General features: G+C 60.2%; 51 protein-coding genes and 1 pseudogene. 16 read left to right on the forward strand and 36 right to left on the reverse strand.

Annotated features, from left to right (window positions below; genetic code table 11):
• The coding region (locus tag Q1A52_RS22285) for a ParB N-terminal domain-containing protein (RefSeq protein ID WP_300019977.1) at positions 1–954 on the reverse strand (954 nt) is incomplete at its 3' end.
• Positions 951–2,261 carry an AAA family ATPase gene (locus Q1A52_RS22290; protein ID WP_299832455.1) on the reverse strand — a complete coding sequence of 437 codons (1,311 nt, stop codon included), beginning with the start codon at positions 2,259–2,261 and terminating at the stop codon, positions 951–953. The genes Q1A52_RS22290 and Q1A52_RS22285, both read right to left, overlap by 4 nt.
• A gap of 397 nt (positions 2,262–2,658) precedes the next feature.
• On the opposite strand from Q1A52_RS22290, the gene Q1A52_RS22295 reads away from it, so the two are divergent.
• A complete protein-coding gene (locus Q1A52_RS22295) occupies positions 2,659–3,354 on the forward strand; it encodes a DnaA N-terminal domain-containing protein (RefSeq protein ID WP_300019979.1) in 696 nt (231 codons plus the stop codon).
• Positions 3,355–3,439: 85 nt separating this feature from the next.
• Here the strand turns inward: Q1A52_RS22295 and Q1A52_RS22300 are convergent, their stop codons facing one another.
• A complete protein-coding gene (locus tag Q1A52_RS22300; RefSeq protein WP_300019980.1) occupies positions 3,440–4,891 on the reverse strand; it encodes a Fic family protein in 1,452 nt (483 codons plus the stop codon).
• Positions 4,892–4,957: 66 nt separating this feature from the next.
• Positions 4,958–5,404: a globin domain-containing protein gene (locus tag Q1A52_RS22305; RefSeq protein WP_300019982.1), complete on the reverse strand. Its 447-nt coding sequence runs from the start codon at positions 5,402–5,404 to the stop codon at positions 4,958–4,960.
• 536 nt (positions 5,405–5,940) lie between these two features.
• Here Q1A52_RS22305 and Q1A52_RS22310 point away from each other — a divergent pair.
• A complete protein-coding gene (locus tag Q1A52_RS22310; protein ID WP_300019984.1) occupies positions 5,941–7,926 on the forward strand; it encodes a calcium-binding protein in 1,986 nt (661 codons plus the stop codon).
• Between the two features lie 151 nt (positions 7,927–8,077).
• Here Q1A52_RS22310 and Q1A52_RS22315 read toward each other — a convergent pair whose 3' ends face one another.
• The 9 genes from Q1A52_RS22315 to Q1A52_RS22355 form a co-directional block, all read right to left on the reverse strand.
• Positions 8,078–8,974, reverse strand: a complete 897-nt coding sequence (locus tag Q1A52_RS22315) for a LysR substrate-binding domain-containing protein (RefSeq protein ID WP_300019986.1) — start codon at positions 8,972–8,974, stop codon at positions 8,078–8,080.
• Positions 8,975–9,558: 584 nt separating this feature from the next.
• A complete protein-coding gene (locus tag Q1A52_RS22320) occupies positions 9,559–9,957 on the reverse strand; it encodes a RidA family protein (protein WP_300019988.1) in 399 nt (132 codons plus the stop codon).
• A gap of 40 nt (positions 9,958–9,997) precedes the next feature.
• Positions 9,998–11,617 carry an AMP-binding protein gene (locus Q1A52_RS22325; RefSeq protein ID WP_300019990.1) on the reverse strand — a complete coding sequence of 540 codons (1,620 nt, stop codon included), beginning with the start codon at positions 11,615–11,617 and terminating at the stop codon, positions 9,998–10,000.
• A 3-nt stretch (positions 11,618–11,620) separates the two neighbouring features.
• A complete protein-coding gene (locus tag Q1A52_RS22330; RefSeq protein WP_300019992.1) occupies positions 11,621–12,070 on the reverse strand; it encodes a cupin domain-containing protein in 450 nt (149 codons plus the stop codon).
• Positions 12,071–12,096: 26 nt separating this feature from the next.
• Complete coding sequence (locus Q1A52_RS22335; RefSeq protein WP_300019994.1) at positions 12,097–13,239, reverse strand: acyl-CoA dehydrogenase family protein; 1,143 nt, start codon at positions 13,237–13,239, stop codon at positions 12,097–12,099.
• Positions 13,239–14,039 (reverse strand): enoyl-CoA hydratase family protein, encoded by an 801-nt coding sequence (locus Q1A52_RS22340; RefSeq protein WP_300019996.1) that lies wholly within the window; start codon positions 14,037–14,039, stop codon positions 13,239–13,241. The genes Q1A52_RS22335 and Q1A52_RS22340 overlap by 1 nt, the downstream gene beginning before the upstream one ends.
• Positions 14,032–14,511 (reverse strand): MarR family winged helix-turn-helix transcriptional regulator, encoded by a 480-nt coding sequence (locus Q1A52_RS22345; RefSeq protein ID WP_300019998.1) that lies wholly within the window; start codon positions 14,509–14,511, stop codon positions 14,032–14,034. Before Q1A52_RS22345 ends, Q1A52_RS22340 begins: the two co-directional genes overlap by 8 nt.
• On the reverse strand, positions 14,508–15,227 hold the full coding sequence (locus Q1A52_RS22350; RefSeq protein WP_300019999.1) for an SDR family NAD(P)-dependent oxidoreductase: 720 nt from the start codon (positions 15,225–15,227) through the stop codon (positions 14,508–14,510). The genes Q1A52_RS22345 and Q1A52_RS22350 overlap by 4 nt, the downstream gene beginning before the upstream one ends.
• Entirely contained in the window at positions 15,224–17,515 is a 2,292-nt protein-coding gene (locus tag Q1A52_RS22355) for a bifunctional salicylyl-CoA 5-hydroxylase/oxidoreductase (protein ID WP_300020001.1), read from the reverse strand. Before Q1A52_RS22355 ends, Q1A52_RS22350 begins: the two co-directional genes overlap by 4 nt.
• A gap of 164 nt (positions 17,516–17,679) precedes the next feature.
• Here Q1A52_RS22355 and Q1A52_RS22360 point away from each other — a divergent pair, with 164 nt between their 5' ends.
• Entirely contained in the window at positions 17,680–18,513 is an 834-nt protein-coding gene (locus Q1A52_RS22360; RefSeq protein ID WP_300020003.1) for a tryptophan 2,3-dioxygenase family protein, read from the forward strand.
• The gene (gene kynU, locus Q1A52_RS22365) at positions 18,513–19,700 is read left to right on the forward strand and encodes a kynureninase (protein ID WP_300020005.1); all 1,188 of its coding nucleotides are present in this window, start codon (positions 18,513–18,515) and stop codon (positions 19,698–19,700) included. The genes Q1A52_RS22360 and kynU overlap by 1 nt, the downstream gene beginning before the upstream one ends.
• A 266-nt stretch (positions 19,701–19,966) precedes the next feature.
• Here the strand turns inward: kynU and Q1A52_RS22370 are convergent, their stop codons facing one another.
• Positions 19,967–20,893 carry a DMT family transporter gene (locus Q1A52_RS22370; RefSeq protein WP_300020007.1) on the reverse strand — a complete coding sequence of 309 codons (927 nt, stop codon included), beginning with the start codon at positions 20,891–20,893 and terminating at the stop codon, positions 19,967–19,969.
• Between the two features lie 92 nt (positions 20,894–20,985).
• Between Q1A52_RS22370 and Q1A52_RS22375 the strand changes: the two genes are divergently transcribed.
• A complete protein-coding gene (locus tag Q1A52_RS22375; protein WP_300020009.1) occupies positions 20,986–21,915 on the forward strand; it encodes a LysR substrate-binding domain-containing protein in 930 nt (309 codons plus the stop codon).
• A 222-nt stretch (positions 21,916–22,137) separates the two neighbouring features.
• On the opposite strand, the gene Q1A52_RS22380 is transcribed toward Q1A52_RS22375, so the two are convergent.
• Entirely contained in the window at positions 22,138–22,992 is an 855-nt protein-coding gene (locus tag Q1A52_RS22380; RefSeq protein ID WP_300020010.1) for an alpha/beta hydrolase, read from the reverse strand.
• Positions 22,993–23,298: 306 nt separating this feature from the next.
• On the reverse strand, positions 23,299–24,345 hold the full coding sequence (locus Q1A52_RS22385) for a GlxA family transcriptional regulator (RefSeq protein ID WP_300020012.1): 1,047 nt from the start codon (positions 24,343–24,345) through the stop codon (positions 23,299–23,301).
• 146 nt (positions 24,346–24,491) lie between these two features.
• Between Q1A52_RS22385 and Q1A52_RS22390 the strand changes: the two genes are divergently transcribed.
• The 5 genes from Q1A52_RS22390 (at position 24,492) to Q1A52_RS22415 (ending at position 29,023) form a co-directional block, all read left to right on the forward strand.
• The gene (locus Q1A52_RS22390; protein ID WP_300020014.1) at positions 24,492–25,064 is read left to right on the forward strand and encodes an OsmC family protein; all 573 of its coding nucleotides are present in this window, start codon (positions 24,492–24,494) and stop codon (positions 25,062–25,064) included.
• Positions 25,065–25,076: 12 nt separating this feature from the next.
• The gene (locus Q1A52_RS22395; RefSeq protein ID WP_300020016.1) at positions 25,077–25,292 is read left to right on the forward strand and encodes a hypothetical protein; all 216 of its coding nucleotides are present in this window, start codon (positions 25,077–25,079) and stop codon (positions 25,290–25,292) included.
• An 83-nt stretch (positions 25,293–25,375) separates the two neighbouring features.
• Positions 25,376–26,626 carry an NAD(P)-binding domain-containing protein gene (locus tag Q1A52_RS22400; protein ID WP_300020018.1) on the forward strand — a complete coding sequence of 417 codons (1,251 nt, stop codon included), beginning with the start codon at positions 25,376–25,378 and terminating at the stop codon, positions 26,624–26,626.
• 64 nt (positions 26,627–26,690) lie between these two features.
• Complete coding sequence (locus tag Q1A52_RS22405) at positions 26,691–28,244, forward strand: pyridoxal-phosphate dependent enzyme (RefSeq protein ID WP_367278086.1); 1,554 nt, start codon at positions 26,691–26,693, stop codon at positions 28,242–28,244.
• Entirely contained in the window at positions 28,244–29,023 is a 780-nt protein-coding gene (locus tag Q1A52_RS22415; protein ID WP_300020063.1) for a GNAT family N-acetyltransferase, read from the forward strand. The genes Q1A52_RS22405 and Q1A52_RS22415 overlap by 1 nt, the downstream gene beginning before the upstream one ends.
• 377 nt (positions 29,024–29,400) lie before the next feature.
• Here the strand turns inward: Q1A52_RS22415 and Q1A52_RS22420 are convergent, their stop codons facing one another.
• Positions 29,401–30,204, reverse strand: a complete 804-nt coding sequence (locus Q1A52_RS22420; RefSeq protein ID WP_300020020.1) for a crotonase/enoyl-CoA hydratase family protein — start codon at positions 30,202–30,204, stop codon at positions 29,401–29,403.
• A gap of 64 nt (positions 30,205–30,268) precedes the next feature.
• Here Q1A52_RS22420 and Q1A52_RS22425 point away from each other — a divergent pair, with 64 nt between their 5' ends.
• From Q1A52_RS22425 to Q1A52_RS22435, 3 genes are all read left to right on the forward strand, one after another.
• Positions 30,269–30,841, forward strand: a complete 573-nt coding sequence (locus Q1A52_RS22425) for a TetR/AcrR family transcriptional regulator (protein ID WP_300020022.1) — start codon at positions 30,269–30,271, stop codon at positions 30,839–30,841.
• A 181-nt stretch (positions 30,842–31,022) separates the two neighbouring features.
• Positions 31,023–31,808, forward strand: a complete 786-nt coding sequence (locus tag Q1A52_RS22430; RefSeq protein ID WP_300020024.1) for an AraC family transcriptional regulator — start codon at positions 31,023–31,025, stop codon at positions 31,806–31,808.
• On the forward strand, positions 31,783–33,087 hold the full coding sequence (locus tag Q1A52_RS22435; protein WP_300020026.1) for an amidohydrolase: 1,305 nt from the start codon (positions 31,783–31,785) through the stop codon (positions 33,085–33,087). Before Q1A52_RS22430 ends, Q1A52_RS22435 begins: the two co-directional genes overlap by 26 nt.
• Positions 33,088–33,303: 216 nt before the next feature.
• Here Q1A52_RS22435 and Q1A52_RS22440 read toward each other — a convergent pair whose 3' ends face one another.
• The 7 genes from Q1A52_RS22440 to Q1A52_RS22470 all read right to left on the reverse strand — a co-directional run bounded on the left by Q1A52_RS22440 (position 33,304) and on the right by Q1A52_RS22470 (position 40,643).
• Positions 33,304–33,732: a heme-binding protein gene (locus Q1A52_RS22440; protein ID WP_300020028.1), complete on the reverse strand. Its 429-nt coding sequence runs from the start codon at positions 33,730–33,732 to the stop codon at positions 33,304–33,306.
• Between the two features lie 83 nt (positions 33,733–33,815).
• Positions 33,816–34,961 carry a substrate-binding domain-containing protein gene (locus tag Q1A52_RS22445; RefSeq protein WP_300020030.1) on the reverse strand — a complete coding sequence of 382 codons (1,146 nt, stop codon included), beginning with the start codon at positions 34,959–34,961 and terminating at the stop codon, positions 33,816–33,818.
• 86 nt (positions 34,962–35,047) lie between these two features.
• Positions 35,048–36,160 carry an ABC transporter permease gene (locus Q1A52_RS22450; RefSeq protein ID WP_299784620.1) on the reverse strand — a complete coding sequence of 371 codons (1,113 nt, stop codon included), beginning with the start codon at positions 36,158–36,160 and terminating at the stop codon, positions 35,048–35,050.
• Positions 36,157–36,915 (reverse strand): ATP-binding cassette domain-containing protein, encoded by a 759-nt coding sequence (locus tag Q1A52_RS22455; RefSeq protein WP_300020032.1) that lies wholly within the window; start codon positions 36,913–36,915, stop codon positions 36,157–36,159. Before Q1A52_RS22455 ends, Q1A52_RS22450 begins: the two co-directional genes overlap by 4 nt.
• A 115-nt stretch (positions 36,916–37,030) precedes the next feature.
• The gene (locus Q1A52_RS22460; RefSeq protein ID WP_300020034.1) at positions 37,031–38,080 is read right to left on the reverse strand and encodes a substrate-binding domain-containing protein; all 1,050 of its coding nucleotides are present in this window, start codon (positions 38,078–38,080) and stop codon (positions 37,031–37,033) included.
• Between the two features lie 27 nt (positions 38,081–38,107).
• Complete coding sequence (locus Q1A52_RS22465) at positions 38,108–39,130, reverse strand: ABC transporter permease (protein ID WP_300020035.1); 1,023 nt, start codon at positions 39,128–39,130, stop codon at positions 38,108–38,110.
• Entirely contained in the window at positions 39,117–40,643 is a 1,527-nt protein-coding gene (locus tag Q1A52_RS22470; protein WP_300020037.1) for a sugar ABC transporter ATP-binding protein, read from the reverse strand. The genes Q1A52_RS22465 and Q1A52_RS22470 overlap by 14 nt, the downstream gene beginning before the upstream one ends.
• A 152-nt stretch (positions 40,644–40,795) precedes the next feature.
• Here Q1A52_RS22470 and Q1A52_RS22475 point away from each other — a divergent pair, with 152 nt between their 5' ends.
• Positions 40,796–41,803, forward strand: a complete 1,008-nt coding sequence (locus Q1A52_RS22475) for a LacI family DNA-binding transcriptional regulator (protein WP_300020039.1) — start codon at positions 40,796–40,798, stop codon at positions 41,801–41,803.
• On the opposite strand, the gene Q1A52_RS22480 is transcribed toward Q1A52_RS22475, so the two are convergent.
• From Q1A52_RS22480 to Q1A52_RS22530, 11 genes are all read right to left on the reverse strand, one after another.
• On the reverse strand, positions 41,800–42,807 hold the full coding sequence (locus Q1A52_RS22480) for a LacI family DNA-binding transcriptional regulator (protein ID WP_299832482.1): 1,008 nt from the start codon (positions 42,805–42,807) through the stop codon (positions 41,800–41,802). The genes Q1A52_RS22475 and Q1A52_RS22480 overlap by 4 nt on opposite strands.
• A gap of 6 nt (positions 42,808–42,813) precedes the next feature.
• Positions 42,814–43,146 (reverse strand): antibiotic biosynthesis monooxygenase, encoded by a 333-nt coding sequence (locus Q1A52_RS22485; protein WP_300020041.1) that lies wholly within the window; start codon positions 43,144–43,146, stop codon positions 42,814–42,816.
• On the reverse strand, positions 43,143–44,030 hold the full coding sequence (locus Q1A52_RS22490; protein ID WP_300020043.1) for an NAD(P)-dependent oxidoreductase: 888 nt from the start codon (positions 44,028–44,030) through the stop codon (positions 43,143–43,145). Before Q1A52_RS22490 ends, Q1A52_RS22485 begins: the two co-directional genes overlap by 4 nt.
• Positions 44,027–44,527 (reverse strand): gluconokinase, encoded by a 501-nt coding sequence (locus Q1A52_RS22495; RefSeq protein WP_300020044.1) that lies wholly within the window; start codon positions 44,525–44,527, stop codon positions 44,027–44,029. The genes Q1A52_RS22490 and Q1A52_RS22495 overlap by 4 nt, the downstream gene beginning before the upstream one ends.
• Positions 44,527–45,291: an SDR family oxidoreductase gene (locus Q1A52_RS22500; protein ID WP_300020046.1), complete on the reverse strand. Its 765-nt coding sequence runs from the start codon at positions 45,289–45,291 to the stop codon at positions 44,527–44,529. Before Q1A52_RS22500 ends, Q1A52_RS22495 begins: the two co-directional genes overlap by 1 nt.
• A gap of 194 nt (positions 45,292–45,485) precedes the next feature.
• Positions 45,486–47,396, reverse strand: coding sequence for a bifunctional diguanylate cyclase/phosphodiesterase (locus Q1A52_RS22505; protein ID WP_300020048.1), 1,911 nt, complete (start codon positions 47,394–47,396; stop codon positions 45,486–45,488).
• Positions 47,397–47,621: 225 nt separating this feature from the next.
• Positions 47,622–48,020 (reverse strand): GFA family protein, encoded by a 399-nt coding sequence (locus tag Q1A52_RS22510; RefSeq protein ID WP_299832469.1) that lies wholly within the window; start codon positions 48,018–48,020, stop codon positions 47,622–47,624.
• A 200-nt stretch (positions 48,021–48,220) separates the two neighbouring features.
• Positions 48,221–48,655, reverse strand: a complete 435-nt coding sequence (locus Q1A52_RS22515; RefSeq protein ID WP_300020051.1) for a DUF6691 family protein — start codon at positions 48,653–48,655, stop codon at positions 48,221–48,223.
• A 3-nt stretch (positions 48,656–48,658) separates the two neighbouring features.
• A complete protein-coding gene (locus Q1A52_RS22520) occupies positions 48,659–49,096 on the reverse strand; it encodes a YeeE/YedE thiosulfate transporter family protein (protein WP_300020053.1) in 438 nt (145 codons plus the stop codon).
• A 119-nt stretch (positions 49,097–49,215) separates the two neighbouring features.
• Positions 49,216–49,890, reverse strand: coding sequence for a Crp/Fnr family transcriptional regulator (locus Q1A52_RS22525; RefSeq protein ID WP_300020054.1), 675 nt, complete (start codon positions 49,888–49,890; stop codon positions 49,216–49,218).
• 143 nt (positions 49,891–50,033) lie between these two features.
• A complete protein-coding gene (locus Q1A52_RS22530; protein WP_300020056.1) occupies positions 50,034–50,228 on the reverse strand; it encodes a DUF2892 domain-containing protein in 195 nt (64 codons plus the stop codon).
• A 439-nt stretch (positions 50,229–50,667) separates the two neighbouring features.
• On the opposite strand from Q1A52_RS22530, the gene Q1A52_RS22535 reads away from it, so the two are divergent.
• Together Q1A52_RS22535 and Q1A52_RS22540 are read left to right on the forward strand one after the other, a co-directional pair.
• Positions 50,668–52,404 (forward strand): type I secretion system permease/ATPase, encoded by a 1,737-nt coding sequence (locus tag Q1A52_RS22535; RefSeq protein WP_300020058.1) that lies wholly within the window; start codon positions 50,668–50,670, stop codon positions 52,402–52,404.
• Positions 52,401–53,705: an HlyD family type I secretion periplasmic adaptor subunit gene (locus Q1A52_RS22540; protein ID WP_300020060.1), complete on the forward strand. Its 1,305-nt coding sequence runs from the start codon at positions 52,401–52,403 to the stop codon at positions 53,703–53,705. The genes Q1A52_RS22535 and Q1A52_RS22540 overlap by 4 nt, the downstream gene beginning before the upstream one ends.
• Before the next feature lie 209 nt (positions 53,706–53,914).
• On the opposite strand, the pseudogene Q1A52_RS22545 reads toward Q1A52_RS22540, so the two are convergent.
• A pseudogene (locus Q1A52_RS22545) lies at positions 53,915–54,102 on the reverse strand (chromosome partitioning protein ParB); the annotation flags it as partial.

A 54,102-nucleotide genomic window follows, 5' to 3' on the forward strand; every position in this document is an offset into this window, starting at 1 on the left:
CCCCATCCGCGCCGTGATCTTGGTCTCACCCAAGAAGAATTCAAACTTCTGCTTGGGCTCCGCACCTTGCTTCGCGGCATCCGGCTTGGCCTTGGATTGAGCCAGGAAGGAGGCCAGCACCCGCGTCTGCGCCGCCGCGTCCTCACAGCCTGCAAGCGCATTGCGCAGCTCCTCCGCCTGCCCTTCACTCTTCAGCGCCCGCGCCACATCGACGCCCAGATTGCGCGCAACATCCTTGGGCCACTTCAGGCTGTCCCCCAGCACGCTGAGCAGAAAGACAAAGCTTCGGATGTAAGAGCGCTTGGTCTTGTGCAACGCGCCATAAAGCCGGTTGACCAGCTCCGACGGGTCCGTCTCCTCGATCCCGCTGTCCTGCGCCGCCGTGATCGCCACCTGCGCCATCTCTGCAAAGGTCAGGTCTTCGCGCACAACGTTCTCTTCGACCATATCGACATAACGCGCGATCCGGTCGCCCTGCCCCGCCTCAACGCGCGCGATAATCTCGCCAAATCCTGCGTCGCCGGTCTCACTGAAAAGCTGCGACAGCGCGGTGAACCTGCGCCACCCCTTCTTAAGCTGAAACGCGCCCGCTGCATCGCGGTAGACCTCTATCGGCTCCTTCTGGCCCCGTTCGCGGATCGAGGATTTCAGCTCTTCCATCTCGTCCGACTGCGCCACGGCGTCCAGTTCCAACCGATCACGTGGCAGGTCGTCTGTCCTGATCTCACGCAGCGGAATGCGCACCAGCACCCGCCCCTCGTCCTGCGCATCCCGGAACGCCTTGGCGTCCTCAGCGTTACGACGACGCTGTTCGACCTTGGCCTCCGTGGTTTCCTGCAGGTTTGCAGCGACGTCCCGCACGGCAGCGCCCATCGGGCCCGGGTTTCGAGACCGGCGCGCAGGTGTCGGCTCCGGATCAACCGGCGCAAATCCGAATTTGTTCTTGCCGCTCATGCTGCGTCCTCCTTGCGTCCGCCCTGATCCTTCCAGGCCGCCAGAACCGTCTGCAAAAACTCCGCATAAGCCCTGTCAAAACTCTGGCGCGCGCGCTTCCATGTCTCGCGGGTCATCTGGCGATAATCCTGTTCGTAGACCGACATCTGGAAGCGGCCCGATTGTTCCACTGCACGCGTCATCTCGATCGGATTGGCACAAACGTCTGCGCCAAAAACATTCTTGAAGGCATCCATCATCGCCAAGTGTAGCGGGTTGGTGCCTTCGAAACGCGTCATCAACAAACGGATATCCGCAAATTTCTTCGGAAGCGTTATCCCAGCACTCGCCGCCAGTGCGTCAAAGCCATCGGAGATATCGGCCATCGCATCGCCCAGCTGACCCAGATAGCTGGTGGTGCTGTCATACTCCCAATAGCCGGGGCCAGAGGGGATGTAGAGAATGTCCGCCGCGAAGGCCGCGTTCAGGGACTGGTAACCGATGGCCGGCGGGCAGTCGAAAACAATCATATCATATTGGTCATCCGGCAGCTCATCCAGATACCGCGCGACGCAGCCAAAAAAGCTCCAGGCTTTGTGGATCGACCGGTACTGTGCCGACGCGAACTCCACGAAAGCCGCGTTGGCACAGGAGGGGATGATATCGATGGTCGGCCAGCAAGTCGGTTGAATGAAATCCTGAAACCGCTGCACGCCGATGGAGCGGACATCGTCGGGCAATTCATCCGAAGACGGGTAGGGGCAGTCGTCCGGATCGTCATAGCTCTCCATGATCCGATCTGCCTCCCGGCAAAGATCGCGACACATGATGCCCCAGACGGTGTTCCACTCTTTCACCTCGGTGATGCCCATGGAGTGGGTAAGCGTCGCCTGCGGGTCGAAGTCGACACAAAGAACACGGTAGCCATCCAGCGCAGCCGCATTGGCCAGATGCTGTGCCACAACTGTCTTGCCCACACCGCCTTTGAAATTCGACACCGCAACACGCATAGCACGACCGCGCGGCCGTTCCGGCAAAAGCGTGCGACCCCGAAACCGAATACGGCGACGCAGCTCGTTGATTTCCTCAAGCGAAAACCAACGCTGACGTCCGTCCTCTTCGGTCAGACCCTGGGGCAGGGTTGGATCCTCCGCCAGTTTCTTGCGCAACGTGTCCGCCGGCACATCGAACATGAACTGGCTGATTTCCCAGATTGAGAAGGGGCGCAACGTCTTGACTTCACCAGGTGAAAACGTCGCTTTGCGCACCGCTGCCTGCTGTGCAAGGCTACGTTCATTCATCGTCAGAAGGTCATTATGATCTCTCATGGCTCTGCTCGTGTTATTATCTGCTTGTCGACAAATAACGGGATTTTCAAAAATCGGCAAAGATAAATTTCGGAAATCCACAAATGCGCGAAATCAGGGAAAACGCGCCTCGCGCCACGGCAACCTGCGAAGCAACCACTATATGGTGACAGGTACCATCGTCCGCGGATAAGATATGGTGACACGCAACGCCAGATAGGGTGTCATGAATGCTGTCCCCCTTATCCTATATACCCTTAGAATTTCAAATGAGCTTGAAAAAGTTCAGAATTCTTGCTTTTCCAAAGCCGTTGACAAAATACGGGATTTGGGGCTCTGATCAGAGGTGAGGGGAATCGGCTCAACAGAAGCTGACCTACCGAGGCAAGGATACAGGAAAGCGCATGAGCAGGACAGCATGGAACCACTACGTCTGACAGGACCCGGCGCAAGCGTGGTGAAGTACGATGTGCTGACAGCCTTGTCAGTGGCTGGGTTGAATGGATCACCAACGTTCCAGACCTCGATGATGCGGCTGATTGCGCTGGTGACGGCGCGCTACAACTGGGCGTTGGATGAACTTTGCGTGGGGCAACGCGACATGGCCCGGATGTGGTCAGTGAACGAACGGACCGTCAAACGGGAAATCAAACGGCTGACCGGAGCGGGTGTTCTGATTTGTACACGGCCAGGGGTGCGGGGCAGGGTAGGGGCCTTTCGTCTCAATCACGCGCGCATAGCCGAGGTGTCGGCCCCCTGCTGGGGGCTGGTCGGCCCGGATTTTGAGGCCCGCATGGCAGAACGGCATAGCCAGCCATCGGTAAAGGTCGTGCAATTGCAGAGTTACCGACAAGATTCTGCCGAAACCCCCGCTCCTGTATCCAGCGGTACCCCGTGGGGGCGGGTAATGGCCGATTTATCGGCCCATCATCCGTCGGCGTTTGGCAGCTGGTTTTCGCGGCTCACGTTTCAGGACTGCCGGGCTGGGGTGTTGGCGCTGTCTGCACCGAGCACATTTGTGCAGCGCTACATTGAAACGCATTTGATCGCCCCGCTGACCGCCGCGGCAGAACTGGAGTTCGGCCCTCTGGATCGGATCGAATTCAGAGCCTAATTGGCCTATTAGGCTCTGATGTTCTACCGTGTTCGGTGCTTTTGCCAGGGGTGCGACTCGAAAGTGAACCGACAATGATGCCGGCTTAAGGCGGGTGCGCCCAGACGGCCTGCCAGGCATTGAATTCGGACGGGGTCACCCGGTAGCGGGCAAAGTTACCCGAATGAAGGCCGAGCAACTCGTCTTCCACCACCGCGCGGAAGCGGGCCCGATCATCGACGGGTACATGCGCCGCGGCCCAGTCGAGGATCTGCGCCGGCGTCTGATGACGCGGCACGGCGGCGCGTAGAATCTCGGCCACGATGGTGCGCAATTCGTCGCGGTATCGCAGCCGGAAGGGGTCGGGCTGCCCCAGCGACTGCTGCACCGCACGGTAGCGATCCGCAGAGCGTTGATACGCCCAGAGGAACACATCGCGCATCAGGGCCGGGTTGCCGGTCTCGTAGAAGGCAAGCATGGCCTGTGTGTAGAGTGTCTGCGGCACATCCGCGAAAGACAGCGGGATCAGGTTGCGCCGGATCATTGGGATGTTGGCAGCGAGACGGGAGACTCTTTTGTTCACGTCGTCAAAGGGTTGCAGGTAGGGCAGGTGCAGCAGGATAAAAAGCGCCTGTTCGAAAGGGTCATCGATTGTGTTGGCTTGCCTGCAGAGCTGATCAAAAGCGGTGTCGATCATCTGGGGCAGGGCGAGCGGTTGGAACACCGACCCGCTGATCGCCACCTCGATCTGCCGTAGTCGCCCGGCGGCCGTAGGATCGGGCAGCAGGTTGTTTGCCAGCAACGCATGCAGGTTCAGCAAGGTCATGCGGTCAAAACCTGTTTCACCGGCAGTGTCGACCAGAAACTCAATGGCATCCTTGTGGTTCAGGATCATCTGCGCTTCGATCTGGTCCTTGCCTTCAGCGGCCTCGCCAAAGGCGATCAGACGGCGGGTGTCGAGCAGGGAATACGTGTTTCCTTCCAACCGGCTGGAATTCCACGACAGGTCTATCAGCAAACGGTCAAGGATGTTGCGGGCGTAGGTCCCTGCGGGTTGTTCCGCGGTGATGGGCGTGCCGATCTCGGCAAGCTTTGCACGGTCCTGATCTGTCAGCAGCGGAGCCGTGGCGGGATCATAGGTCTCCAGGAGCGTGGCGTCATAGCCTACGGGGCGTCGTGCCGTCAGCGGTTGCTGCACATTGGCGCGCAGGGCGGCAGCCGCCGCAGACAGGGGGATGGCGCCCGTAGCCTCTGCCTGCCCGTCTGAGAGGCGGTACTTGGCGGCGCGCGCTGCCCCCTCGCGAATGATGGAGCCGGCCTCTACAAGCGCTTTGAGGCGCGCCTGAAGGGTTCTGCGCGGCGGGGCAGGGGCTAGCGCGGCCTCGATCTCTACAAGCCCCAGAGGTCCGTCGTGGTCCCGCAGAACCTGCAACAACTGCTGAACGTCTTCGGGGGGCGTGCGACGGGCCAAACCGACCTCCTGCGAGGGGTAATCCTGCGCGTTTGTCTGATCGCGCAGAAATGTAAGTATTGCGCAGATATCATAGTTATCACGCAAGAATCAAGATATCACGCAGGTTTGTTGCGCGATTTTCTGGTCTGACAGATCAATGGGGGAGGCGGGTCAGTTGTTGACCAGGGAGCTTTTGCCCTTGCGTTCGGGATAGGCCACGCGAACCATCACATTGGCCAGCCCATCATAGGCCTTGCCCCAGGCGGTGCGCGCTTCTTCGGAATAGGCGCTGTCGAGCACGACGCTGAGCATTTTGAGCAGGGCCTCCCGCACCTGGCCGTAGTGCTTTTCTTCCACGCCATAAGCCAGATGGCGCAGGGCCAGGTCCTTCACAACCGGTTCCAACTCCTGGGAGTTCTGCAGTTGTGAAACCACCAGCCCGATGGTGCTCATTAGTTTCATCGCCTGCGAGGACATGTCAGCCAAAAACAAGTCCCGCGTTTCCGGGGCAATATCGAATAGCGCTTCGTAGAATACGTCACCCGACCGCTGCAAATCCGAGGACAGCTGCATGTAAGAAGCTCGAATAATGTCGATGTCGTCCTGGGTCAGGTCCATTGAATTCGCTCCACCTGGTCTTCTAATTGCGGGTCCATCCAATAACGCGGTTCATTCGTCATGATGAAAAGCTGGTATCTGCGCCCATGCCGAAGTCTAGATTTTACATGTGTTTCGGACAACCTGCAGAATTGCATGAGGGTCTGGCAAAAATGCACATAACGCGGGACCTCATGCGACGACGGCGGGCCGGGGTGATTTGAGCCGTCAGGCTGCGGGTCGCAGGTGTTCGAAGAGGCCGCGCTATCGTCCATCGAAGCCTCGACCGCCCATGTCCTGACGCAGCGCCAGAGCGCCGGGAGCAGAGGTCTGCCCCGAAAAATGAGGATACCCTCCGCAGGTCTGAAACTCTCTGAAACTTAAGCACTTTTTCCAAAGTCACGTTACGTCTTGCGCCAGCGCATGACCTGCTTGCAGCGCTGCGGGTTCCGCGCATTGCCCTCAATCGGTACGTCACAAGAGAGCTGGAGCCGGGCCGATCTGTGCCCGCATTCTCAGCGTGTGAATTTAAATGGTTAATACCAAGGAGAGACAGCGTGCCTGCCCCAGTTCCATTCCACGGTTCCTATTTGAACGACTACATTACCATTCATGACCTGCCGCCCTGGTTTGAAGGTCCTTGGAACGGTTGGATTTTCGGGCATGGCGGTAATGACACCTTTCGGTATGATTTTGACCCGTCGCAGCAAGGTCGTTTTGGGCTGAACCACTACTACTATGGCGGCAGCGGCACCGATCTGATGGACTATGGACTTACCCAATTCGATATCAGCGCCGATCTGGAAAGTGGCATCGGGACAATTCATGGCCTGACGGTGACACTCTACGAGAAAGAAACAGGTGAGCCGTTTATCTATCACTACTCTGAGAATGAGTACTATGAATCCATTGAGAACCTGTTCGGCGGTCACGGCAATGACACACTGCAAGGAACTGACTGGGAGAATTGGCTCCGCGGATCCGATGGCAATGATGTGATTGAAGGGCGCGGCGGCGACGACAGTCTGCAGGGCGAGGTTGGTGACGATACGGTGCGGGGCGGCGAGGGTGACGACACCGTCGACGGCGGCAGCGGTGACGATTCCCTGATGGGTAACGCCGGGAATGACCTGCTGCAGGGTGGCAGTGGGGATGACTCCCTGTCCGGCGGCGCAAACAACGATACGCTTGACGGCGGAGAGGGTGACGACCGTCTTTATGGCGGCAGTGGTAACGACGACCTGGACGGTGGAGAAGGTGATGACCTGCTGCGCGGTAATAGCGGCAGTGACTGGATGGAAGGCGGTGAGGGCAACGATACGCTTCAGGGCGGTCAGGGCATCAACACCGCGATCTACGACACCAGTGGCGTGGTCGGTGACATCATCGTTCAGCTCTACAACGGCTCAAGCAGCGGCGCGCTTGGCAACGACTCGCTCTCCGACATTCAAAACGTGGTCGTGACAGGCGGTAGCAATGCAATCGTTGTGGGCGACGCTGACGGCAATCTGCTGATGACTGGTTCGGGCGATGACGAGGTGCACGGTCTCGAAGGCGAGGACACGATCTATGGCAACGCCGGGAACGATACTCTGAGCGGCTACAGCGAGAATGACTACATCTCGGGCGGCGACGGTGAAGACCTGGCCTATGGCGGGTCCGGAAATGACACGCTCTCGGGTGGTGAGGGTAACGATACACTATTCGGTGACAGTGCGCATGATCTGGTCCAGGGCGGTGACGGCAACGATGAAATCGACGGCGGGGGGGGCTGGGATACCCTCGAAGGCGGGGATGGTCATGACGACATCCACGGCGCCAGCGGCAACGATGATATCGAAGGCGGCGAGGGCAACGACACGATTGATGGCGGCAGCGGCAATGACACGATCGACGCTGGCAGCGGCAATGATACAGTCTATGCCGGGAACCATAACGACGTGATCAAAGGCCGCACCGGAAATGACTACATTGACGGTGGGTCGGGCAACGACGTGGCGGACGGCGAAGGCGGCAATGACAGACTTTGGGGCCGCGACGGGGAAGACACTCTGAACGGCGGCTATGGTGAGGATTCGCTGGACGGTGGCGAGGACGACGATGTGCTGAATGGCGGCATGGGCGATGACGTGCTGTCAGGCGGTGATGGATACAATGAGCTCACTGGTGGTCTTGGTGCGGATACCTTCCTGTGGAAGGCGACCGGTGGCGGTGTCGGATACGCGGATATTTCCGACTTCGAACTGGGCGTGGATATCCTGGCATTCGAAGCCGGGTTTCTTGCGCAATCGGACCTGACCAAAAAAACCCAGCTTTCGGATATGCTCACCGTTATTGGATTTGGCCCTGACACCTACCTTGCCGCTGAAACCGCCGAAGAGGGTTTGCAGTGGATTGCAAGATTCCGGAACGTGGACACGGAAGAATTTGCAACCAAGATCAATGATGGCTCAATCTTTGAGTTCGGTGAGGGCGACGGTGGCCCACCACCGTGGGGCGGGTTGAATGCCGGTGATCTGTCAGGCGACAATTTCGTGTTTTAGGAATCCCTCCAACGCGCAAACCCGGCACCTTCTGCCTTTGGATTCCGGGTTTGCGTGTACATTGGGAGTGGTTGGAAAGCGTCGCCCCCGCACTCCAACCGAAAAGCGCCGCGCGAAAATCGCGCGGCGCTTGTTTTTCATCTGGGTGAGCTCAGCAGTTGAAGCTGGCCATTTCCCCATCCAGCCATTTGCGGAAGCCGCGGATCTTGGGTGAATTGCGCCGACTTTCGGGATAGGTCAGCCAATAAGCGCTGCCATCATCGCAGGTCAGATCAAAGGGTCGGGTCAGCAACCCCAAGTCAACCTCATCGCGGAAAAAGGCGGGCGTCAGCATCGCAACCCCATGACCGGCCATCGCGGCGTTGGCTTCAATGACCTGAGGTCCGAAGTTTTGCACTGTGCGGTTAGGCAAATTGGCCAGGCCAACGCCGACCGCATCAAACCACATCCGCCACCACGGATCGGAATGGGCAAGGATCGGAAGCTTCAAGAGATCTTCCGGGTGCGACACCCCGCCAATCGAGTCGGCCAAGGCCGGACTCAACATCGGGGTGAAGGCGGTTTTCATGATTTTATGGCAGGTCAGGCCAGGCCAGTTTCCCTTGCCGCCCCGAATGGCGACATCAAAACTGCTGGCGTTAAAATCCACCAGTGTTTCGCCAACTTCTATCCGAACGGCGATGTCGGGATTGGCCAACTGAAATCCGCCAAGCCGCCGGGCGAGGAAATTTGTGGCGAACGTCGGAATGACACTGATCGACAAGGTGCCCTGCGTTGTGCCTTTTGCCTCCGCATATGCCTCGGCGATCATGTCCAGCGATGCGGTCATCCGATCCGAAAACCGGGCCCCGACTTCGGTCACCTGAACGCCGCGCGGTTTGCGATGAAAAAGCGAAGCACCGACGCGGTCTTCCAGCACTTTGATCTGATAGCTGACCGCTGCCTGCGTCATCCCAAGCTCGGCGGCGGCGGTGGTGAAGTTACCGTAGCGTGCAGCTGCTTCGAAAACGCGAATGGCAGCCAACGGTGGGAGAGGGGATCGTGTCATCGATAAATCTCACTTATGTCTCTATACCGTGGATTTGTTGGGAATGCATCTGACTTCAGCGCATTTTAGAGCTGTGAATCAGTCCCACTTGGAATCCATGGTGTCAGTATGAAATTATATCAGAAAGCTATGAAAAAACTACGTTTTTTGAGGCTTTTTAAGCTGTCATCCGGTGGATTCTGGCGAAATTCCTGCCGCAGTCATCGCACTTTTGATTTGTCAGACCACATGCGCAGAGACATTGGGTTAACTGATCATAAACAGCATGAGAGACGGCGTTCGTTTGGCCATCATTGGCTTTAATTCCGCAATGTCTCTTTGATGTGTGCAGGTTTCATGGTCCATACATCGGGCGATATTCCGAAGGGGTGCGGTTTGTTCGGATGAGTTAGGCCATGTATTTTGTGTTGGGCCAGTTTGGCTTTCGTGCCCGAAGAGGTGACGAGCGCTATCAGTTTCCACCGGGAAAAACCCCATGATTTCCAAAAAATCGAATGTATTGGGCCGCGCAGAAAAGGCAGTGCACGCACGCGGGGAGTGCACTGGCAAGGTGATTGGTCAAGGTCGATGAAATTGCCCGCGCGTTAGCTGGGCAAAACGGCGGTCGCCTCAATCTCAACAAGCGCTTGATCTTCGATCAAATCCGCGACAACAACCATGGTCATAGCCGGAAAATGGCGCCCCAACACGCTGCGATAGGCGGCACCTACTTCGCTTTGGCGCGATAAGTACTCTTTTTTATCAGTCACATACCATGTAAGCCGGGTGATGTCGGCCGCCGCGCCACCGGCCTCTTCGACAACCTGCAGGATGTTGCGCAGGGCCTGGGTCATCTGCCCGATGAAGTCATGTGTCTCGAATTTCTGCGCGGCGTTCCACCCGATCTGGCCGCCGACAAAGAGGTGGCCATCATCGGTCAGGACGCCATTGGCATAGCCCTTTGCAGGCGCCCACCCGTCGGGATCAATGATGCGGTGTGGCATGGCGCCTCTTCTTATTTGGAAAATTGAAATGTCGGGTCACCTAAGGGTCCTCTTTCAGCCGGAACCGCTGTATCTTGCCGGTCTGCGTCTTGGGCAAGGCCGTGATAAACCGGACGGATCTTGGGTATTTATAGGGCGCGATGGTTGCCTTGACATGCTCCTGCAGCGCCTCTGCGGTGGTCTGATCCGCCGCCACGCCGTCGGCCAGTACGACATGCGCCTCGACGATATGCCCGCGCTCTGGGTCGGGCACGCCGATCACGCCGCATTCCAGCACCGCGTCATGGGACAGAAGGGCGGCCTCCACCTCAGGCCCCGCTATATTGTAGCCGGAGGAGACGATCATATCGTCATTCCGCGCGGCGAAATGCAGATAGCGGTCTGCGTCCATCACGAAGGTATCGCCGGTGACGTTCCACCCGTCCTGCACGTAGAGGGACTGGCGTTCGTCTGCGAGGTACCGGCATCCCGTCGGTCCCTTGACGGCCAGACGTCCCGGCGTGCCGACCGGCACCGGGGCGCCGTTCTCATCGATCAAGCGGACCTGATAGCCGGTGACGGGCTTGCCCGTGCAAGCTGGTTTATGGTCGTCGAAACGGTTGGAGATGAAGATATGCAGCATCTCGGTCGCGCCGATGCCGTCGAGCATGGGTTTGCCGGTCTTGGTCATCCATTCCTCATAGACCGGGCCGGGCAGGGTCTCACCGGCGGAGACGGCGGCGCGCAGGCTGGACAGGTCGGCGCCGTCCTCCATGGCGCGCATCATCGCGCGATAGGCGGTCGGCGCGGTGAAACAAACCGTGGCGCGGTATTTCTCGATGATGTCGATCATATTCGGCGGGGAGGCGGTTTCGAGCAGGGTTGCCGCCGCGCCGAACCGCAAAGGGAAGATCGCGAGCCCGCCAAGCCCGAAGGTGAAGGCCAAAGGCGGGGAGCCGACAAAGATATCCTCAGGCACCACGCCCAGAACCTCGCGCGCGTAGCCATCGGCGATGATCAGCAGATCGCGGTGGAAGTGCATGGTGGCCTTGGGATCGCCGGTTGTGCCGGAGGTGAAACCCAAAAGCGCCACATCATCCCGCCCGGTCTCGACCGCGTCGAACTGCACCGGTTTTTCAAGTGCCAGCCGGTCGAGTTCCGCATCGTGGTTGGAGGTGCCGTCGAAGCCCACCACGGATTTCAGGAACGTCGATCCCTTGGCACAGGCCACCATCTCGTCCATCAGCCGCGTGTCGCAGAGCGCGTGGGTGATCTTGGCCTTGTCGACGATCTGGCCAAGCTCGCCCGCGCGCAGCATCGGCATGGTGTTGACCACCACCGCGCCCGCCTTTGTCGCGGCCAGCCAGCAGGCCACCATCGCGGGGTTGTTGGCCGAGCGGATCAGCACGCGGTTGCCCGGTTTGATCTTGAGGTCGTCCACCAGCGCATGGGCCAGCCGGTTGGTCCAGTCGCTGAGCTCCTTGTAGGTCCGCCGCCGCCCGTTGCCGATCAGTGCCGTATTGTCGCCCATGCCGCGGGCGACCACCGCATCGGTCAGTTCCACCCCGGCGTTCAGCCGGTCGGGATAATCGAACCCCTCGAGCAAAAATTCAGGCTGCGCGGCGGGCGGCGGCAGGTTGTCCCGGGCGAAGGTGTCGGTATGTGCGGAAGGCCCCAGCATGGTTCAATCGTTGGCTTCGGGCGGCAGGAAATCGACGTCATGTTCGGCAGAGATGCGGGCGGCCTCTTCGGGGTCGGAAAGGTTGTGCAGCTGGTCGAAGAGGTCCTTGAGCTTGCCCATGGGCGAGACCCAGAAGAGCGCGCGGCAGGGTTGGTCGGACTTGTTGAAATAGCCGTGGGGAATGCCCTTGGGCATGCGGACGACGTCACCGGGATAGGCCTTGGACCAGACCCCATCGAGCTTAAGATCCAGCTCACCCTCCTGCACCAGAATGAATTCGTCCTGCGTCGGGTGGATGTGTACGGGGACGAAATCGCCCGGGTTCGAATTGGTCTCGAAGGCAAAGGTGGTGTCGCAGATCGCCTTGGGGAAATAGGCCTGTCCAAGGATGTTCCATTCGGTGCCGTCAAAGCCCGCGCCGTTTTTGGTGATGCCTTTCTCTAGATCGGTCATGGTTTATTTCCTTTCAAGTGAATGGGTTACGTTCCCATGGTTTGACGCGCGATGATCACGCGCTGCACGTCCGAGGCGCCCTCGTAGATGCGCAGGGCGCGGATATCGCGGTAAAGTTCCTCGACCTTCTGACCCTTGCGCACGCCGTCGCCGCCGTGCAGCTGCACGGCCTTGTCGATGACTTTCTGCGCCTGATCGGTGCTGAAGAGCTTGGCCATGGCCGCTTCGCGGGTGACACGCGGCGCGCCACTGTCCTTGGCCCAGGCCGCGCGGTAGATGAGCAAGGCGCTGGCGTCGATGTCGAGCGCCATATCCGCGATATGGCCCTGCACGATCTGCAGATCGGCCAGCGGCGCGCCTCGTACCTTGCGGGTCTGGATGCGGGTCAGGCTTTCGTCCAGCGCGCGGCGGGCAAAGCCCAGAGCCGCCGCCGCCACGGTGGAGCGGAAGACATCGAGCACCGACATGGCGATCTTGAACCCTGCGCCGCTGTCGCCGATGCGGGCAGAGGCGGGCAGGCGGACATCCGAGAAGCGCAGTGTCGCGAGGGGGTGCGGGGCGATCACTTCGAGCCGCTCGGTGACCTCGAACCCGGGCAGGTCTGCGGGCACGACGAAGGCCGAGAGCCCGCGCGCGCCGGGTCCGTCGCCGGTGCGGGCAAAGACCGTGTAGACATCGGCGATACCGCCGTTGGAAATCCACGTCTTTTCCCCGTTCAGGATGTAGTCATCACCGTCGCGCGTGGCCGTCATGGTGGCATTGGCCACGTCCGATCCCGACTGCGGTTCGGTCAGCGCAAAGGCGGCGATGGCCTCACCGCGGCGCACCTTGGGCAGCCAGGCCTCCTTTTGCGCATGGGTGCCAAAGAGCGTGAGCGCGCCGGTGCCCAGACCCTGCATGGCGAAGGCGAAATCCGCGAGTCCGTCGTGGCGCGCCAGCGTCTCCCGGATCAGGCAGAGCGCGCGCACATCAAAGGCGGGGCCTTGCGGGGCGGCGTGTTCGAGGAATGTTTCCTGCCCCATCGCCGCGACCAGCGTGCGGCAGGCGGCATCGGTGTCGGCATGGTCGATTTGCTGCGTGGCACGCGCTGCCCAGTTGTCGATCCACGCGGCGAGGGCGCGGTGCTTGCCGTCGAAGAACGGCCAATCGAGAAAGCTCTTGTCTGCCATCAATCCCCCTCGAACACCGGTTTTTCCTTGGCCACGAAAGCGGTGTAGGCGCGTTCGAAATCGCCGGTCTGCATGCAGATCGCCTGCGCCTGCGCCTCGGCCTCGATGGCCTGTTCGATCGACATGGACCATTCCTGCGCCAGCATCGTCTTGGTCATCATATGCGCGAAATTCGGGCCTGCAACGATCCGTTCAGCAAGGCTGTGCGCCTCGGCGGTGAGGTCTTCGGCGGGCACCAGACGGTTGTGGAAGCCCCAGGCGTGGCCTTCCTCGGCGCTCATCGACCGGCCCGTGTAGAGCAATTCCGCCGCGCGGCCCTGCCCGATGATCCGCGGCAGGATTGCACAGGCGCCCATGTCGCAGCCGGCAAGTCCAACGCGCGTAAAGAGAAAGGCGGTCTTGGCCTCGGGCGTGGCGATGCGCATATCGGACGCCATGGCAATGATCGCGCCCGCGCCGACGCAGATGCCGTCGATGGCGGCGATCACCGGTTTGCCGCAATTGACCATCGCCTTGACCAGATCGCCGGTCATGCGGGTGAAGTTGAGCAGCTCTTTCATGCTCATCTGCGTTAGCGGGCCGATGATGTCGTGCACGTCACCCCCCGAACTGAAATTGCCGCCGTTGGAGGCAAAGATCACCGCGTCCACATCCTCCGCATAGACCAGATCGCGGAACCAGTCGCGCAGCTCGGCATAGCTGTCGAAGGTCAGCGGGTTTTTCCGCTCCGGCCGGTCGAGCGCGATAGTCGCGATACGGTTGCTGATCTCGCAGTGAAAATATTGTGGCGGGTTACGCATCATCGGCGTCCTTCCTGTCGAGGGTCAGGGCGGTGCCCAGATCGTCGGCCATGCGGCGGGTGTCCTCGGGGCTGAGCCCGCCCAGTAACTCGCTCACCCACTCCTCATGGGCGGCGGCCTGTCGTTCGAATTCGGCAATGCCGTTCCGGGTCAGGCGGACACGCGCGGCACGCCGGTCGCCGGGTACCGCCTCGCGCAGCATGAACCCGTCTTCGGTCAGCCGGTCGACGATGCCGGTCACATTACCGTTGGAGACCATCAGAAGCCGCGACAGCTCGCTCATCTTCATGCCCTTGGGGTTGCGGTAGAGCGCCGACATGACGTCGAAGCGAGGCAGGGTGGTGCCGAAGCTCAGGCGCAGCCTTTCACGCAATTCGGCCTCGACCAGGCGGTTGATCTTCAGCAGCCGCAGCCAGAGGCGCAGATGCTCCTTGGAGGCGGGATCGGCGGAGGATTGATCTTGCGGTTTCATATCTCGCCCCCGGACAGGGCAAGGGCGTGGCCATTGACCATCGCGGCACCGGGGGAGGCAAGGTAGAGCGCGGCGGAGGCGACTTCGTCGGGGGTGATCAGCCGCCCGATCGGGTTGTTGGAGACGACCATTTTGCGCGCGGCCTCTTCGTCAAGATCGCGGCCCTGCATCACACTGTTCACGGCGGCCTCGGCCATGGGCGTGTCGACAAAGCCCGGGCAGATCGCATTGCAGGTGATCCCCTTGCGCGCGACCTCATGGGCCACCGACCGCACGAGGCCCAGCACCCCGTGTTTCGAGGCCGCATAAGCCGCGATGCGGCCCCCGCCTTTCAGCGCCTGTGTCGAGGCGATGGCGATCAGCCGCCCGCCATCGGACATGTCGCGCAGGGCGGCGCGGAAGGTCAGGAAGGTGCCGGTGAGGTTGGTCGCCAATGTGGCGTTCCACTCCTCAAGGCTCACCTCGGTCAGTGGTGCAGCGCGCCCGCTGCCCGCATTGGCGATCACCACATCAAAGGGCTCTGCAAAGAGCGCGTCGACGGCGGCCTCATCGGTGATGTCGGCGCTCACACAGGTCATGCCGCGCCCGTCGTCCGTCTCGTGCAGCGCCGCGTCCCGGCGGCCCGCGATGGTGACGTGATCGCCCGCGTCGGCGAAGGCGCGGGCAATGCCGCGTCCGATGCCCGACCCGCCGCCTGTGACCAGAACCCGTCTCATACCGCCCCTCCCATTTCCGCTTCGCGGTCCGCGAGGCGCCAGAGCTGATCGCGCCCCGCCTCATAGGGCAAGGGCCAGGGCTGTGCCCGGTCGCCGATTTCCGCGCCCGCGTGCAGTGTCCAATAGGGGTTGGAGAGATGCGGGCGGGCGAGGCAGACCAGATCGGCGCGGCCCGCCATCAGGATCGAATTGACGTGATCGGGCTCGTAGATATTGCCGACGGCCATGGTGGCGATGTTTGCCTCGTTGCGGATACGGTCGGAAAACGGCGTCTGGAACATGCGCCCGTAGACCGGTTTGGCCTGCGTCGAGGTTTGCCCGGCGGAAACGTCGATGATGTCGGCGCCTGCTGTTGCAAAGGCCTTGGCGATCTCGACGGCCTCTTCGGGCGTGACCCCGTCCGCGCCCGCCCAGTCACTGGCGGAGATGCGCACGGACATCGGTTTGGCTTCGGGCCAGACGGCGCGCATGGCGGCGAACACCTCCAGCGGATAGCGCAGGCGATTGTCGAGGGGGCCGCCATAGTCATCTTTGCGCGTGTTCGACAGGGGCGAGATGAAGGAGGAGATCAGATACCCATGGGCCGCGTGCAGTTCGATCATGTCAAAGCCCGCGCGGTTGGCCATTTCCGCCGCCGCGACGAATTCCGCCTTTACCGCGTCCATGTCATCGCGCGTCATCGCACGGGGCACCGCGTTCTCCGCCGACCACGGGATCGCCGAGGCGGAGATCAGCTCCCAATTGTCGCGCTCCAGTGGGCTGTCCATGCCTTGCCACGCCACATTGGTGGAGCCCTTGCGGCCCGAATGGCCGATCTGGCAGCAGATCTTGGCTGTCGTTTCCGCGTGCACAAAATCCGTCAGACGCCGCCAGGCGGCCTCGTGCTCGGGGGCGTAGAGACCGGGGCAGCCCGGGGTGATCCGGCCCTTGGCCGAAGTGCAGGTCATCTCTGTATAGATCAGCCCGGCACCGCCCTTGGCGCGTTCGGCGTAATGCACGAAATGCCAGTCGGTCGGACAGCCATCGACGGCCTTATATTGCGCCATGGGCGAGACGACGACGCGGTTTTCCAGCGTCATGTCGCGCAGCCTGAAGGGGGCGAACATCGGCGCGCGCACCGGGGTCTCCGGCCCGCCGGCCTGGGTCTGGAACCAGCGTTCCGCGCTTTCGAGCCATTCCGGATCGCGCAGGCGCAGGTTTTCGTGGCTGATCCGCTGGCTGCGGGTCAGCAGGGAATAGTTGAACTGCACCGGATCGAGGCCGAGGTAACGCTGCACCTCCTCGAACCATTCCAGCGAATTGCGTGCAGCCGATTGCAGGCGCAAGACCTGAACCCTGCGTTCCTCCTGATAAAGGGCAAAGGCCTCTGCCAGCGTGTCCTTGGTGGTGACGTAGTCAGCCAGCGCAATGGCGCTTTCCAGCGCCAGTTTCGTGCCGGACCCGATGGAGAAATGCGCCGAGGCCGAGGCGTCGCCCATCAGCACCACGTTCTTGTGGCTCCAGTTCTCACAAAGCACCCGGGGAAAGTTGATCCAGGCCGAGCCGCGGATATGGTTCGCGTTGGTCATCAGCGCATGGCCGTCCAGGTGGTCCTTAAAGACCTCTTCACAGACCGCGATGCTTTCCTGCTGGCTCATCTCGCCAAAGCCATAGGCGTTCCACGTGTCCTCATCTGTCTCGACAATGAAGGTCGCCGTGTCCGCATCGAACTGATAGGCATGCGCCCAGAGCCAGCCCTTGTCGGTTTCCTCAAAGATGAAGGTGAAGGCATCGTCGAATTTCTGACGGGTGCCCAGCCAGACAAACTTGCAGGCGCGCATCTCGATGTTCGGCTTGAAGTGATCGGCAAACTCGCTGCGGGCGATGGAGTTCAACCCGTCGGAGGCCACCACCAGGTCGTAGCCTTTGGCAAATTCCGCAACGCTGTCGATGCTGTGTTCGAAGACGAGGGTTACACCCAGGTCGCGGGCGCGGGCCTGCAGAAGGATCAGCAGGCGCTTGCGTCCGATCCCGCAGAATCCATGACCGGTGGAAAGCTGTTTGTCGCCCCGGTAGAAGACCGCGATATCGTCCCAATAGGCAAAGTGATCGCGGATCGCCTTTGCGCTGGTGGGGTCGTTCTGCATCAGGTTGTCGAGGGTTTCGTCCGACAGCACCACGCCCCAGCCAAAAGTGTCATCGGGCTTGTTGCGCTCAAAAACAGTGACATCCGCGTCCGGTTGGCGCAGTTTCAGCGATATCGCGAAGTAGAGACCCGCAGGCCCACCGCCGAGACATGCGACACGCATGAGCATCCCCTTTGCCGAAATCCGATTGCGGGTAGGGTAGGCGGGGGGCCAAACTATTTCAAGTCTGAAATTTTAAGCTTGAAATAAAAATGGCGCGGCCATAGGAATTTTGGGGGACATGTACCGCCCGTGTCCATCACCCCGCGCAGAGGAAAGGCCCGCAGATGACCGATGCCTATGATCCGGAAGACGATGGTGCCAAGATGTCCTTTTCCAAGGACATGAGCTATGGCGATTATCTGGGGATGGACGGCATTCTCGGGGCGGCCAGGCCGCTGTCCAATGCCCATGACGAGATGCTGTTCATCGTGCAGCACCAGACGTCGGAGCTGTGGATGCGGCTGGTCTTGCATGAGTTGAGTTCTGCCCGCGAGTTGATGCTGCAGGGTAGGACGCAGGAGGTTTTCAAGATGCTGTCGCGGGTCGCGCGCATCTTTGAGCAGCTCAACAACGCGTGGGATGTGCTGCGCACCATGACGCCGAGCGATTACACCGCCTTTCGCGAGGATCTGGGCCAATCTTCGGGGTTTCAGTCGCATCAATACCGGCTGATCGAGTTCATCCTCGGCAACCGCAACCGCGCGATGATGAAGGTGCATGAGCATCGCACGGAACTGCACAGGATGCTGGACTATGAGCTGACGCAGCCGTCGCTTTACCATGTGGCGCTGCGGCTGCTGGAAAAGGAGGTGGGCGCGACCTTTGATCCGGCGATTTTCCACATGGACACGCCGCATGCGCCGGACCCGGCGGTCATGGACGCCTGGACAACGGTCTACAGGGACCCACATGCGCATTGGACGCTTTATGATCTGGCGGAAAAACTGGTCGATCTCGAAGACTACTTCCGGCGCTGGCGGTTCAACCACGTGACCACGGTGGAACGGATCATCGGGTTCAAACGCGGCACCGGCGGCACCAGTGGCGTGAAATACTTGCGCCGCATGCTCGAAGTGGAGTTATTCCCCGAGCTGTGGCACCTGCGCGGAGGATTGTGATGAGTTTGCCGAAAAAGCATCTGTTTGAGCTGCCGGAGGGTGTGATCTACCTTGATGGCAATTCGCTGGGGCCGCTGCCCAAGGGGGTCGTGGAGAAGGTACAGCAGGCGGTCACCGACGAGTGGGGGAAGGCCTTGATCCGGGGCTGGAACAGCTGCGGCTGGATGGATCAGCCAGGCCGCGTGGGCAATATGGTTGGCCGTCTCATCGGCGCGCCGGAGGGCAGCGTTGTCATGGGGGACACGCTCTCGATCAAGGTGTTTCAGGCCCTGTCAGCCGCATTGGCGATGCGTCCGGACCGCCGGGTGATCCTGTCGGACACCGGCAACTTTCCTACTGATCTTTACATGGCCGAAGGGCTTATTCGGCTGAAGGACGCCGGGTACGAGCTGCGCAAAGTGGCGCCTGAGGAGGTTGCGGAGGCCGCCAATAGCAATGTCGCGGTGGTCCTGCTGACCGAGGTGGATTACCGCACCGGGCGTAAACACGACATGAAGGCCCTGACCAAGGCGGCGCAGGCGGCAGGTGCGGTAATGATCTGGGATCTGGCGCATAGTGCCGGGGCTTTGGAAGTGGATATTGCCGGGGCAGGGTGCGAATTCGCGGTCGGCTGCACCTATAAATACCTCAACGGGGGGCCGGGTGCCCCGGCGTTCATCTACGTGAGGCCGGATCTGACAGAGCAGGCAGAGCCGGCGCTATCAGGCTGGTTGGGGCATAGCGCGCCCTTCGCATTTGATGTGACCTACACACCCGCGCCCTCAATTGAACGGATGCGCGTGGGCACACCGCCGGTGTTGCAGATGACGGCGCTGGAAGAGGCGTTGCGCCTTTGGGACCACGTGGAGATGGCGGACATCCGCGCCGCCTCTCTGGCGCTTTCGGAGCAGTTCATCGCCGAGGTGGAAGACCGCTGCCCGATGCTGAGCCTTGTAAGCCCGCGAGACGGATCACAGCGCGGCTCGCAGGTGTCTTTCGCCTTCGAGCATGGTTATGCCGCGATGCAGGCGTTGATTGATCGCGGCGTGATCGGCGATTTCCGCGCGCCCAATGTCATGCGCTTCGGCTTCACGCCGCTTTACCTGGAAGCGTCCGATGTAACGGCGGCGGTGGAGATCCTTGCAGATGTGCTCAACAACAGACTGTGGGACGATCCGAAGTATACAGCGCCCAAAAAGGTGACCTGATATTCGGCCCTCCCCGTCGGTGAGGCTGCGCTTACAGGGGCCCGCTTCGTGAGAGTCGCCTAAAGCGCCTCTGCGCTGACCAGGTGCACAGGACCGAAAGTCGACAAAGCCGGTGGTCGCACACGGGAACGGGTTCACCGTATCTGCGACCATCCGCACCGAGGCCACCGGCGTGTCGCGCAGGTCCATCGTCCGTCGGCGCCAATAGGGATCAACCCGTGTGACGCGAAGTTTTGCAGCTGTTCTTAGCTCTGGTTCCGAGAGATTCACGGGCGCGGCTTCTTGGTCAGGCCATGCATCAATTGGTCGAAAAGCCAGCGCATTGCAGGCGCCCCGGCAAGTACCAGAACAAGCCCGACAGTGACCAGGATTGCCGAAGCGATCTCGGCTGGACCGGCCGTTTCGCCAAGCACCGCGACACCAAGACCGAGTGTTACCACCGGTATCAGGGCGGGAAGAGTTGCACCCGCGACGGGGCCCAGCAGTTCGGCGGACCGGTTGAAAGCATAGATGGCGAAGACACTGACAAGGATACCCTGAAACCCGGCCTGGATCACCACGTCTACCAGCGGGGCTTCGGCAATCCGTTTGGGCAATACCACCAGATAAACAGGCAGGTAAAACATCGCTGACCCCACCGCAACAATGGCCGCCGCATTCAGCGCCGGGACAGCTGCACGACGGACGATCAGAACGTAGCTCGCCCACATGACGCCGGTCCCGACCAGGATCAGGTGACCGATCGTAACGATCCCCCCAGCAAGCGTGAACAGGAGGACGCCCATCGCCGTGACCGCCAATCCGGAAAAACGCGCGCGCCCGATCCTGTCGCCAAGGACCATCCGACCCAGCAGAACTGCGCCGATGGCCATCACCCCCGGATTGAGCGCGCCTGCTGCAGCAGCGGGCGCGGTTTCCAAGGCGAGAGAGATCAGCAGGACGTAGGGTGCCCCGAAGGCGATCACCATTGCGACCACGCCAGTTAACTGCAGCCTGTCCGTCCCTGTGCCGCGCAGTAGCACGACGGGCGACAGGATCAGGCCAGCGACACCAAATCGCAGAAGGGTCAGATCATAGGCGTTCAGGGATGTTGTGACCCCAAGCCGCAACATGATCAGGGAGCCCGACCATACAGTGATCGCCAGGCCCGCCCAACAGAGGCCGACGAGGGTGTTCCGCCGCGTGATTGACATGTCATCCCCTCTCTCCTTGGTCAGAGAATAGGTTTTGATCTGTGTCCAGAAAAACGATATGAATTGATCTTATGATTGAGAAAATCGAAACAATGAGCCTCGATGAGAGTAGAGACCCGGCAAACCGGACTCTGAATCTGGATGCGTTGCGCAGCTTCGTTGCAATCTGTGAGACCGGGTCATTTCGGCGCGCAGCGGCGCGGGTGAACAAGTCCCCGTCGGCAGTCAGCCTCCAGATTGGCAAGCTTGAAGAGATATTGGGCGCTCGGTTGCTGGATCGGGATGCCCGCCACGTTGCGCTTACGGATCATGGAGGGAAACTGCTGGGACAGGCCCGTCGCCTTTTGGGGCTGAATGACGAAACCCTTGCACTTTTCCAAGAATCTCCGCTTGTTGGGCACCTGCGTCTGTCGGCGTCTCATGATCTCGGCGTTTCTCTCGTGCCACGGCTGTTGCGGCGTCTCGCGGACGTTCATCCGGGCGTTCACGTCGATGTTCGGCTGGGGACAAGCGAAGCGGTACAGCAGGGCATCACGGACGGCACTGCGAACTTGGCTCTCTTCAACGATGTGGATGCATCCGGCATTCAGGCCCGAGAGCTTTTTTCGGAGCCTTTGAAATGGCTGGTTCTGGATGGTGGGCGCGCCGTTCGGCAAGATCCGCTTCCGCTTGCTGTGGCAGATGCCAGATGTGCGTGGCGCGACGCCGCCCTGAACGCATTGCAGGAGGCGGGTCGCGCCTATCGGGTGGCCTATTCAAGCGATACCTCCATGGGGCAGGTTGCTGCGCTTCGGGCGGATCTTGCAGTGGCCGCGTTGCCACAATCTCTCGCGGATCGTGATCTGGTCGAAGCACCCGCCGACTGTGGTCTTCCACAGCTTCCGCTTACCCACATTCGCGCGGCAGATGACGGCAGCGCATTGGCAAGGGCGCTTGTAACACTCGTGGCGGCAGAAATGCAGTCAGGTCGGAGCACGTCCGCGGCGTGGGGTCCGGGCATCGTGCCTCTTGCACGGCGATAAACGCACCCGCCCCAGTCTTGTCTCGATCGGACGTTGGCGGCAGCACGTGTTGCGCAATCTGCGGATCGGCGAAATGTGCAGCAAGCTCGATCTGTTCGATGGAGGGCAAAGGGGCAAAAGTGACTTTTGCCGCATAGAGGTTTCCGTCAGAGGGTGCGATTGTGGACCGCCCCGGCCACCTCCGCGACCATGAGGTCCGCCCGAAACAATGAACTCGTCCTCTCAAAGTTCGCGCCACACTGTTCCGGCCGCAATCATCGGCTTACCCACTCTTTGAAAATGTGCGCTGATTAGCCCGGCGATCCTGTCGCGAAATGTAAACGGCCCGAGGTGACCGGCTCCCTCAACCTCGACCACGCTGGCTTGCGGTGTCTCTGCTAACAGCAACTGGACGATCCTTTGCGTCTGCCGTTGGCTCTGGGTGCCAACCATCAGGGTTACGGGCAAATGCGCGGGCAGGGCGGCGCCGGGTGGTTCATAGAGTAAGGCACCGAAATCAAGCGGGCATTTTGGGATCCAGTCTATGAGCGCCGCACGGCGGTCACGGCGCAGCGCCTGCCATGTACCCACACCGCCCCAGAAATCCGTGAAAACCTGCGCTGCAAAGTCCGGGCATCCTTCCGCCACCGCGGTTTCTATCGCGACGGCGAGCGCTTCGATTTCTTCGAACAGCTTGCGGTCGCTCTGGTTTACGTGGCTAAGCAGGCCGAAAGATGTCGGCTCATATAGGCAAAGGGATAAGACACATTCCGGGTGATGACGGGCAATGTGGAGTGCGACGGCACCGCCATAGGAGTGCCCGACCAGATGCATCGGTGCCGCGTGATGGTGCAATGCATCAACAAGCGGTTTTGCCTCGTCGGCAAGCGTATAGGTCTTCCGTGACCAACCCCTTGTCATGGCCTCGGCTCCTGCCAAGGTGGGCAATATGAGCTCTGTTTCCTGCGCCAAGTGGGTGTTGAGATGCTGCCATTGCGTGCTGTCCGAGCCGGAACAATGCAACGCCAAGACAGCCGCGTCAGTATGGTGCATGTCTTGCGTCACGGTCGCTTTGGATTCTCCGTCGATCATCTGCATCTTGCACGGCTCCTTTGGTTGTCGATTGCGGTCCGATGGATCGTCCGGCGGTCACGTACATGGCGCAGCACCTGACCTCATGCGCCGTGAGAGGGGCCCCTGACAATCTCAATGGTAGGTCGACATCCACGCCAGAAAGTCAGCCGCCGTCGCGTGTATTCTAAGGTTGGGACTGGGTACTGATGAGTGTCAGATCAGCAAGGAGCGATCCATTTGGGCCATCGAAGTGGTCGAAAACCAGCAATGATCGGAACTTGCAGAGGGGCAGGGCGCTTTGCCTGTCTCAGATCTCGTGTTGAACGTACGCTACGTCTGCACCTGTTGACGGGTAAGAGCGGTATGCGCTTCTAAGGGCCGGTAGAGGCGCCGGTATGCGGTTGGCCCCAGGCCGGAGGTGCGCTTGAACAGGCGGCGGAAAAAAGCGACGTTCTCGTAGCCGACGTCCGCGGCAATGTCTTCCACGGATGCCTGACCGGACTCCAAAGCCCGTTTGGCGGCCTCGACCCGTAGATCCTGTGCGTAGCTGATGAGCGTCTGGCCGGTGGCCTGATTGAACCGTCGTTTCAGGCTCCGCTCCGGTATGCCAACTGCCTCAACGACGCCAGCAACAGGATCCGCGTCCCGGAAATTCTCGGCAAGCCAGGTTTCTGCACGACGCACGACGTTATCAGCATGCGGGCGGCGGACGATCCGGTTCGCATAGGGTAGTTGACCGTCTGGGTGCAGGTTCAGCAGGAAGAATTTTGCCGTCAGCATGGCTTCCTCCGGCGAAACGTGGTGCGCGATCGTGTAGAGTGCCAGATCATGCCACGAGCTGGCGCCCGCAGCGGTGACCAGACGCCCGGACGGATCGGAGAAGCAGATGCTGGGGCGCGGGTCAAATTTGACCCGCGGAAAGCTTTGTCGGAACAATCCTTCGAACGCCCAGTGCGATGTTGCGGGACGCCCGTCGAGAAGACCGGCAGCCGCAACCAGGACAGAGCCGACACAGACCGAGTATATCGTGGTGCCAGCCTCCCGGCACAGTCTGAGCCATTCCTTCACGTCATCGTACCGATCAGTCATGTCATCGCCGGGTGTGAGCCAGAATTCAGTGATGATCAACACATCAGGGATGTTGTCTGCGTCCATAGCGCAATGGGGGACAACCGGGATGCTGTGTGCACATTGAAAAGGCTTGCGCAGAGGGGAGACAATGCGCGGCACAAGAGTCGCCGGGGCCGGATCCATTCCCCTGCTTTCGCGGATCGGACGCCCCGCCGTGCTCAGCACCTCCAGCATTCCGTAGAGCGCTGCCGCCGAGCTTTCCTCAAGCGCAAGTAACTGGATGTCGATGGTGCGTCCTGCCGTCATGCAATTTTCTCTTAGTGGCACATATGGATCGTTTTCCCTCAAAACAGCACTAACGAGCCGGCGGGCAGGAGTCTAGAAAAATACCCATACGGCAGCAGACACATTCAATTCTGACCGCCGGCGTCTCCATAGGGAAAGGAAACAAAATGACGACAGAACTGATGAACGAGATTCAAAATGGCGTAAACGTTCAGGCATTGCTTGATGCGCGCACGGCGCTCGAAGCAGCACCAGAGGCGGCAAAATTCACCTGGCGTGCTCAATGTGAGTGGCTCGATGGCGTGCACAGCCGGACGTCGATATCTGGCTTCTTTGGCCTGGGAGAAGACAAGACGCGACCCTCTGCCCATGTGGTTGAGACCGATCATCCGGCTGAATTTGCGGCACCGGATGCCGCCGCGACCCCGGTTGAAGTCGTCCTGTCGGGGCTTGCCGGGTGCTTGACAGCAGGGGTCGCCGCAGTTGCAGAGAACCGCGGCGTCAAGTTGCGCTCTGTGAGCGCCAGCGTTGAGGCCGACATGGATATTGCGGGTATTCTTGGGATTGATGCGGACGTCCGAAACGGGTTCAGCGCCATTCGGGTCGAGTTTGATATCGACGCAGACGCATCTTCTGAAGACATCGCGGCCCTTGTTGCCCAGTCGCAAAAGCGCTCGGCGGTCTTTGACATCCTGACCAACCCCACCGCGGTACACGTCTCCACGACCGGTCAGAAGTAAGGCGGGCGCGTCATGACGAAGAGGACAAGACATCTGCCCATCCCGGTCTGGTGGAACGCTCTTGCCGGGCTTGCACAGGATACGACGGCGCGAAAATCGGCGCGGCGGATGCGCAGTGGCGTGGTCACTGGTGTGCAGATCTCTGATCATATCCTGCGCGACATCGGGCTGACACGCAGAGATGTTGAGCGCACATTCTCCCACCCCGCAAGAGGACCCGGCCTTTAAGAACGCGGGTCGCAGGCTTTGATCTGCGGCCTGCACTCCAGCATTGAAAATTCCCCCAGGCCAGAACGGAAAGGAATTCAGAAATGACCAGAAACCATGTGGATACAGCCATTGTCGGCGGGGGTCAGGCCGGGTTGGCGATGAGCCGTGAGCTCACCATGCGAGGCATCGACCATCTGGTCCTGGAAAAGGGCATGATTGGCAACGCGTGGCGTACGGCGCGTTGGGACAGCCTGCGGTTGCTGACGCCGAACTGGGCAAACGGATTGCCCGGTCGCCCCTACGGTGGGCCGTCATTTCATGGTTTCATGTCGGCAACGGAGTTTGCTGAAAGCCTGACACGCTATGCGTCATTCATTTCAGCACCGCTTGTGGAAAACGTTTGCGTCCACGGCGCGCGTGCTTTGCCGGGTGGCTTCGAACTGGCAACATCAGAGGGCCCGATATCCTGCAGGACGCTGGTGGCCGCCAGCGGTGGTGCCGTCCGACCGGTGGTGCCCGCGATGGCCACTGCGGTTCCTAAACATGTCTTTCAAACCGATCCGGGGTCTTACAAGCGGCCATCGGATTTGCCGGATGGAGGTGTACTGGTGGTTGGTGCGTCGGCCTCAGGCGTCCAGATCGCCCGCGAATTACAGCTCTCGGGGCGACGCGTCACACTGGCCGTCGGGACCCATGTCCGATTGCCCCGGAACTATCGCGGGCGGGATATCGAATGGTGGCTTGATGCCATTGGGGCGCTGGATGAAAGCCTGGACGACGTTGACGATCTGACACGGGTGCGGCGCACACCGTCTCCGCAGTTGATCGGCGGCACCGATCCGGTGGATCTGACAGCCCTCAACCGGCTTGGGGTGGAGATCGTCGGCAGGCTGACCGATATCCGGGGTGGACGGGCGCTGTTCTCGGGCGGGCTTGCGCACCTGTGCCAGGCCGCGGATCTCAAGCTTGGCCGGTTGCTCGACCGGATCGACATCTGGGCCGCTGAGAGGAGTCCCGGTGCGGCCCTGATGCCGTCTACACGGCCCTCGGCAACGCCGCTGCCGACGGCACCCCGGCTCAGTCTGGATTTCGGATCAGGCGAGATTGCATCCGTCGTCTGGGCCACCGGCTTCAGACCCGCGAATGAATGGTTTCGCGATTTGCCTGTCTTTGATCGTCGCGGAAGGCTTGTCCATGACGGCGGGATCGTTGCGGGGGCACCGGGCCTCTACGTGCTGGGGCTTCCCTTCCTGCGGCGACGGCGCTCCCTTCAGATCTCCGGTGCCGGGCCTGATACGCGCGACATTGCCCATCACCTCGACTTGCACCTGCGGCACAACGCTGCCGCCTGACACCACCACGCCAGATTTCAACCTCACCACGGCCCGTAATTTGCAGCCCTTGGAGACATCAACCATGACACTTCAGAGTATTCAAACTGACGCACCGGCGCATGACGGCACCCTGCGACACGCATCACGCGACCGTGGGCTGTTCCCGTCGATCCTCGACACGATTGGCCGCACTCCCATCGTGCGCATCAATAATCTGGGGCCGCGACATGTCGAGCTCTATGCCAAGCTTGAAGCCTTCAATCCGATGAGCTCGGTAAAGGATCGTTTGGCGCTGGCCGTGATTGAGGCAGCGGAACGCTCGGGCGATCTCAAACCGGGGCAAACAGTGATTGAGGCAACCTCCGGCAACACCGGTATTGCACTGGCGATGGTCTGTGCCCAGAAAGGGCATCCGCTGGTGATTGTGATGGCCGAGAATTTCAGCATCGAGCGTCGCGTGCTCATGCGCTTTCTCGGTGCGAAAGTTATCCTGACACCTGCTGCCGAGCGCGCAACCGGTATGATGGCCACTGCCGAGCGTCTGGCCACAGCACATGGCTGGTTCCTGTGCCGTCAGTTCGAAAACAACGCGAATATCGAAGCGCATCGCACAACAACGGCCCGCGAGATTCTCACCGATTTCAGCGAGGAAGGCCTCGATTATTGGGTATCCGGTTTTGGCACGGCGGGTACCCTGAAAGGCGTGGCGGAAGAGCTCAAACGCAAGAACCCAGCGACGCAGATTGTCGCGGTTGAACCGGAAAACGCTCAAATGCTCAACAGTGACGTTCTGCAGCCACGCCTGCCTGACGGGCGGCCCGCGCGCAGTCACCCGAATTCCCGCGCGCACCCTATTCAGGGGTGGTCGCCGGACTTCGTTTCGATTTTTGCGGAACAGGCGCTGTCATCTGGTCTGATTGACCGGTTCCAACCTGTTTCGGGTGCGGATGCCCTGCAGGTAGCGCGGCGCCTAGCGGCTCTGGAAGGGATATTTTGCGGTCCTAGCGGTGGCGCGACAATGGCAGCGGCCTTGGAGGTGGCAAAAGCCGCGCCCGATGGCGCGCGTATCCTCGCGATGATCCCTGACACTGGCGAGCGTTATCTGACAACACCGCTCTTTGACGATGTGCCAGTGACCATGACGGCCGAAGAAGCGAAAATCCTCGCCTCCGTGCCAAAACCACCCCGCCAACAGGCCCAAAATCGGCCTGACCAAGAGCCTGCGATCCCACCACAGGCATCCGTTTTTGTGGCTGCAGCGCTCGCGGATACAGACGCACCGGTCGTGATGTTCGGGTTCGAGTGGTGTGAATTTTGTTGGTCTGTCCGTAAAATCTTTGACCGTGCGGCAATCCCGTTTCAGGCGATTGACGTCGACAGCGCGGAGCTGCGTAAGGGCGATGCGGGCGGCCAGATTCTGCGGGCGCTGTTTGCGCGGACAGGCATGCGCACTGTCCCTCAGGTTTTCATCGGGGGCGAGCTTGTTGGCGGCGCAACGGAGGTTCTAAATGCCTTCGAGGATCGCACGCTTCATGCCCGCCTTGCCGCCTTGCCAAGGCCAATACGAGCCCAGCCCGTCGAAGACCCGCTCTCGCTTTTGCCACAGTGGTTGAATTCCACGAAAGGTCTTGGGTGATGGGGCGCTTTGCCAATGGCGCGCTGATCGACATCGCTGATGTCCTCGACCGTCCGGTCTGGACCTCGCTCACAAGCTGTCATGCGGGATTTGCGCTCGGACGCGGAGGAGCCCGCCGCTTCATGACCGAGGCTGCGCCCTTTGCGGCCGCACGGGACGACAGTGTGGAAAGCATTGTGAGCCTTGAACGCCTCATTGTTGCACAGGGCGGTGAGGCAAGGCTGATGCAGGCCGGGAAGGCCCCGGAGCTGCCAAACATACCCCCTGCTGAAACGGCGCCAGCCGTGCAGATGGTTGCCGGCCCTCAACTGTGTCCAAGCCTTTCGAACGACGCGGTCCGGCTCACCGGCACGGACGCGCCCGAAATGCAGGCGCTGGCTGCTCTGGCCGAGCCTGGCCCGTTCGAGCCGCTCACGCATCTGCTCGGCAGATTCTGGGGCATTCGCCGCAACAACCGGCTTATTGCGATGGCGGGCGAGCGGTTCAGACAGCCAGGTTTCACTGAGATCAGCGCCGTCTCGGTCCACCCGGCTTATAGGAGGCAAAGCCTTGGGTCATCGCTTGTCCGTCATACGGCCACCCACATTTTGGCGCGGGGCGACACGCCCTACCTGCACACTCTTGCGGACAACACCGATGCGATACGGATTTATGAGCGCCTTGGTTTTCAGACCCGGATTGATATGACCGTGACTTGGTTTTCGGCTTTGACCGACCTGACCACGGCAGGTGCCAACCACGCCGCACCCGGTAAACTGCGCTCCTTTCATGATATGTAAAAGGAAGCCGAACGGGCACTGCGAATGGCGGTGACCACTCGCTGTCGGCACAACAGATGTCCCAAGGTGCTACGCCAATGCAAAGGCGCAAGGCATCCACTATCGGATACGAACCTTCCGCGTAGGCTGCCGCAAGCGCGTCCTGCGTGTGTCGAAGGCCAGAAATGACTGCGGGCGACGGGATCGCTCTCTTTTCGGTCGGCCAGTCCACGGCATCCAGCAGACAGATGAAAGTGGTGATATGGTTCTTCGGAACCTGACCGGTTGCGGATTTTGCCGCGTTCATCTCCAAGACGCCTTTTACGAAGTCTTCGACAGCTTGGTTCACTGCCGTGCTCTTGTCTGCTCCCAGAGCCATCCTTGGCAGTCTTCCAAGGCTATGCTCCTGTGTAGGTGGGTGTCCGCCGTGCAATCCAAGCACTCAACCCTTCATGAACGTCTTTCGTGGCCGCCATCCGTGCGAATTGCTCACGCTCGATCAGCAAGCCTTCATCGATGGTTGTGTTGATCCCCCGCGTCACCGCCGTGATAATCCGCGACACGGCGAGCGGTGAATGCCGGACAATGCGTTCAGCCAGATCGAAAGCGGCAGGCAACAGTGCGTCGTGCGGAACGATCTTGTTCACCAATCCCATCTCATACCCCCGTTGCGGCGAGAAGGTGTCTCCCGTGAGAAGCAACTCCAGCGCGCGCTTTCGACCCGCAAGACGCGGCAATCGCTGCGTGCCCCCAAACGTGGGAGGTATTCCGATGTTTATTTCCGGTTTTGCAAACAAGGCCTTTTCGCTCGCCACTGCAAGATGAACGGCCTCGGTGATCTCGCATCCCCCTCCGAAGGCGATCCCGTTGACGGCGGCAATGATGGGCTTCGGGAAGGCTTCCAGCCTGGCGGTCATGATCTGACCACGTCTGCAAAATTCCCGGACTGCGATATCAACGCCCGCTTTGATGCTCTCCGTGAATTCATGAATATCTCCCCCTGCCGAAAACGCCCGCTCGCCAGCACCGGTCAGGACGACGGCCCTGATTGTCGGATCAGTTTCGATTGAGGCGAGCAACTCAAGAAGTCGGTCATTTGTGGCGTAGTTAAGAGCGTTCAGCTTTTCAGGCCTGTTCAGGGTCAGAAGGGCAATAGCCCCTTTTTGTTCATATTTTACCAAGTGCGACATGACGGTCTCCATTCGATTTCGCAGACCATATCGAGACGGAGAATTGACGTATACTCACTGTGTAGTATACATAGCCATGTCACCTGAAAATCGATCTGCTAAAGACCGCATCCTGGATGCTGCCAACCGCTTGTTCTATAGCGAGGGTATTCGCGCTGTGAGCGTTGACGCCATTGCTGCAAAAGCGGGCATTACCAAAAAGACGCTCTATTATCACTTCAAGAGCAAGGACGATCTGATCACGGCTTATCTGACGTCCCGCGATCAACCGAATCTGGCACTGTTCAGAACATGGTTTGACAATGCCGAGGGCAAGCTTGCTGATAAGGTCGAAGCTATTTTCTCGAATCTGTCGCAGTCTGCACGTCATCCGAAATGGAAAGGCTGTGGTTTTCTGCGCACGGCTGCCGAGCTGGCAAATATGCCGGGTCATCCGGCTATGAAAGTCGGTGCTGCACATAAGAAGAAATTCGAAGCCTGGCTTTGTGAAGAGTTTCAGGATCACGAAACGAAGAACCCGGGTGAACTGGCCCGGCATGTCGTTTTGCTCATGGATGGTGCTTTCTCAACCGTCCTTGTACATCAAGATCCGGAGTATCTTGTGTCTGCTGGACGGGCGGCAAGGGCGATGGTCGCGGAAGCGTCTTGATGGCTTCGGAGCATTGGATTGCGAACAGCGTCGAGCCGGGGCCTCGCAATGACGGCGCATTTGTCCACTTTGCCGTCATCTGATACTGATTGAACCCGAAAATTTGACAGCAGACCCAAGTACCGGGCTGAGCACGCCAGTTTGTATGGCTGGACAATGGGCTGCCAATCGAGGATGGGCCTTGAGCAAAAAATATTGGCGCGCCGGACAGATATCCGATTTGGAGCTGTTTGCTGCGCACTTCAAAACCCACAAGTACCGATGTCACATCCACGAAGGTTACGTCATAGGGATTGTGACACATGGTCTCGAGGCGTTCTACTGCCGAGGACAGGTGCACACAGCGGGTCCTGGCGATGTCATTCTGGTGAACCCACAATCCCAACACGATGGAGAGGCTGCATCGGATGCCGGCTGGTCATACCGGGTAATGTACCCGTCCGAGGTGCATTTTCTGCGCGTAGAAAATAACGGGATCAGGCCGTACTTTACGAAGTCAGTTGTACACGATCCCAACTTGGCATCACGGATAGCGAGGCTGCACAAGGGCCTCGAGTCACAATGCGATACACATGAGATGCGGGAAATCTGGGCTGGTATCTTGTTGGATTTGGTAGAGCGCCATGCTGAGCGCCCAACCACCGAAGATTACACGTACCGTGATCCAAAACGGATCACGCTGATCGAGCAAATATTACGAGCGTCATGCATCGACGGCATCGGCCTGGAAGAAGTGGCCGATGAGGTGGGCTGGTCCCAATGGCACCTGATACGGTCGTTCAAGGCAGCGAAAGGGATTTCCCCGCATGACTTCCTCGTGGACTGTCGCATTCGCCATGCAAAGGACCTCATAGATGACGGAGAGGGGTTGGCTGCAGCCGCCGTTGCCTCTGGTTTCATAGATCAAAGCCATTTCACACGTGCCTACGGATTTACGCCGGGTGTGTATCGGCGCTCGCGCTCCTAGTGGAGCAAATTCGTACAATATCCATTCAAGCCTCATTGCTACATGCCTTCCAACGGATTCCCTGCAGAGCGCCGGGCACCGCTGGAAGAAAGATATGAACATGCAACGCAATGATTATGTGGACGCGGTTTTACCGGACGTCATCAGCTGGCAGCGCCGGCTACATCGCACTCCTGAACTGGGCTTCGCAGAAGAGAAAACCGCAGATTTCGTGGCGCACAAGCTGGCGGAATTTGGCCTCGAGGTCCATCGAGACGTGTCAGAAACCGCCGTTGTTGGAGTGCTCACGTCAGGGATGAGCTCGCGAACCGCCATGTTTCGTGCGGAGTTGGATGCTTTGCCTGTGCAGGAAGCAACCGGTCTTGCCCACAGCTCTGAGGTGGAGGGTGCGATGCATGCCTGCGGACACGACGCCCATACCGCCATGTTGCTTGGTGCTGCCAAACTTCTGAGCGAGACGCCCAATTTCGACGGGACACTATACTTCGTTTTCCAGCCTGCAGAGGAAGTCCATGGCGGGGGTAAAAAAATGGTAGCCGACGGTCTGTTGGCGCGCTTTCCTGCGGAAAAGGTTTTCTCACAGCACAACTGGCCCGGTGTGAAAGAAGAAGCGGTTATCGTAACCGAAGGACCGATCATGGCGGGCGTCGATGACTTTACCCTGACATTTATGGGAAAAGGTGCGCATGCCGCGATGCCCGAGCTTGGCGATGACCCGGTACTGGCCGCCGCCGAATTCATCAGTTCTGCACAGCGTATCGTCAGCCGCACGGTTGATCCGAAACCCGCTCTGGTCCTGTCCTTTACCCAAGTACACGGCGGGCGCATCAACAATATCGTCCCCGGGCAACTGGAGGTACAAGGCACAGCACGGTTCTTCAATCCAGATTTTTCGGACCACGTCGCAGCCAGAATTGCACAGATCGCCGGAGGGATCGCACAGGCACATGGCCTCGATTACGCGCTGGACTATCGAAAGGGCTACCCCGCTGTAGTCAATTCAGCAAATGGTGCTGCAACGGCCAAGGCTGCGGCAGACAGCTTCCTGCCCGCCGAAAGGGTCGTTACCGACGAAGCCGCTTCATTAGGGTGCGAAGATTTTTCCTATCTGCTCAACGCGGTGGGGGATGGTGCCTACATCTGGCTCGCGGCCGGTGACGTGGGACCCCGCAAAGGGCTGCACGGCGACAGGTTTGTTTTCAATGACAAGCTGTTCCCGATTGGTTTGAGGATGTGGGTCAGCCTTGCGGAGACGGCTCTCCCACAGGGTACATCGTAGGCGAATTCCCAGAGGAAAGGCCATTGCAACGGCAACTCAGCCCAAGATAGTAGACCTGTGATCAGAAAGAGCGAAAGGTTTTGTCGGATCACGTGATGGGTAAAGCTCGATCCTACGGGTGATATTTTAGCTTTGCGACTACACGAAATTGAGTTGGATAATCTGTTTTATGCAAATTCTTTGTATGAGAACTTGATGACCAGCCTGTCTACCGTGCTACACCTGTTCTTGTTTCGCAGTCGCGCCGATGGCGGTGATCGCCGCCTCGGCGACGGCCTTGTCCTGATCCGGGGACCCGGACCCGACGCCGATGCCACCAAGTCGAATGCCTTCGCTGTAAATGGGCAGGCCGCCTCCCAACCGCGTCACCTCACCGTCCGTCGCCGCCGCGATAGCAAGGCCGACCGCCTCCGGGATCGCGTCACTTGGACCACCGATAGATGCAGCTGTCCGCGCCTTGGCCAGAGCACTTTTCATGCTGAGATACTTCGCGCCGTCCATTCTGATTTGGCCAAGGACTACACCGCTTGCATCCACGATGACGATACATTGCGGCTGTCCGGTCTCATCTGCCTTGGTGATGCCTGTATGCAGCATCTCCATTACCGCGAGATGGGTCAGTTTCAGGGTCTTTTCAAAGTACATGGTCAACCTTGGATCTGAGAGGTCACGAAGAAACCCTCTACGGGGTCGCGAGGGCCGATCTGAACCGGCCCTCACGGAAAGAATTAGCGCTCCAGAGCGCCCACGCCAGAGAAGCGGAAAGCTTCCTGTTCCAGCGCGTCGATCTCCTCGGCGCTCATCTGATCATGGGCCACGGTGATGCGCCCGAGGAACACCATCGGCAGCTCATCCGCGCGGCCCTCAAGGTCCGCCTTTATCGCTTCGGCAGTGGCCGCACCGACGTCATCGCCCATGCGCATGGGCGTGGCATCAAGCTCGCCGCGCCGGATCGCGTCCAGTTCCAGACCGGTACCGCCCCACCCGGTTGAGAAAACCTCTTTCTCCTTGCCCTGGGACACCTGCGCCTCGACGCTGCCCATCGCCATGGCGGTGTTCGCGTTGTGGATAATGGTTGCCTCCGGATAGGCCTGCAGGATCAGGGATGTCCCCTCGAACCCGCCTTCGCGCTGGTACTCACCATAGTGTTCATAGGCCGTGGTCCAGTTGCCCTTCTCCTCCACACAGGCTTTGAAATCGCCCGACCGCTGGTTGTCGGTGATGCCGGGAATACCGCGATTCATCGCCATGGTCACATCATTGCCCAGACGGCCCAGCATGTAGTCACACATGGTCAGGGCACCCGCCGCAGAGGAGAAATCGAACCAGGCGTCCGGCTGGTTGGCCAGGTCTTTCAGCGGCGTGTGAAACGCCCAGACGTAGGTGGCGAAACCGTCGTTACCCGACAGCTTGTCGATGTTATCCGCCTGAATTTCCAGCTCGGACGGACCAAAGATCACATAGTCATAGAGATCCGCGTCCTGCTCGACCTGGCTGGCATATGTCGCCTGCAGCGAATGCTCGATCTGGCGGCTGGCGAATTCGGTTGTCTCAAACGCGATGCCCAGCTCTTCCAGCCGCTTGGTCATCGCCAGGTAGTTGCGCGCCCAGAAGTCGGATGTATCGGCGGACGGGTAGATCAGCGCGATCTGCACCGGCTTGTCGAGAGTGCCCGAGAATTTGACAGCTTCGGAGCCGACGACTTCCTGCAGTTTTTCCAAGGCGCCGTCGGCATTTACCTCGCCGGGGATCCAGTAGTTGCGATCCGCGATGCCGTCCATTTCCTTCAGCGGCAGCGTCGCGTGGCCATCCGCAAACGCGGATGTTGCCAACACAGCGCTTGCGATCAGAGCAGTGGTTGAAAATAGTTTCATGGTAGTTCCTCCCAAGTATTGAATGCGAAATCTTCGGTTTGGCCGGGGTACAAAACCCCGACCTGTCCTTTCGCGTCTTACGCCGCTTACCCGCTTGCACCGGGTGTCGTGGCAAACAATGCACCAACCGCAAGAAGCGCGATCAGGACACCGATCAGGGCCGCGCTGAAGCGCAGCATTTTCTGTCCTTCCGGGGTCATCAGACCAGCAAACAAGCCACCCGCCCCGTCCCGGTCTTTCTTTTGCATCCAGGTGTAGAGAGCGACCGAACTGACGATCACCACACCGGAGGCGACGGACTGCCAGAAGAATTCAATGCGCAGGGTGACCAGCGCGTTGATCATCATGCTCAGCAGCAGCACACCGGCAAAAGACCCCAGCATCGACGCGCGGCCCCCAAAGAGGGACGTGCCGCCCACGACCACCGCCGCAATGACGTGCAGGTTGAAGTAGGGCGCGGACGTTGCCTGAATGGCGTTCAGCTTGCCGGTCAGCATCACGCCCGCAAGGGCGGCTGCCGCACCACAGAGCACATAAGCAAAGACCTTGTGTCGCTTGACCGCAATCCCGGTCAGCTCCGCAGCTTCGGGGTTGGAGCCGATGGCGATGGTGTAGCGCCCGAAATAGCTGCGCGTCAGCAGGATGTAGCCACCGATCATCGTGGCCGTACCGATCAGCACCGGGATGGGCACAAAGCCGGGGATCTGACCGCGTCCGATATCGGTCAGGAAATCCGGGAAACGGGCCAGCACAAGACCCTTGGCCAGAACCAGCGCAAAGCCGCGATAGACAAGGTCCATGGCCAGCGTCCCGATCAGGTCCGGCACGTTCAGCCGCGTGATGATCAGCCCATTGATCAGCCCCATAAGCGCGCCCAGCATGATCGCAATGGGCACCGCGACATAGACGGAAAACCCGTATTGCTTGATCAAAAAGGCCATCATGATGCCCGACAGGGCGGCGATGGAACCGATGGAAAGGTCGATACCCCGCTGCGTGATGACAAAGGTCATGGCCATCGCCATCGGCATATAGAGGGCCGCATCCAGCAGGATCAGATTGATGTTCGTCGCGCGGAAATACCGGGCCGGTTCGACCGCGCCCATGAACAGCAGGATCGCCAGGATCATCACCATTGGGCCGATGATCGCGATGTAGGGCTCAAGCCGTTCGGTCAGTGGTTTTGCTGCCGTTGTCATGCTGCTTCCTCCGCGCCAACGATGAGGCCGAGGACCTCCTGAGTATTGCTTTGTGCGGTCTCGACAACGCCCGCACATTGGCCGCGCCGCTGCACATGAATGCGGTCGGAGACCTCGAAGACATCATCCAGCGAATGGCTGATCAGGATGACAGCCAGCCCCTGCGCCTTCAGCGTCTGAATAAGCTTGAGCGTGCGTGCCGTTTCCTGCGGACCAAGGGCGGCGGTAGGTTCATCCATCACCAGCACCCGCAACCCTTCGCTGTAAACGGCGCGGGCGATGGCCACGGCCTGCCGCTGTCCGCCAGAGAGGCTCTCGGTCGGGGCATCGAGCGACTTGAGCTTCACGCCCAGCCGATCCATCAACACGCGTTCGGTCTCGGAGCGCATCTTTTTGTTGTCGAGCATGCTGAGGCCAAGGACGTTCTTGGTCAGCTCATTGCCCAGAAACATATTGGCTGCCGGATCGAGATGATCGGCCAGCGCCAGCGTCTGATAGACCGCGTCGATACCGACCTCGATGGCTTCCGCATGACTGGCAAATTCAATCTTCTGCCCGTCGAGGAAAATCTCCCCTTCGGTCGGTTGGTAGACACCCGTCAGGATCTTGATCAGCGTGGATTTGCCCGCGCCGTTGTCGCCGACAATTGCGAGCACCTCTCCGGGGTAAGCCGTCAGGTCGACACCTGACAACGCGGTCACACCGCCAAAGCGTTTGGTGATCCCTCGCATGTCTATGAGAGGTTTATCGGTCATTGTTGCGTCTCCGGTCTGGGTTGGCGGGCGCCGCAAGGGGGCGACGGTCGCGATAGGGGATTGAACTTGGCCGGCCCCCGCTCCGTGTCGGAACGAGGGCCGCGCCTGGGAGAACTTACTTGTTCCAGATCTCGGAATAGGCATCGCGGTAGGGAATGTCGGGATCGAACTGGTTGCTGTCGCCCAGTTTCGCCAGACCTTCCTGCGTCACCAGCGCCGGAGAGGTGACATAGCCCGAGCAGGCCTCGCCCTGCACCGCGCGGTTCAGCTCATCGACCAGCTGCCAGCCCTGAAGGTTCAGCGGCTCCGCCACGGTAATCGCCTGATAACCGTTGGAACGGATGCGCTGGAAGGCCGCCTCGGACCCGTCTCCGGCAGAACCCGCCTGCGGGCCTTTGTCGGGCGCGAACCCGGCAGCCGCAAGGGACGGGCCCATGAAGTCGAAGTAGAGATCGTTGATCGCCAGCGCATGTGTCCAGCTGTCGCCGTATTTCTGCAACAAGCTCGTGGTCAGCGGCCCCATACGCGTAGAGGTATCGGCAATCGGCGTGTCCACATATTCCAGCACGATGCCGCCTGCGGCTTCGACCGTCTCTTTCAGGCGGTCCGCCTTGTCGATGGCGATCTGATAGGTGCTGTCGGTGAAGATCACCACGCCGATGTCTTCGCCGCCATCCTCAATCGCCCATTTCGCGGCCACTTCCGACACGGTCATCGCGTCCGTGGACACATTCGCGAAAATGCCGCCGGGGGCATCGCAGCCGATCACGGGGCCGGAGTGCCAGGCCACCATCGGGATATTGGCCGTGACCACACCTTCGAGTGCTGCCTGTTGTTCCACCGCGTCAAAGCCATTGATGATGATGCCGTCGGGCTGCAAGGCCAGCGCCTGACCAATCGCGCCGGTGCGCCCCTGAATGGAGCCTGCGCCATCCAGCACGCGCACCTCCCAACCGATCTTGGCGGCGGCCTCTTCGACGCCTTCGGTCACGCCAAGGATGCCACCGTTTTTCAGATCGCCCGCCACCACGACGATGGATTTACCCTCCGCGGCTGTCGGACCGGTTGTCGGGCCGTCCCAAGCGCCGGCAGCAAAGGCTGGCGCGCTCAGCGCTGTCAGGATGGTCGTGGCCAATGCGGCCTTGATGAATGTTCTCTTTTGCATGTTTTCCTCCCAATGCATGATTTCAAGTCAGCGCTTTTCAGCGCCTTTGCGACGTTGCGCGTATCCCGCGATGCCAATGGCAACGAGCAGGGTCACGCCGTTAAAAAGCGGCTCGACCCAGAACGATCCGCCAAACTGCTGGATGCCGGAGATACCAACGGCGAGGATCACCACGCCGACAATGGTCCCCCAGACGTTCACCCGCCCCGGTTTGATCGTGGTGGAGCCCAGGAAGGCCCCCACCAGCGCGGGCAGCAGAAACTCCAGACCGACAGAGGCCTGACCGATCCGCAGTTTCGAGGCCAGCAGCACACCGGCCAATGCCGTCATTGTGCCGGAAGCGACAAAGGCGCCGATCACGTATTTGCGGGTTGGAATGCCGTTCAGCTGCGCGGCTTTCTGGTTCGCGCCGATTGCGTAGAGGTACCGGCCGACGGGTGTGTATTCGAGCACCACCCACATCACCACGGTAATTACCACGAGGTAATAGGCGGTGATTGGTAGCCCGAAGACAAAGGTGGTGTTGAGCGCGTAAAAGCCATCCGGCAGCAGCCCCACCATCTGACGCCCGCCAGTGTGCCACAGCGCCAGCGCATAAAGAACCGTGCCCGTGCCGAGCGTCGCGATGAAGCTGTCGATCTTGGCGACCTCCACCAGCAGACCGTTCAGGAACCCCGCCGTTGCGCCCAGCACCAGCACCACCGCAACGGCGATGGGCCAGGGCAGCCCGAGCATGGTCTGCAGGCTGATCGCCAGAATGTGCCACAGGACAATCCCGTAACCGACCGTCAGGTCAATCCGCCCGGCGGCCATCGGGATCATCGCGCCAAGGGACAGCAGGGCGATGATGGCCTTGTCCGAAATGATGGCGCGCAGGTTCAGCATCGTCGGGAAGGTGTTCGGCAGCAGCACGGAAAACAGCCCGATCAGGAATATCGTCAGGATCACCAGACCGTAGACCGGCAGAAACCGGGTGATGCGTTTGCCGATGGGCAGACCTTTCAGGTCGGTCTTGGTGGGTTCCAGTGCGCTGGATTCAAGCGATTGCATCGACTGCGTCCTCTGATTTCGAGATGTTTCCGGCGGAGGCGGATTGGATCAGGTTTTCCGTGGTCAGCCGGGTGCCGCTCAACTCTTCGACGATGGCACCCTGGCTGAAGACAATGGCGCGGTGGCAGACGGTCGCGATCTCTTCGAAGTCGGTCGAGACAACGAGGATGCCAACGCCATCCGCCAATGCCCGGTTCAAAAGCGCGTAGATCTCGGATTTGGCGCCGACATCGACACCTGCAGTCGGGTCTTCACACATCAGCAATTTGCGTTTCGTGGCCAGCCACCGGCCGATCACCACCTTTTGCTGATTGCCACCCGACAGCGCCTCGATCGCCAGGGTCGGATCATTGGGCGACAAGCCCAGTTCCGCGCCGATGATCGCCGCCTGATCCGCCTCGGTCTTGGGCGACAGCAGATTCAGCAGTTTGCGCCCGATCCCCTCGGGGTTGAGAAAGGTGTTCTCCCGGATGGTCAGGCTCATGGCAACGGATTCCTCGGTCCGATCCTTCGCCACCAGCCCCACTCCGGAGTGCAACGCCTTTTGCGGGTTGGAGACATCCGGGGTCTCGCCGTTCAGTGTGACCTGCCCCGAAAAATCCTCCAGACCAAAGAGCGCGCGGGAAATCGCCTCGTGCCCTGCCCCGCGCAGACCCACGAACCCGACAACCTCATTGCGGCGCAATTCGAAATCCAGCGGGCCGACACCGGCGACACGGAAATCTTTCAACGTCAGGATCGGCGCGCCCGGCGCCTCCGCGCCCTTGACCGTCTCCCGCGTCTTGCGCCCGACAATCTTTTGCACCAGCTCCTCCGGGGTCGTATGCGCGATGCTGCGCAGACCAACCATGGCCCCGTCGCGCAGCACGGCCACGCGGTCGGCAATCTGGAAAATCTCGTCGAGACGGTGGCTGACGTAGATCATGCCGACCCCACGGTCCCGCAACGGACGCAGGGCGCGGAAAAGCCGCTCAACCTCATCCGCTGGCAAAGACGCCGTGGGCTCATCCAGCACCAGAAACTCGCTATCCACTGCCAGCGCCCGGGCAATCGCCACCAGTGACTTTTCCGTCCGGGTCAGGTCCTCGACCCGCGTGGTCGGATCGAAATCGCAATCCACCTTCTTGAGCGCCTCAACCGCGAAACGCTCCACATCGTCCCATTTGATCAGCCCGTTCTTGCGCGAGAAACCGAGCGCAAGCGAAATATTCTCTGCCACGGTCATCCATTCTATCAGGCCCAGGTCCTGGTGAATGAAGGCAACCTTCTGGCGCTCTCCGAAACCGGCGGTCTTGTGCTGGTAAGCAGTGCCATCGATCATCACCCGGCCCGCGTCCGGCGTGTGGATGCCGCCGAGAACTTTGATCAGGGTCGACTTGCCAGCGCCGTTTTCGCCCAACAGGGCCACGATCTCGCCGCGCGCAACGGACAGCGACACATCCTTGAGCGCATAGGTCCCGCCAAAATGCTTGTCGATACTATCGAAAAACAAACCTGACTGCAGGTTTTGCATTTGGCTCCTCCCAAGCTCGGACCTCAACTCCCCCGTTGAGTTACCCGTAACATTCCGTTAGCATCCATGAGGAATACAGCTTCTGTCAACCGTTAAGTTACCCGTAACATAAACGCGTCCAAATGGATAAAAAGAACAATAAAAACAATAAGGTGAGCCTCAGTCAGGTGGCCGAGGCCGCAGGCGTGTCCAAAATGACGGCGAGTCGCGTGTTGCGAGGTGAGGGGGGGTATTCGGAAAAGACACGTGTCAAAGTGATGGCGCAGGTCGACCAGCTTGGATACCTGCCGAATCGCCTGGCCACGGTCTTTGCCGGTGACAAGAACTCCACCTTCATCGGGGTCTCCATTCCCGACCTCGGAAACGAAGTGTTTTCTCAGGTGCTGGAGGGCATCGACCGCAAGCTCGGCACCTTCGGGCACCAATCCGTTCTGGGCCTCACACAGCACACGCTGCAGGAGGAGGAGGACTGGATCAAGACCGTTCTCTCCTGGCAGCCCGCGGGCCTGATCCTGACCGGGCGGTACCACTCGGCGCGCGCCTCCGACATGCTGCGCAATGCCGGTATTCCCATCGTCGAAATCTGGGATCTGAACTCCAGCCCGCTCGATATGAGCGTCGGCATCAACCATTTTGACAGCGGCTTCGACATGGGGCGCTATCTGGTGGGATGTGGCTATCAGAAGATCGGATACGTGGGCACATCGCATGATACGGCGAATGCGGCCACGACGCGGCTGGACGGTTTCTGCAAGGCCGTGGAAGGCGGGGGGGGAGAGGTCACCCGGCAGCTGTGCCTGCACGATACCGCAACCTATTATCCGGGCTACTACGGGACCGAGCAGTTGCTCGCCTCCTCCAAGGATATCGAATGCATCTTTTACCAGAACGACTCCATGGCGTTCGGGGGTCTGCAATACTGCGGTGCCAAGGGGTTGGAGGTGCCCAAAGACATCGGAATTGCCGGCTGGGGGGACCTGCCCGTCGCCTCCGTCCTGTCAAAGCGGCTTACCTCAATGCATGTGTCGCACCTGAAACTGGGTCAGGCCGCTGCCGAAATGATGATGGCGCGCCTGTCGGACGAACCAGTTGAACCCTGCCGAGACATCGGGTTCCGGTTAATCCCCGGCTCTACAGTGCGGAATACAAAGGGCCGCTAGCTGGTCTCGCCCGGCACAAGCTGGGAGCCGACATCGATGATCCGTGTCTCAAGCGCCTGCCCCGCGTCCACGACATCATGCAGCAGCGCTACCACCTGCTCCCCGATCTTCCGGGCGTGCACGTTGACGGTCGTGATCCTTGGATGCGCAACCTCTGCCACTTCAAACCGGCCAAAGCCGGTGATCGCCAAATCGCCGGGCACATCGATCCCCTGCCTCTGGCATGCGCTCAGACAGCCGAAAGCCACCGGATCAGACACACAGACCAGCGCATCATACTTGCGCAGATCCGCACCGATCTCGGCAACCGCGCGGGCGCCGTGGCGCATGGACACCGGTGCAGGCCCCGCGTCAATCATCGACACCTCGGGCAGGCCCAGGGCGGCGGCCGTGTCCACCACACCCTGCCGACGTGCCGCCCCGCGCATATCCGCGCCGCTGGAAGCCCCGACGAAAGCCAGCTTGCGCCGCCCGGTGTCTGCCAGATGCCGCACGACATGCGCCATGGCTTCGGCATTTGAGAACCCAACGACATGCCCCAAGGGCTCCGACGGCAGATCCCACATCTCGATCACCGGCAAGCCCCGCGCCAGGACCAGATCGCGCGTGGTCTGCGTGTGGTAACCGCCGGTCAGAACCAGTGCCTCGGGATTACGGGTGAGAAGCTGGCGCACCAGCTCCTCCTCCTTGCCCGCGCGATAATTCGTACTGGCCAGCAGAAGCTGACTGCCCGACCCGCTCAACCCATCCGACAACGCGCGAAAGGTCTCTGCGAAATTCGCATTGTTGATCGACGGCAGGGTTACCGCAACAAACCCGCTGCGCTGGGTGCGAAACGCCTGCGCGGTCGTGTCGTAGATGTAGCCCAGATCATTCGCCGTCTGGCGAATCAGCGCCCGCGTTTCGGCATTGACCGTCCGATCATCGCGCAGCGCACGCGACACCGTCATCGGCGACATGCCGACCTTGCGCGCCACGTCCCGCATGGTGATGCGCGCGTTCATTGGCCGTCAGGCCCGGTATTCATGGCGTTCGGTGACATGGTGATGAATACGCCCGTCAAAGAATTCCTCTACGATCTGACCCGTGACGTCTTTAGACTGAAATCGCGCGGGGCTGTCCAGCGCCGCGGTCATCGCTGCAGCGTCAGGATAGCTGATGGCAAGGATCAGCGGAAACTCGGGCGCGCCCGCGTCCCGGTCATCACTGAACATCACCCGCACATCACTGTTCCCCGGGAATTGGGTCCACAGCGGAACAAGACGCTCTTTCACGGCGGCGCGGAATGCCTCCGTCTTGCCGGGTTTCACCGCTCCTTCAAACAACGCAAATCGCGTAATCATGCCTCTGGCTCCTCTTTTGCCCCTTTGAAAAACTCCATGACGGCGGCCTGGTCTTCGCCGCCCCACCCGGCCGCGGTCAACATGCGATGGATCTCGGCGCAAAGCGCCGTCATCGGCATCGACGTCCCGGTCTGCCGCGCCAGGTCATTCACCGCGTTCAGGTCCTTGACCATATTGTCGATCCGGCCCGTACGCTGGTAATCCTTGGTGGCAAAGCGCGGCAGGTACTCCTGCAACAGCGCGCTGTCCGCGCGTCCGCCCTTCAGCGCTTGCGGTATTTTCTCCGCATCGACACCAGCATCCAGTGCCAACTGCGTAGCCTCGGCGACCGCGAGAAAGCCAAGACCGCAGAGCACCTGATTGATCAGCTTGGTTGTCTGCCCCGCCCCGGACGGTCCCATGTGGGTGTAGTTCGAGGCGACATGTTTCAACGCCTGATGCGCCCGTTCAACATCGCTTGCCTCCCCCCCGGCCATCAGCGTCAGCTCGCCGACCAGCGCCTTGGGCGCACCGCCCGACAGCGGGCTATCGACCCAGGCCAGACCACGCTCGGCTGCCATCTTGGCAAAGTTCCGCGTCGCATCCGGTTCAATCGATGACATGTCGATGATCACCGTGCCCTCCTGGGCACCCTCGACGATCCCGTCTTTGCCAAACGCCGCCAGACCCACGATGCGCGAGGCATTTAGGCTGGTGATCACAAAATCCACATCCCGTGATGCTTCGGCCGCCGAGGCCGCGGCAACCGCGCCCTTCGCCACCAGCGCCGCGACCTTTTCGGTGTCGAGGTCAAAGACGTTCAGGCTGTTGCCCGTCTCCAACAGCCGGGTCCCGATGGCGCCGCCCATGGCCCCTGCCCCGATGAGGGCAATCTTTTCGCTCATATCATGGTTCCTCTCACGTAACTCTCCGACTGGGCGACAACGTCCCCATAGGGGCGCGCGATGTCGATCTCGCTGCCCCACTCCCCTGCTTCGAGGTGTTCCAGCGTGGCAAACTGACTGTCGAGCAGGCTGGTCGGCATGAAATGACTCGCGCGGGATGACACCCGCCTGGCCAGCACTTCCGGCGGCGCGTCCAGATGCAGGAAATGCACGGGCTCCGGCACCTCCGCCCGGATCATATCGCGGTACTTCTTTTTCAGCGCGGAACAGCCGATCACCACCCGCCCTTCATGATCCGCCAACCGGCGTCCCACTTCCGCAAGCCATGGCGCCCGGTCAGCATCATTCAGCGGTTTGCCACGCGACATCTTCAGGATGTTCGCCTCTGGATGCAGATCATCTCCATCGATGAAGTCCATCTGACACAGCGCCGACAGCGCCGTCCCAATAGAGGACTTGCCACACCCCGACACCCCCATGAGCACATAGCACCGCATCAGAGGGACGCCGTGATGCCGCCATCGACATAAAGCGTATGCCCGTTGACGAAACTCGAAGCCGGCGCTGAAAGGAACACGCAAGCGCCCACGAGCTCTTCCACCTTGCCCCAGCGGCCCGCAGGTGTGCGGTTTTCCAGCCACGCGGAAAACGCAGGGTCCGCCACCAGGGCGGCGTTCAATGGCGTGTCAAAATATCCCGGCGCAATTGCATTGCACTGCAGCCCGTGTTTCGCCCAATCGGTTGCCATCCCTTTGGTCAGGTTCCCCACTGCGCCCTTTGTCGCCGTGTAAGGTGCGATGCCCGGACGGGCCAGGGCGGTCTGGACCGAGGCGATGTTGATGATCTTGCCCTTGCCCCGCCCGATCATGTGGCGCGCCACCGCCTGGCCCACATGAAAGACACTTGCGATATTGGTTTGCAGCAGCTTCTCAAAAGCATCCGCCGGGAAGTTTTCCAGCTCCGTGCGGTGCTGCATACCGGCATTGTTCACCAACACATGGATTGCCCCGATATCCGCCTCGAACCCATCGATGGCGGTGCGTACGGCCGCATGGTCGGTGGCATCAAAAACAAGCGTATGAACCGTGGCACCTTCGCCGCGCAGCATCTCGGCGGCCTGATCCAGCTTCGCAACATCCCGACCGTTCAATACGATCTCGGCACCTGCCGCCGCCAGCCCGCGGGCCAGCGCAAAGCCGATGCCCTGAGATGAACCGGTGATCAGCGCCCTGCTGCCGATCAGTGAAAACAAGTCCGTCATATTTCCCCCGGAAGCAGCCGTGTTGTGTCTTCGATGCTTGTTACCGATAACATGTTACCGATAACAGGCTCTGTCAACGATTCATTTGAAACCCTTCAGATCGACAGCGTTAGTGGGGATAATTTGTCGATATCCGCACGACAAAGAGCATACCGATCTCTCAGCCATGATGTTCCGGGATCTTGTGGCAGCGTTCAAGCCACTGAAGGTTTTGCAGCGCGCTCGGTGCTTATCGTTTCCAGCGCCTGCGCCGCAGGCATCGGTTTGCCGATAAGGAACCCTTGGTATTGATCACACGCAAACTCGTTCAGCATTTCGGTCTGGGATTCGTTTTCAACGCCTTCCACCGTAACCTGCATGCCCATTTTATGACCAAGCGTGACGATGGTTTCGATGATTTCGCGATACCGCGCGTTATCGAATTCAAAGCCTTCCAGAAACACCCGGTCGATCTTCAGCTTGTCGAAGTCGTACTTCCACAGGTACCCGAGGCTTGAGTACCCGGTCCCGAAATCATCCATGGCGATTGAAATACCCATGCGCTTGAGCCCAACCAGCTGCGCGGACACCCGCTCTTCATCGGCCATCAGTAGATTTTCGGTCACCTCGAGTTCGAGACGGCGGGCCGGGAAGTCCAGTTCGGTCAGAAGCGCCTCTATCTCTGTGACAAGATCACCCTTCTGAAATTGCGCCGGCGAAAGATTGACCGACAGAAAAATATCATCCGGCCAGGTCTTGGCCGTTTCGATGGCTTGCCTCAGCGTGCGCATGCCCAACACCTGGATCATCCCTGTTTCCTCGGCAATCGGGATGAACTCGGTTGGACAGATCGGCGTGCCATCAACACTGTTCAGGCGGAGCAGAGCCTCAAACCCGATGATCGATCCATCACTCGGCTTTGACAGCGGTTGGAAGTGAATTTCGAACTCATCTCTTTCCAGCGCTTCCCGCATCCGCGCCTCGACCGCGCAGCGCCTGAGCAAAGCGGCATCAAGCGCGCTGAAGTAGACCTGCATCCTGTTCCGGCCGTTTGTCTTGGCGTGGTAAAGCGCCAGATCCGCGGCGTGCAACGCTTCCGGCCCACTTTCCTCCAGCTCAGCAAGATGCACACCGATGCTGAGACTGCCCTGTATGGTTTTTCCCTTGTATTCAAAAGGCTGGTTGGCCTCATTCAGGATCTTGTGCCCCACCTCATCCAGGAACTCAAAAGAGGCATTCGGAAAGCAGACAACAAACTCATCACCACCCATGCGGCCAACCAGATCGGTCTCTCGCACAGTGCTGATCAGGAGTGAGGCGATGTGTTTGAGATACGCGTCTCCGAACTCGTGCCCATGCGTGTCATTGACGCTCTTGAACTTGTCCACGTCCAGGAAAAACACACCGATTTCTCCGTATGTGTCACGGTCAGCAAAGCGCTTCTTAGCCTCCGTACTCATGGTGTGCCGGTTCAACGCACCGGTCAAAGCATCATATCGCGACAGCTGGCGGACACGTTCGTTCCGCGCGAAAGCCTGTTCACGCTTCATGACAAATGCAACGGAAGGAATGGCGTAAATGACGGCACATACGACTGGCAACAACAACCCCATCCAGTCCAGCAGGCTGTGGTAAAAAGTGGCGATGTCGGATTTGTCCAAATAGACCTGAACCGCACCGATAGCCTGGCCATCTTGTCCCTTCGCAGAGACAAGAGCATCCACGAAAACGCTTTGACTGCCGGACGGGCTTACTCTCTGGACCACTTCCACGTTGGAGGTGCCGGATGCGACCACCTGCTGCGCGGTTTGGTTGACCGTGCGGACCGCGCCGGGGTCAGGAGCGCCGTAATCTGACGAATAGACCATCTGGCCGGAGGTGTCGTAGACTATGAATGCGTAGACATTGCCAAATTTGATCGCCGCATCGATGACGGCCTTCTGATCCTCGGTCAACGCCCCGTTGGCCAGTGCATCCCCCGACTCCAGCAAGTTCGAATTGAGCTCCCTGGCCCATTTCATCGCGTCCATTTCCGCATGGCTTTTGATCGCCCCGTCGATCGCCCTGTCAATCAGCAGGTGAACCCCGAGAACGATGGCACAGGTCAGCACAAGCAGTATTGCCAACGGAGGAGCGAACTTCCTCACCAGGGAACCTGTTTTACCTCTCGAAGACAGGATTTTAGCCGCCATATCAAAGCTCTCGAATTCGTGATTACGCCCTTTTCTGGCGCAGGCACGTTAAGAAGCTGTAGGCAAATTCCCGGAATGCATTTCGATTTTTATCCGCAATTTAACCAACGCATTTGCGAGGCTTCATGCGGTCCGCTCTCACACCCAAAAGACGGTTCTTCAGGCAGAGGTTGGATGCCCGTCGAATTGCTTGGCCCCATCGCAGATTTCGTACCAGGAGGGCTTTTCGGAAACAAATTCGTGAAACTTGTTTTTCACCGCCAGCGCATCGTCGAGCGTGTTTGCCGCAATTGGGAAACTATCGTCCTCAGACAGGATTTCACCCAGCGATGTGCCACAAATTTTACAGAAACATCTGCTGTACTTATAGGGCGCCACGGGTGCGAAAACGGCGATCTCTTCCCGGCCCTGCACCCATTTCAGATCTGCCCTTTTGATAAAAACAATCACACTTGCCCCAAGTTTACGGCACCGGGAACAATGGCAGGTGCCCATCATCGATGGCTCGGCCAAAAGCTCGAACTTCACCGCCCCACAGCAACAGCTTCCCTTGATCATTGGCGCAATCCTCTCTGATAGATGTGTCCTTGATGAGAACATTACAAGAACATCTGAAAGCAATCAATGATGGAGTACGTGCCGCCAAACCCGCCGCACCAATCATGCGCGACGAGAAACAGGCATGCCGCTCGCCCCGAGAATTCAGGTGAAAAGACTGGTGCCGAAGCACCTCCGGCGCCGCACGTCGACGCGGTGGACTAGGCGGGGGTTGGCCTGGGTGAGGTCCAGCCCTGAACCGCCTTGGCCACCAGGATGCCGCAGATCAGCGCGGCGACAAAAACGTAAACCTCGATCCTGCCGGTCCCAAGCGCTGGCAGGGCACCGCCCGGGCAGAACCCCGCAATCCCCCAACCGACGCCAAAGACAGCGGACCCAAGCAGCAGGCGGGCATCCAGATCCTGCCGCGTGGGCAGCTGGAAGGCCGGGGCGAGGACTGGTCCAGACCGCCGCAACACCAGCCTGTACCCAATGAACGTCACAACCAGCGCGCCGCCCATGACAAAGGCAAGGCTGGGGTCCCATATCCCGGCGACATCAAAGAAATTCGTGACCTTCGCCGGATTGGCCATGCCCGAGATGGCAATCCCGATGCCGAAAATCAGACCCACCACATAGCTTGCAAGCAGTTTCATCTCCTACCCTCCGATCCAGTGGCGTATGACGAAGACGGTCAGCCCTGTGGCCCCCATGAAAGTCACCGTCGCAACGATGGAGCGGGGCGACAGACGCGCCATACCGCAGACCCCGTGCCCGGACGTACAGCCCGCGCCATAGGTGACACCGATCCCGACCAGAAAGCCGCCGATGATCAGCATGGTCAGGCTGACGGGCACCTGCACGGCGGGCATCTGACCGGTCAGGGCAAAGACGGCAACCGGTCCGCTGATCATGCCCAGGATCACGGCGGCGCGCCACGACCAGTCAGGCCAGCCTTGCGGCACGATCACCCCGGTCAGAACACCTGTGGCCCCCATGATGCGCCCCATCAGGCCCATCAGCAGGACAGCGGCCATGCCGATTAGCACGCCGCCCGTAAGCGACTGTATCGGGGTGAATTCCGTTTCGATCAGCATCTGGTACGGCTCCGTTTTCAGCTGAGTGTTCGGCCCGGCACCACATCAGTGCCGCGTTTGAGAGCATTCTACCCCGGGGGCCATCTGCGCCTCAGTGACATTGTCACCAACGACCCGGCCTAGCCATGGTGTTCCACCAGATTTTCCAATGCCCGCCTGTCACATATCCTGACCTTGCCGCGGGACTGCTGCACCCAGCCGCGCCGCTGGAATTCCTGCAACTGCCGCGACACCACCTCGCGGGCGGTGCCAAGCTCGATTGATAGTTTCTGATGCGTGGTCGCAATCGCGCCTGCGGCATCCGCCAGCGCCAGCAGACGCTGACCAAGGCGCACATCCATCCGTTGGAACGCCACCTCGTCCACCATCAGGAAAAGGTCGGTGATCCGCTTGGAGAACGCGGCGAAAACAAAATCGCGAAAGGCTTTCGACTGGCCCACCAGGTCGTCAAACACCTTGCGCGGCACCGCCACGGCCCGAACCGCTGTCTCTGCGATCCCTTCCGCTGCGTAATCCTCGTACGCCAGCAGACAGGCCGTGGTCAGCACACAGCTTTCGCCTGAATGAATGCGGTAAAGCACGATTTCCCGGCCGGTGTCCGAGACCTGCTGCACACGCACCGTACCCTCCAGCAGGAACAGCATGTTCTCGGGTGATTTGCCCGGTCCGAAAATGACCGTACCGGACGGCACCTCAACGATACTGCTTTTCGACAGCAGCAGATCCTTGGTCTCCTGCGCAAGCCGGGACAGCCCGGGAAACCGTTCGACCCAAGGCGTTTCGCGCCCGGTCATGGCGCGCACCCCGCAGCCGCCCCGCACCGGGGTCTCGGCATGTCATCTCTGTTGCGGGTCCGTGTCATGATGCACCATCGCGGAATGCTGCATCAGTGACAGGCCAGAGCGGTTTTTTCAACGTGTCTTGACCGCGCAGGGGCCTAGCAGTCGGAACAGGTCTTGAGACCGATCAGGCGGTAGATCGGGCAGAAATTCATAAACGCCGTCGCCACGAGGACAAGACCAATCCAGCCCCAGACCCCAATGATCCCCATCAGGGCCAGAACCACCAGAGCGCCACCGCCAATAAGGCGGATCGCCCGGTCCGCCGTTCCAAGGTTTCTTGTAACTTGCATCGGATATCTCCTTCGATTGATACCCGCTCTATCTCATGCGCCCGGCGCGCGCCTTGGTGACATTGTCACCAAGCCTCCCCACAAACCCGGCAGGGGCCCGGTGTCCGTTTCATCCCGTCGCGTCCTTGTGATCAACCGACCGGGAAAACAGCACGAATCCGCTGGCCCCATCCCCTTCTGGCGGCAAAGAACGTGTATCCACCCCCCTCCCCGCCTACCCTGAGTGGTGGAATGCGTTGATATCCCATTGGAACCAAAGTAAGCGTCGGGCTTTGAACCATGTGCCCTGCAACGGCACGACGATATTAAAAATACCATTGGCCGCGGCCTGCCCTGAACCGGAAAAATTGCATAAAGACCATGCGATTTCACCCCTTTGGTCGATTTGGCACTTCGGTATATAGGGCGCTGTGGCGCAGTAAACGGACGGATACTACCGATGAAAAGTTCTTACACGAAAATCGGTGAAAAGGAGTTGCGGCGCGTCCGCAGACGCAGCCGACACCTCTATTGGGCCGTGGCCCTCTTCAGCCTCTTCGCCAATCTGCTGATGTTGACCGGCCCGCTCTACATGCTGCAGGTCTACGACCGCGTGCTCGGATCCGGGTCCGAAGAAACACTGATCGCGCTCTCCATGATCGTGATCTTCATGTACGGCATCATGGGCATCCTCGACTACACCCGCGGGCGTATCATGGCCCGCGTCGGCGCGCGGTTTCAGGCGGATATGGACCGCCGCGTCTTTGACGCCGTGATCCGAAAATCGGTGGTGGCCCCGGACGTGAAAACACAGACCGGGCTGTCGGATCTGGAATCCGTGCAACGGCTGATGACCTCGCCCGTGCTGATGGCCGCCTTTGACCTGCCGTGGACCCCGGTGTTCTTTGCCGGGATTTTCCTGTTCCACCCGATCCTTGGGTATTTCGCCGTCGGGGGCGCCGTCGTGCTGATCCTGATCGCGCTTGCAAACCAGCTTCTGTCCCGCGAACCGCAGGCCAGCGCGACACATGCGGGCCATGTTGCCACCCTGATGTCGGACCAGATCCGTAACGAATCGGAAATGGTGCAGGCCATGGGCATGCGCGACGCCGCCTTTGCCCGCTGGCAGACCGCGCGCAGCCAGTCACTGGGTCGGCAAGTGCAGGCGACGGACGTAACCGGCATCTTCTCCTCGCTGACCAAGTCACTGCGCCTGCTGCTGCAATCGGCCATGCTGGGCATCGGCGCCTGGCTGGTGCTGCACAACGAGATGACTGCGGGCGCGATGATCGCAGGCTCTATTCTGCTGGGCCGGGCCCTCGCCCCGGTGGAACTGGCGCTGAACCAATGGCCACTGGTGCAACGGGCCATGAAAGGCTGGGAAAACCTCTGCGAACTGCTGGGCGCGGTGCCGCTGGAACGGGAAACCACCCCCCTGCCCGCGCCCAAGGCCAAGCTCGCCGTGAAACAGCTCAGCGTGGTGCCCCCCGGCGAACGTCAGGCCTCGCTCAAATCGCTGAGCTTCGAGGTGAAGCCCGGTCAGGCCATTGGCATCATCGGCCCCTCTGGCGCGGGTAAATCCACCCTCGCCCGCGCGCTGACCGGCGTCTGGGCCCCTACCGCTGGCTCCATCCGCCTCGATGGCGCGACACTCGATCAATATGCGCCGCATGTGCTGGGCCAGCATATCGGCTACCTGCCGCAACGCGTGCAGCTTTTTGACGGCACCATTGCCGAAAACATTGCCCGGCTGGAGGCGACCCCAAACCCCGAAAAGGTCGTGGAAGCCGCCAAGAAGGCCGCCGCGCACCAGATGATCCTTGATCTGCCCAAAGGCTATGACACCCTCATCGTGGCAGGCCAATCGCGGCTTTCAGGGGGTCAGATGCAACGCATCGGCCTTGCCCGCGCGCTCTACAAGGACCCGGTGCTGGTGGTGTTGGACGAACCCAATTCCAACCTCGACAACGACGGCAGCCAGGCCCTGAACGCCGCGATCCGCGCGCTCAAGAAAAACGGCAGCTCCGTACTGATCATGGCGCACCGCCCCGCGGCCATTCAGGAATGTGATACGCTTCTGGTGCTTGACAACGGCATGCGTGTGGCCTTCGGACCCAAGGATGACGTGCTCACCGGCATGGTGAAAAATCATAAACAGATCAAACAGGCACCCGCAGGTGCAGGAGGCGTGACATGAGCGACACGGCACAATGGTCGGCCCGCACCCCCCTGATACTCGGATTTATCGGGTTGGTGGTGCTTGTTGGTGGGTTCGGCGCCTGGGCGGCGCTGACCCAGATTTCCGGTGCCGTGGTTTCATCGGGTCGGTTCGAAGTCGACCGCAATCGCCAGATCGTCCAGCATGAAACCGGCGGCACAGTGGCCGAAATCCTCGTGGATGAAGGCGACACCGTGCAGGCAGGTGATCTCTTGCTGCAACTGGATGGCGCCCAGCTCTCCTCGCAGCTTGCGATTGTCGAGGATCAGCTTTTTGAAATGATGGCGCGGCGTGGCCGACTGGAAGCCGAACGTGACGAGAAAGACAATATCGATTTCGATGCAGAGGTCTTGCAGGTCGGACAGGGCGATGCGGATGTTCAGGAACTGATTGACGGGCAGACCAACCTCTTCAAGGCACGCCGTGCCTCGGTTGCGCAGGAGAGTGACCAGCTCTCCAAACGGTCCGGTCAGATCCGCAGCCAGATTTCCGGGATCGAAGCGCAGGAGGTCTCGCTGACAAGGCAGCTGGCGCTGATCGAAGAGGAGCTGGCCAACCAGCAATCCCTGCTGGAACGGCAGCTGACGCAAGCAGGGACCGTGCTCAGCCTGCAACGGGAATCCGCCCGCCTGAATGGTCAGCTGGGCGAACTGGCCGCCTCCAAGGCACAGGCACAAGGCCGCATTACAGAGATTGATATCGAACGGCTCAAGCTCTCGACCGGCACCCGCGAAGAAGCCATCACCCGCCTGCGCGACCTGCGCGCGCGCGAGCTCGAACTGATCGAACAACGCAGTGCCCTGCGCGAGGAGATCGACCGGCTGAAAATCCGCGCGCCCGTGTCCGGCGTGATCTACGGCATGCAGGTACGCACCCCCCGTTCGGTGATCCGGGCGGCGGAACCGGTGATGTTCCTTGTCCCGCAGGATCGCCCGCTGGTGATCGCCGCGCGAGTGGATCTGATCCACATTGACCAGCTTGTTGCCGGCCAGGACGTGACCCTGCGCCTCTCCGCGCTCGACCAGCGCACGACGCCGGAACTCTACGGTCGCGTGGTGCAGATCTCGGCGGATGCCTTCGAGGACGAGGCCACAGGTCAAAGCTACTATCGCGCCGAGATCGTGTTGAATGAGGGCGAGATGGACAAGCTGGCCGATGGCACGGTGCTCATTCCGGGCATGCCGGTCGAAGCCTACATCAAGACCGGGGACCGGACCCCCCTCGCCTATCTTGTCAAACCGGTTGCCGATTACTTTGCCCGCGCTTTCCGCGAAAGCTGAAACAAGGCTCTAACAAGGCGGCATGTGCCAGCTCTTTGGGGATTGCGTCGGGGGATCACACAGGCGGACATCGTTGCCGCGTAGAGCAATACTTAGCCCTAGAAGAATCTAAATCACTGTTACTAAACGGAAAATTTGTTTTCGCGGCTCAATGAGCGCGTTACCCGTGGGTAACCCGGCAATACACCGGTTACCCACGGGTAACACCCCTATCGAATGCGGGGGCCGCCCGCCAAGGCCGCCTCGAAAGCCTTTACCGCCTCTTCCAGACGCGCCTTGGGAATCGTTGCGAAATCACGGTCACTCACAATCCGGCATTCCCCCATCCGCGCCGTGATCTTGGTCTCACCCAAGAAGAATTCAAACTTCTGCTTGGGCTCCGCACCTTGCTTCGCGG

The organism is uncultured Roseobacter sp., from assembly GCF_947488185.1.
Taxonomy (GTDB): domain Bacteria; phylum Pseudomonadota; class Alphaproteobacteria; order Rhodobacterales; family Rhodobacteraceae; genus Roseobacter.

Bases quoted from the DNA above. Each gene is read 5' to 3' on its own strand.
- Q1A52_RS22290 (WP_299832455.1), bottom strand. From the start codon at position 2,261: ATGAGAGATCATAATGACCTTCTGACGATGAATGAACGTAGCCTTGCA.
- Q1A52_RS22295 (WP_300019979.1), top strand. From the start codon at position 2,659: ATGGAACCACTACGTCTGACAGGACCCGGCGCAAGCGTGGTGAAGTAC.
- Q1A52_RS22305 (WP_300019982.1), bottom strand. From the start codon at position 5,404: ATGGACCTGACCCAGGACGACATCGACATTATTCGAGCTTCTTACATG.
- Q1A52_RS22315 (WP_300019986.1), bottom strand. From the start codon at position 8,974: ATGACACGATCCCCTCTCCCACCGTTGGCTGCCATTCGCGTTTTCGAA.
- Q1A52_RS22320 (WP_300019988.1), bottom strand. From the start codon at position 9,957: ATGCCACACCGCATCATTGATCCCGACGGGTGGGCGCCTGCAAAGGGC.
- Q1A52_RS22325 (WP_300019990.1), bottom strand. From the start codon at position 11,617: ATGCTGGGGCCTTCCGCACATACCGACACCTTCGCCCGGGACAACCTG.
- Q1A52_RS22330 (WP_300019992.1), bottom strand. From the start codon at position 12,070: ATGACCGATCTAGAGAAAGGCATCACCAAAAACGGCGCGGGCTTTGAC.
- Q1A52_RS22335 (WP_300019994.1), bottom strand. From the start codon at position 13,239: ATGGCAGACAAGAGCTTTCTCGATTGGCCGTTCTTCGACGGCAAGCAC.
- Q1A52_RS22340 (WP_300019996.1), bottom strand. From the start codon at position 14,039: ATGCGTAACCCGCCACAATATTTTCACTGCGAGATCAGCAACCGTATC.
- Q1A52_RS22345 (WP_300019998.1), bottom strand. From the start codon at position 14,511: ATGAAACCGCAAGATCAATCCTCCGCCGATCCCGCCTCCAAGGAGCAT.
- Q1A52_RS22350 (WP_300019999.1), bottom strand. From the start codon at position 15,227: ATGAGACGGGTTCTGGTCACAGGCGGCGGGTCGGGCATCGGACGCGGC.
- Q1A52_RS22355 (WP_300020001.1), bottom strand. From the start codon at position 17,515: ATGCGTGTCGCATGTCTCGGCGGTGGGCCTGCGGGTCTCTACTTCGCG.
- Q1A52_RS22360 (WP_300020003.1), top strand. From the start codon at position 17,680: ATGACCGATGCCTATGATCCGGAAGACGATGGTGCCAAGATGTCCTTT.
- kynU (WP_300020005.1), top strand. From the start codon at position 18,513: ATGAGTTTGCCGAAAAAGCATCTGTTTGAGCTGCCGGAGGGTGTGATC.
- Q1A52_RS22370 (WP_300020007.1), bottom strand. From the start codon at position 20,893: ATGTCAATCACGCGGCGGAACACCCTCGTCGGCCTCTGTTGGGCGGGC.
- Q1A52_RS22375 (WP_300020009.1), top strand. From the start codon at position 20,986: ATGAGCCTCGATGAGAGTAGAGACCCGGCAAACCGGACTCTGAATCTG.
- Q1A52_RS22380 (WP_300020010.1), bottom strand. From the start codon at position 22,992: ATGCAGATGATCGACGGAGAATCCAAAGCGACCGTGACGCAAGACATG.
- Q1A52_RS22385 (WP_300020012.1), bottom strand. From the start codon at position 24,345: ATGACGGCAGGACGCACCATCGACATCCAGTTACTTGCGCTTGAGGAA.
- Q1A52_RS22390 (WP_300020014.1), top strand. From the start codon at position 24,492: ATGACGACAGAACTGATGAACGAGATTCAAAATGGCGTAAACGTTCAG.
- Q1A52_RS22395 (WP_300020016.1), top strand. From the start codon at position 25,077: ATGACGAAGAGGACAAGACATCTGCCCATCCCGGTCTGGTGGAACGCT.
- Q1A52_RS22400 (WP_300020018.1), top strand. From the start codon at position 25,376: ATGACCAGAAACCATGTGGATACAGCCATTGTCGGCGGGGGTCAGGCC.
- Q1A52_RS22405 (WP_367278086.1), top strand. From the start codon at position 26,691: ATGACACTTCAGAGTATTCAAACTGACGCACCGGCGCATGACGGCACC.
- Q1A52_RS22415 (WP_300020063.1), top strand. From the start codon at position 28,244: ATGGGGCGCTTTGCCAATGGCGCGCTGATCGACATCGCTGATGTCCTC.
- Q1A52_RS22420 (WP_300020020.1), bottom strand. From the start codon at position 30,204: ATGGAGACCGTCATGTCGCACTTGGTAAAATATGAACAAAAAGGGGCT.
- Q1A52_RS22425 (WP_300020022.1), top strand. From the start codon at position 30,269: ATGTCACCTGAAAATCGATCTGCTAAAGACCGCATCCTGGATGCTGCC.
- Q1A52_RS22440 (WP_300020028.1), bottom strand. From the start codon at position 33,732: ATGTACTTTGAAAAGACCCTGAAACTGACCCATCTCGCGGTAATGGAG.
- Q1A52_RS22445 (WP_300020030.1), bottom strand. From the start codon at position 34,961: ATGAAACTATTTTCAACCACTGCTCTGATCGCAAGCGCTGTGTTGGCA.
- Q1A52_RS22450 (WP_299784620.1), bottom strand. From the start codon at position 36,160: ATGACAACGGCAGCAAAACCACTGACCGAACGGCTTGAGCCCTACATC.
- Q1A52_RS22455 (WP_300020032.1), bottom strand. From the start codon at position 36,915: ATGACCGATAAACCTCTCATAGACATGCGAGGGATCACCAAACGCTTT.
- Q1A52_RS22460 (WP_300020034.1), bottom strand. From the start codon at position 38,080: ATGCAAAAGAGAACATTCATCAAGGCCGCATTGGCCACGACCATCCTG.
- Q1A52_RS22465 (WP_300020035.1), bottom strand. From the start codon at position 39,130: ATGCAATCGCTTGAATCCAGCGCACTGGAACCCACCAAGACCGACCTG.
- Q1A52_RS22470 (WP_300020037.1), bottom strand. From the start codon at position 40,643: ATGCAAAACCTGCAGTCAGGTTTGTTTTTCGATAGTATCGACAAGCAT.
- Q1A52_RS22480 (WP_299832482.1), bottom strand. From the start codon at position 42,807: ATGAACGCGCGCATCACCATGCGGGACGTGGCGCGCAAGGTCGGCATG.
- Q1A52_RS22485 (WP_300020041.1), bottom strand. From the start codon at position 43,146: ATGATTACGCGATTTGCGTTGTTTGAAGGAGCGGTGAAACCCGGCAAG.
- Q1A52_RS22490 (WP_300020043.1), bottom strand. From the start codon at position 44,030: ATGAGCGAAAAGATTGCCCTCATCGGGGCAGGGGCCATGGGCGGCGCC.
- Q1A52_RS22495 (WP_300020044.1), bottom strand. From the start codon at position 44,527: ATGCGGTGCTATGTGCTCATGGGGGTGTCGGGGTGTGGCAAGTCCTCT.
- Q1A52_RS22500 (WP_300020046.1), bottom strand. From the start codon at position 45,291: ATGACGGACTTGTTTTCACTGATCGGCAGCAGGGCGCTGATCACCGGT.
- Q1A52_RS22510 (WP_299832469.1), bottom strand. From the start codon at position 48,020: ATGATCAAGGGAAGCTGTTGCTGTGGGGCGGTGAAGTTCGAGCTTTTG.
- Q1A52_RS22515 (WP_300020051.1), bottom strand. From the start codon at position 48,655: ATGAAACTGCTTGCAAGCTATGTGGTGGGTCTGATTTTCGGCATCGGG.
- Q1A52_RS22520 (WP_300020053.1), bottom strand. From the start codon at position 49,096: ATGCTGATCGAAACGGAATTCACCCCGATACAGTCGCTTACGGGCGGC.
- Q1A52_RS22525 (WP_300020054.1), bottom strand. From the start codon at position 49,890: ATGACCGGGCGCGAAACGCCTTGGGTCGAACGGTTTCCCGGGCTGTCC.
- Q1A52_RS22530 (WP_300020056.1), bottom strand. From the start codon at position 50,228: ATGCAAGTTACAAGAAACCTTGGAACGGCGGACCGGGCGATCCGCCTT.
- Q1A52_RS22535 (WP_300020058.1), top strand. From the start codon at position 50,668: ATGAAAAGTTCTTACACGAAAATCGGTGAAAAGGAGTTGCGGCGCGTC.
- Q1A52_RS22540 (WP_300020060.1), top strand. From the start codon at position 52,401: ATGAGCGACACGGCACAATGGTCGGCCCGCACCCCCCTGATACTCGGA.